We start from the raw sequence: 57,671 nt of genomic DNA, 5'->3' as shown, positions 1-57,671 counted from the left end.
CAACGCCTTGCACACGCCCTTGAATAATATATTCTCTACCCATTTTCATATGCTCTCCTGATAGTGTTGTTAAAATAAAAATTCTACTCAGGTTATTGTCTTTTCTTTATACAATAGATAATCTGATTTTGTGAGGTTCTTTATTCATAATGAAAGCAAAGGATTATATTTTTTTCAAATCCTTGAAATTTCACTTTGTACCCTCATATATATAACCAATAAGCAAGGCTATATGGAGGTGATACTATGATGACCGCCAGCAAATTTGGGATAGGACAGCAAGTTAGACATAAATTACTCGGCTACTTAGGCGTTGTTGTCGATGTGGATGCTGAATATTCCCTTGATCAGCCTAATGAGGATGATATTGCATCTAATGTGACCTTGCGAGCAGCACCTTGGTACCATGTTGTGATGGAAGATGATGAAGGACAGCCCGTTCATACTTATCTTGCTGAAGCACAGATAACTTATGAAGTTTCAGATGAACACTTAGATAATGACTCATTGGATGAGCTATCGCAGTCAATTCGTAGCCAATTACAGGCTCCACAATTACGAAATTAACCGAATAATCTAAATAAGCTGTGAGCTGAATAAATATGATAATCGCCGAATTTGTTTTCGGCGATTTTATTTTAGTTCATTACCAAGGAAGTCCATGTGCTTCAATTTCTTTTTTAGGACAGCGATCCATAACAACTCGTAATCCTGCTTTTTCTGCTAACTCTTTGGCATCTTCATTGATAACACCAATCTGCAACCATAATACTTTGGCATTAATTGCAATTGCTTCTTGTGCAATTTCTAATGCAACGTCAGATTGACGAAAAACATCCACCATATCAACAGCAATAGGAATATCTTTTAATGAGGCATAGCATTTCTGCCCTAATAAGGTTTGCCCTGACATGCTTGGATTGACAGGAATAACATCATAGCCTTGTTCTAATAGGAATTTCATGACTTTATAGCTTGGGCGATCTTCTTTGCTACTCGCTCCAACAAGTGCAATTGTTTTGACACTTCTTAAAATGTCATAAATGTCTGAGTCCACCATTTATATACTCCGTTCATCATGAAGATTGAAAATATTATGATACATCATAGTATCTTGATCCGTTCATAGCTTGTAAGATAAAAAAAAGGTATTTTGACAGCTGAAACAATAACTATATTTATTTTTAAAGGTATCAAATGGAACAAATTGACCGCACGCTCTTAAAAGAAAAAAATATCGCGCTTGTTGCCCATGATCACTGCAAAAGCTCATTACTTGAATGGGTTCAAAATAATCGTGAACAACTGTCTCTACATAAGTTATTTGCAACAGGAACCACAGGAAATTTAATTAACCAGCACACAGGCCTAAGTGTTACTCAAATGCTAAGTGGCCCAATGGGCGGTGACCAACAAATAGGTGCAATGATCGCTGAAAAAAAAATCGACATTATGATTTTCTTTTGGGACCCATTGAACGCCGTTCCCCACGACCCAGATGTTAAAGCCCTTCTACGCTTAGCAACAGTATGGAATATTCCGGTTGCCACCAATCGTGCAACCGCGAACTTTTTAATTTCATCGCCTCTGTTTTCACAAGAATCAACAATTAAAATTCCTGATTACGAAGGTTATTTAAAAGAAAGACTAAAATAATTTTAAGGTTTTCGCTGTATAGGAACACCTTGAGATTTTAGCTCTAAAACAAAACAAGATGGCTGTTGTTTATTAAATAATAGCCATACTTGTGTTTTTGCTCTTGTTAATGCGACATACATTAAACGTCGTTCTTCCGCATTAGGATAATCTTCAACTTTTGGTAATAACGCTAATTCAATAATTGATTCCCTTGCAGGTGCAGGGAAACCATCTTTACCCTCTTGTAAACCTAAAATAATAACGTAATCAGCTTGTTGCCCCTTCGATGCATGAAAAGTCATAAATTCTAAATTTAATTTAGGCCAACGTGTCTTAGCTTTTTTTAATAATTCTGGTTTTAAATAGTGATAACGAGCGAGTAAAAGAATAGTTTCATTTTCTTCTACATAACCACTCATTTTATTTAGTAAATTTTCAAGTTGATCGTCAGATAACAATACAACAGACTTTTTATTACCTTTCACTAGACTATTTAACGGTTTAGATAATTGAACTGGATTCTGTTGAATAAACGTATTGGCAACATTTCCTATCGTGTCATTAAAACGATAAGTCGTATCTAATGCGCATTCAGCACCTTCACCAAAAGCGTGATGGAAAGAAGTCGTTAATAATAATTCCGCACCACTAAAACGATAAATGGCTTGCCAATCATCTCCTACTGCAAATAGAGATGTTTGTTTATTTTGCTGTTTTAATGCGGTTAATAATGAAGCTCTTAATGGTGAAATATCTTGGAACTCATCAACAAGAATATGTTTCCATGGGCTAATGAAACGCCCTTTTTCAATAAGGTTAATAGCTTGATGCAATAAGCCTGAAAAATCGATCGCATCTTCTTCTTTTAATGCGGTTTTCCAAGCTTTTAATAATGGCGATAATAATTTTAAATACTTTTTAAAAGATTCGGTATATTCGGGATCCACACTTTCAATCAGAGATTTTTGGCTACCACCTTGCATCCTTAATAGACCAACCCAACGCTCTAATCTTACAGCAACTTGGTTTTCTAATTTTTTATCATGCCAAAACTCACCATCAGGGATATCCCATTCAAACTCTTGAGATAACCACTCTCGCCATCCTTTTGCTTGTGCTTTTTTCTGCTGACACTGAGCTCTCCATTCACCTAATAATAGAGTTCTTCTTTTTTCACTATTTATTTCAAGCTCACTAATTTTGGGGTGCTTTTTTGTCGCTTGTTGAATAATGGATAATGCCAGTGCATGAAACGTTTTTGCCATAATATCGCTATTTAAACGACTAGAAAGCCTTTCATTCATTTCTTGTGCGGCTTTACGCCCAAAAGCAAGTAATAAAATTTGATCAGGTTGTGCCAATTGGCGACGTAATAGCCACCCCGCTCTGGCAACTAATACCGATGTTTTACCACTTCCTGCACCAGCGAGAACAAGAATATTTTCTTCTCCATTAATTACGGCACGACACTGTGATTCATTTAATGGCGATGATTCAATCGTATTAAAAAATTCCGCATGCTCATTTAATATTTGGGTTACCCAAACAGAATTTTCTTTATTAATAAGTGCTTCACCTTGCTTTAGCCACTCTAAACATTGCTGATAAAGAGTATGACAATTGTCAAATTGAATAAGGCGTTCAAGAGGGAGGGGAATAGCAGAAAAGCTATCTTTTATAGATTGTTGAATTTCGCTAAGTTTAGACTGTTTTATCCATCTATTTGATTGGGTTATTTCATTAATATTATGGAGTTGCTTCTCAAGTACTTGAGCGCTTATTTCGCTCATTTCTTTACTCCAATTTTGCCATGATTGATAAAGATAACGATAAAACTGTTGAGTTTCTTCCCAATCCGTTCCATGTAATCGAACAACTTTATCTTCAGACAATAAAAATTCTAACTCCCCCCACACAATCCCTTTTTTACAGAAAATATTAATCAGTTCGTTAAAAGGAATTAAATACTGATGTTTTTCACCACTGACTTCAATGCCTGCATTTAACAATTTGACTCTATTATATGGATGTTGTGCTAAACGTTGTCCCATCGGGGTGGATTTCAGTTCCATACGTAATTCCTGCAATAAATAACAAATAGTCTGTCGTTAAGCTCTTTTTAATCGGTGATAAACCCTATATTCTAAGAGGTAATTATCTTCATCTTGTTTATTTAAGGGCTTTTTGTGTTCACTTTGCTAAATGGCGCCCGCCGATTTATCTATAATAGCCACTTTTTATATTATATTCGCATAATAATCGCGCTTACAGGAACGACTTTGTTTCCTTGGATTTTAGGGCAAGAGCCTAAATATACAATTCCTCTAACTTTAGGCGTGGTTGCGGCTGCATTAACTGACTTAGATGATAGGCTTGTTGGTCGTTTAAAAAACCTAGTTATCACTTTATGCTGTTTTCTTCTTGCTTCAGCATCTATAGGATTACTTTATCCATATCCTATTTTATTCTTTTGTGGTTTAGCTATTTCTACTTGGGGATTTATTTTATTGGGTGCTTTAGGGCAACGGTACGCAACTATTGCTTTTGGTGCTTTATTAATCGCGATTTATACTATGCTCGGTATGCCTATTTTCCCAGAATGGTATGAACAACCCGTTTTATTATTATTAGGCGCTATTTGGTATAACTCTTTAACATTAATTGGTCACTTATTATTCCCAATTCGCCCAGTTCAGGACAATCTAACTCGCTGTTACCAACAACTCGCAACTTACCTCGAAGCTAAAGCGACATTATTTGATCCAGATATCGAAGATGACTATCAACACTCGCTTTATAATTTAGCAATGGCAAATAGCCAATTAATTGACACGATGAACCAAACTAAAGTTACATTATTAAGTCGATTAAAAGGTGATAGAGGCCAACGTAGTAGTCGTTTCACACTTCATTACTATTTCGTTGCTCAAGATATTCATGAGCGAGCAAGTTCGTCACATGCTCAATACCAGCTATTAAGTAATGAATTACGGCATAGCGATGTGTTATTTCGGTTTCAACGTTTACTTTCTATGCAGGCTCGAGCTTGTGAACAAGTTGCACAATCTATTCTTTGGCATAAAAAATATCAGCATAATCCTTCATTAGAACGTGCTATAAATTATCTAGAGAATGCATTAAATCATTTAAAAAAAACGACCTCAGAACCACAATTAATAACACCTTTAAATAATTTACTGCAAAACCTTCAAGGCATTGATGCGCTTTTACGAAGTATTAGTACAGAGCAATACCAAATATCCCATGACCAAAAAGAAGAAACACAACTTTCTGATGATGGTTTAACAGGATGGCGCGATATTGCACTAAGAATAAAAGAGCACCTCACGCCAAAATCGGCGCTTTTTAGACATGCAGTTAGGATGTCACTAGTGTTATGTATTGGCTATGCCATTATTCAATTTTTCCAATTGGATAGAGGTTATTGGATATTATTAACTAGCCTCTTTGTTTGCCAACCCAACTATAATGCCACTCGCCGACGTCTTACTTTACGTGTGAGTGGTACTATTATTGGTATTTTAATTGGCTTCCCTATTTTATATTTTGTGCCTTCGATTGAAGGACAACTCGTTTTAATTGTAATAACCGGTACGCTCTTTTTTGCATTTAGAACCATACAATACGCACATGCCACACTATTTATTACTTTATTGGTTTTATTAAGTTTCAATTTGCTTGGTGAAGGTTATGATGTTGCTCTTCCTCGTATTATCGATACCTTAATTGGCTGCGCCATAGCTTGGTTTGCTGTCAGCTTTATTTGGCCTGACTGGAAATTCCGTCAGCTACCAGTTGTCATTCAAAAAACAATGACAAATAACTGTTATTATCTTGATGCCATACTTATTCAGTATTACCAAGGGAAAGATAATAGCTTAAGTTATCGAATTGCTCGTCGAAATGCTCATAGTAGTGATGGTGAATTAGCCTCCCTGATCTCAAATATGTCATCAGAGCCCAAAAGCTATCAAGCATCCCAAGAAGTGGCTTTTCAGTTACTTTGTTTAAATCATACTTTACTCAGTTATATTTCTGCTCTTGGCGTTCATCGTTCAAAAATAGAAGACGAGAATGTGCTCACGTTACTTAATGATACAGTGTGTTATATCGATTCTGCTTTACGTCGCAAAACGCCACCAGTCAAAGAATTTAAGCAATCTCATGTAGAATTAATTGAAAGGATCAATCTATTACCTAATGCCGATAATCCTCGCATTCAATTAGTACTTACTCAAATCCGATTACTATTGGACTTACTGCCACAAATTATTAACTGCATCCAAATTATTGAGCAAAGCGAATCAAAAAACCTGCCTCAATCTTAGTCTCTTATTGACGTTATTTTCTCTAATTTCTATAAGTATATTAGAGAAAATAACGGTCATTGCTTTTTATTTTATTGGAAAGATAATTCGTTGTACCAATCTAATAACTCCATTTTAAGTTGACTAGGTAATACAGAACGATGGCATCCAACGATAGCTCCTGCCAATGAAAGTAAAAGTTCACTATTTTTCAAATTGTGGCCATGCATTAATTTTAGATAACACGCTTTAGCACCGATTAAACGCAGTTCTTCAACTTGATTAATACCAATTTGATTCAATCTTTTTTCTAATATCACACCTAGATTAGGTAAGTCTTTTATTCTACAAGGCTTCTTTCGTTGTCCTAAATATTCTTGGATGCTGTAGTGATATGTCATATCAATATATTGATCTAATTTTTGCTGATTATTCCATAGCGAATCCGTTATATGGTAATAACGCAATATGATAGGAATTCCTTTTTTCAAATAGGTATAGGAACTCATTTTCGTTGCCTTAAAGAGAGTTTCTAAAAACCCACTTCCTTTTAAATAAAACTCATTGTTAGATGTGATAGCAAACATAACATCATCGATCATTAAGCTAACACCACCAAATTGAGACTTTGTTGTTAACTCTCCATATTGTGCAATACGCGATAACAAATGAGCCTTCCTTTGCTCAGGTAAAAATAACATTGAAACTCCAAAACAAACTTTAAGATTAAATTTTATCTTTGAATTCAAAAACATGCATAATACATCACAAGAAAGACAATAAAGAAATTCCCTTTTATTGCCAATAGTTAACAACTTAAAAATAGAAATTTACATGAAATTTGAGAGGAACTTTCAAAAAATGAGCTTGATTTAAGCGAAATATAGATATACTGTATATTCATACAGTGCATATGGAACGAGGTAAATATGAAACTCTCAACATCATCTCCGACAAGACAGAACGCCATTCTCCAAGAGATCTCAAATGAGGTATTACCTCTATCTATCCCTTCAACAGTGGCGACTTACGATAGCAATAATAAACAAGGTATGGTGAGTGAACTTCTCTACCAAAATCCGCTCGTCATTAATCACATCCTTTTGCCATTACTGAAACAGTATAGCTATGAATCACGTTGGTTATTGTGGCTAAACCCACAACAAAAGCTAAATCGTACTTGGTTAAAAAATGCCGGATTACCACTTAACAAAATAATTCAATTAAATCATATAAATATGATAACTACAGTTGATTTAATGGAAAAAGCGTTGGCAAGTGGTAATTACAGTGTCGTACTCGGTTGGTTACCAGAAATATCGTCAGAAGAGATGAAACGATTAGAATCTGCTGCAAGTAAAGGAAAAACCCTCGGGTTTATTATGCGACAACAAATTAATACAAATATCCATTTAGAAAATAGCAATACCTCTAAACGACATTTGAATTCAGTAAAAATTCATTCAATTCACTACCATTAGTGAAATTTAAGAGTTTTCCTAATACTCAAAACGACCTTGTATCATTTAAGATAAGTCAAATGTAATTATAATCTAAATCATATAGTTACAATAAATTTAACAAAAATACAGAATCTTTCTCATTGTGAGATAAAGCAGATCTTTTTAAAATTTTAAGTCGAATTTTAAAGGATTACTTGTAACTTTTTAAGTTTATTGTAGACTTTATGTCGTTAAGGTTATGCTTTAAATCCCATTTTTTGGGATCATCATTTGATGAAAGTATTGGATTCCTAACAATAATTTAACCAAGGGCAAATAATAAGGCTTAAAGCCAAATGCCTAACTTGGATGATAACGAGGTGTAAAATGAAAAAGACAGCTATCGCATTAGCAGTGGCAGTGGCAGCTTTCGCAACTGCAGCGCAAGCAGCCCCAAAAGACAATACCTGGTATACTGGTGGTAAATTAGGTTGGTCTCAATACCAAAGTACTAGCAACCAATGGAATGATGTATCTATCGGTAACGGTAATACTCATAAAGACCAATTAGGTGCTGGTGCATTTGCTGGTTATCAATACAACCAATACTTAGGTTTTGAGCTGGGTTATGACTGGTTAGGTCGTATGACTTACAAAGGTTCATACAACAACGGTGCTTTCAAAGCTCAAGGTATCCAGTTAACTACTAAATTAAGCTATCCAGTAATGGAAGACCTAGACGTTTATACTCGTTTAGGTGGTATGGTATGGCGTGCAGATTCTTCTGCAACCGTTAATGAAACTTCAAAAGATCCTTCTGCAACCGGTGATGAAACTTCAGCAGATACTCAAAGACGTTTCTCTAAAAATGATACTGGCGTTTCTCCAGTATTCGCATTAGGTACTGAATACGCGATCACTCCAAACATCGCTACCCGTGTTGAATATCAGTGGATCAACAACATCGGTGATAAAGGTACTCTGAATGCACGTCCAGACAACGGCATGCTGAGTGTTGGTGTTGCTTACCGTTTCAACCAAGAAACTCCAGCACCAGTTGTAGCTCCAGCACCAGTTGTAGCTCCAGCTCCAGTTGTTGAGAACAAAACCTTTACTCTGCGTTCAGACGTTCTGTTCAACTTCAACAAATCTACTCTGAAAGCTGAAGGTCAAGAAGCTCTGAATGGTCTGTACAATGAACTGGCTAACATCGACCCAACTCAAGGTCGTGTAGTAGTTATCGGTTACACTGACCGTATCGGTTCACAAAACTACAACCTGCCTCTGTCAGAAAAACGTGCTCAATCTGTAGTTGATTACCTGGTATCTAAAGGTATCCCTGCAAACAGCATCTCTGCAGAAGGTCGTGGTAAAGAAAATCCAGTTACTGGCAACACATGTGACAACGTTAAAGCTCGTTCAGCTCTGATCGATTGCTTAGCGCCAGACCGTCGTGTTGAAATTGAAATCCAAGGTACAACTGAAGTTGTTGTTCAACCTGGTCAATAATTCAGATAGTAGAATAATCTACTATTGATGAATTCAAAACCCTGCCACTGGCAGGGTTTTTCTTTTATGGTGATAAAATTAGGTAAAAATATAAAGGTAAGAACATTTTCGAAAAGCTAATAACAATAAACTGCCAAAACCTGTAAAGTAAGACAAAATTGATGTAACTTATTTTTCTTTATCACGTACTAATAACTCAATAAGCTCATCTTTTAAATTATGCACTTTTAATGCATATTGCTCTTTTCTCTCAGCATCTTCAATTAATTGCACTATTGTTTCTGATAATGTTATTCCTCTTCGTTGTGACAATGCAGATAAGCGTTGCCAAACTTTAAACGTTAAATCGATTGATTTTTTGCGCGTGTGTTGATGTTCAGCATTAAAATAACGTTTTCTACGAGCTCGAATAGTTTGCTTCATCCGATTAGATAAGTCAGGATTCATATGCAAATCTATCCACTCTAAAACTTTTAATGGTTGCGATTCAAGAAGCAACAATTGCTCGACAACTTCATCCGCAGCACTTTTTTCTATATAACGGGTAATTAATTCACCTTCACGGTGTTTTTTTACTAGATAGGCCCATTTCCAACCACATTCTAGGTTCTCTAATTGTTGATATTTCATATAGCCCCCGTGACAGCGTAACTATATAGTAGCATATCAACAATTTTACAAAAATACTTCCACTGAACCGAAATTTTTTGCCTATTTTATAGGCAAAGTTATTTTAGATAATCTTTCTTATCAATTAATAACAGGCCTTGATAAGGGATAGTTTTCTGAGCACGTTATGATAGAATCGAGCGTCGCTATCATAAAACCGTAATGACCAATTTTATAAACTCGTCATTATAAGGTCGTAGCGATACATATTCCCTGCCTATGCAGTTGATGACAGTTAAAGAACCGTCTTATTGCAGGATAGATATCAAATTATACGATATCTAATTATCTCTTTTCACTAATCAATAATAAAAACGGTAACCTTGAAAAACAACGAATTAGAATGGCAGGCGTTACGTCCTGATTACGCCTCCTACCAAACTTTCTTTCAGACAGCATCTCAATTACCTGCATCTCTACTTCGTGAGGTTCAACCTCGCCTGTATGAAAGCTTGCAATGGTTAAACAATGCGGATTCAGGGCAGTTTATGCTGTTAAAAGCGGATGATTCAACTGCTTACTTTGATATGCTGACAGACACATTAACGCAATCAGGGATCAAAACTGATCCTGTTGTTGGCAGTTATCAAGCAGAAACCAATAAAATCTATTGGCAAGAAAATGTACAAGGTGCATTTTCATCATCAGAATCTATTACTTGTTGCCAATGGATCGAGCCAGAACAACTTTTTGGTTCATTCTATTGCCACAAAGATGAAGTCACCCTCAGTCCCGGCTTATTGCATAAAATAAATGGTGGCATCTTAGTCCTCTCTATAAAATCTTTACTTGCACAACCACTCATGTGGTTCCGCCTTAAAAAAATGGTTGAAGAACAGCGTTTTGAATGGCTTGTCTGGAATGACAATCAATCCCTGCCTTTACCTATTGAGAGTATGCCACTCAATCTTCGTGTTATTTTAGTAGGTGATAGACTTAGTCTTGAAGAGCTTGAATTTATGGAGCCGGAACTAAGCAGCACTGCTTTATATGGTGAATATGAATACGACATGTATTTAGATAACGAAACCACGCTTTCTCAATGGTGTGGTTTTGTAAACTCATTGTGCCAAAAATATCGCCTCCCTTCTTTATCTGCGGATGCTTGGGAAGTCTTATTAACACAAGCAGCAAGACAACATGAAGATCAGCTAATTCTAAGCCTAGATTTAGAATGGATCTTACGCCAGCTTCGTTATGCAATACGTTTTAATCATGATGCTTCTCTAAATGCTGATGCATTGAAAAAAGCAGAAGAAAATCGCCTATGGCGACACAGTTATTTGTTAGAACGTAGTCGTGATGAGATTTTACAAGACCAAGTTATGATACAAACAGAAGGTGAAGCTATTGGTCAAATCAATGGACTTTCTGTCTTAGATTACCCTGGATACCCTGATTTAATCGGAGAACCGACTCGCATCACCTGCGTTGCACATATAGGTGATGGTGAGTTTACGGATGTTGAGCGAAAAGCTGAGCTTGGCGGAAATATTCATGCAAAAGGCATGATGATTATGCAAGCTTACTTAAACTCAGAACTACGTTTAGACCAACCACAGCCATTTAGTACTTCGATTGTTTTTGAACAATCATATGGAGAGGTTGATGGTGATAGCGCCTCTTTGGCTGAATTATGTGCTTTTATTAGTACTCTGGCACAACAACCTATTGATCAGCAAATTGCTGTTACAGGTGCTGTTGATCAATTTGGTCAAGTCCAACCGATTGGTGGCGTAAACCAAAAAATCGAAGGCTTCTTTGATATCTGCCAACAAAGAGGGTTAACCGGTGCACAAGGTGTAATTATTCCTCTCGCCAATATTCGCCATCTTGTACTCAACGAAAATGTGCAACAAGCGGTAAAAGAAGAAAAATTTCATATTTGGCCTGTTACTCATGTAGCAGAAGCAATAACGTTACTGACTCGTCAGCCATATTATGAAGAGCAATGTGAAGCAGAACAATCAGACTCACACTTGTTAGCTGTTATTCATGATCGTATAACACTTGCAAATAATCAAGATAGACCTAAATTACCTTGGTTCTTACGTCTATTCAGATAATTCTGTTTCAAGTGATCGGAGTTGTTCAGCGTACAAGTGTAAGCTATTCTGTTCTCTTACACTTGATAAAGGCTATATAGACAATGGTTGATAAACGCGAATCTTATTCTAAAGAAGACCTCATTGCTTCCGGCCGTGGTGAATTGTTTGGCCAAGATGGCCCACCACTGCCATCTGGTAATATGCTAATGATGGATCGCATCATTAAAATGACGGAAGATGGCGGCTCCCATAATAAAGGCTTTATCGAAGCAGAATTCGATATCAAGCCAGATTTATGGTTCTTTGATTGTCACTTCGTCAATGATCCTGTTATGCCAGGTTGCTTAGGCCTAGATGCCATGTGGCAACTTGTCGGCTTCTATCTTGGCTGGCTTGGTGGCGAAGGCAAAGGCCGTGCGCTTGGTGTTGGTGAAGTAAAATTCACTGGACAAATATTACCAACAGCAAAAAAAGTTACCTATAAAATTGATTTCAAACGTGTTATCAATCGTAAACTGATTATGGGTATTGCCGATGGTGAAGTATATGTTGATGGTAAGCTGATTTATGAAGCAAAAGACTTAAAAGTTGGCTTATTTAAAGATACAACTGCATTCTAAGATAGATAACCATCCGAATCTATTATAGAAATAATGACAATATAACGTAAAAAGGCTTACAAAAATGTAAGCCTTTTTAATATCCAAATTAATTGTTTGTTATTTATATGCAAATTGTCCTATGTTCAATATGTACATAGGAATATATATAGATAACCCTCGTTTTGATTGTCGGCAAAATCTTAGTGATAATATTTAATACAGCTAAAAATAAGCTATTATCTATTTCACTACGACGGGTTATTTATTTTACCAGACTTGGGCGATCTTCCATGGCCTGTCGCCAACCTCCAAGCCAATGTGAACGCGCATCAATGGCGAAATAAGGGCAAAGTTCTTTTGAACGACCTTGCATACCAGCTTGATAACCTTTCGATAATGCTCTTGCTAAACGATCTCGTTTCTGTCTTTTCATATCTAGACAACCCTCACGTTCTAAGTTTAAGCGGAAAGATAATGATTGTTTTTCAACAACCACTATAAGTTGATACGCTTTATTGAGCATTTAAGCAAGTAAAGAAGTTAATACAAATGTCATATTTGTGATATTGCGCTGACTACAAACTTAATAATCAATGTTATTATTTATTTTATTTAATACTTTATTGAAAGGGTTTATCAATTATTTTAAAGATCACACCAAGACAAAAATTAACATATTGATATTTAATAAAAATAATAATTAAAAGTGACTTTGGTTATTTTTACCTTATATAACCAATAAATTAAATAAGATAAATTGATATTTACGTTTAAATTTATGTCAATATAAGACTTGGTTGATAAGTATTAATTTTTGCTCTGTTGCTATTTTTTTCGTAGAAAATTCTTTTTAATTACCTTGTTTTATTAAGGAATTAGCTCTCATTGAAAGCAAAATAAGCTATTAATACCTCTTACATACTTCTATTAATTCAAACTCTTCAAATACCAACTCCATATCTTCTGAAAAAAAACCTTCTCGATTAAAGAACGCTTTATGTCCTTCTTGCCAATATGCCAAGCTTAAATCTCCTTCACCTTCTCTCTTAGCTAGCTCTTCTGTAACTTCATTAAATCGTATTAACTGCAAAGAACGTGTACGAATAACACAAACAGGCTCATTTTGGCTATTTAAAATAATACTAAAACCGCCAATAACAGGAATAGCACTGTCACTAAAAAAACCACTTAATGAACTACATGTTGCCGTTTTTTTTCCTTCTACCACCAGCATAGCAAGTTCATCTGCCAACTCTGGGTTATCACCAAATGACCAACTGATTGCAGTGGGATATTTCTTTTTCAGAGTTTCTAACATATCGTTTCCTTTGTTATTTTTAAATAAACAAAACCCAATATCCTGCTTAAATACAATTTAAGTGAATATTGGGTGTGAAAAAATGTAGTACTAATTCGTTAATATTGAGCTTGAATTGCTTTCGCTATATCAGAAATAACTTGCTCCCATCCCTGCCCTAATGTACGCACTAAAGCAGGGTAACCATCTTCAGTTTGTGGTAGAACTAAAGAGAATGGCTGATTAATCACTTTATTATTTTCAGTATAAATCCAATCACCTGAAATAATTACCTGTCCATCATAACGGCCTTGAAAATAATTAACTGTGACCGTTAATTTCGCTAAGTTATCTTCAACAGGTTGATTTGCAACAACAGTACCTGGCAATGCTTTAGTTAAACCTGAAATAAGGTTCTGCTGTAATTGCTGATCAAGTGGATTAATCCATAGATGCTGATTTGCCACGGTATAGTTAATATCCGTCGTTTGATAAACAATACCTGCATTTACTAACATACTAGACAAACGGATCGGCTGAACCCAGATTTGAGGCTTTTTCGCTGACTGTGTTGTCGTGACTTGTGCTGATACCCCTGTTTGGTAAATATCAGGTAACTGATAATAGGTTTTCTCAGGTTGGCTTGAACATGCCGTTAGCATCAAAACAAATATCCCAATGATGTATCTCATTATTTTTCAGCCCTCTTTGGTTCTGGATCTTTACCTTCCTTCGCCTCAAAAATTAATGCATTACTTTTATTGTTCAATGTTTTCAATAAAGGCTGCATCTCTCTTAGCACTTGATCAAGCTGTTGCATATTATCAATCATTTTTCCATACGCAGGAGAGCCCGGTTGGAAGCCTTGCATACTACGATTGATCTCTTTCAATGATTGCTGAATATCACTAGGAAGATTTCTAAATTCATCACTGCCAATCATCGCATTCAATGACTTCAGTGTTTCTTTCGCTTCACTGACCGCTTTTTGGCTTTCAGATAATGTTGCCGTCATTTCTTTAAGCATTGGCTCAACAGGAAGATTGTTGATCTTATCCAGTGATGTCATCACTTTTTGCTGAATTTGCGCTAAACCTGAGCTAACTGTTGGAATTTGTTGGATACCAGCAACTTCTTGAGGCCCTTTCCATTTAGCTTCATCAGGGTAGAAATCAAGATCAATATAAAGTGCCCCAGTTAAAAGGTTACCTGATTTCAATGATGCTCTTAATCCATTATTAGAAGCAAAAGTAATTTCTTTAACGAAGTCGAAACTCTCACCGACATCATTAGCAAAACGTTCTGGTTCAACATGAATAAGAACAGGAATACGAAAATCTTTATCCAATGATTGTTGCATACCTTTAGTGTAATAAGGCACTTGTACAACCGTTCCCATGCGAATTCCGCGGAATTCCACAGGGGCACCTGCTTGCAATCCTCTTACAGAATCAGAGAAGAACATAATGTAGCTACGATAGTCGGTATATAACGAGTTTTGAATACTCTTTTCATTATCGTAGAGCTTGAATTCTGTTTTAGGTTCAATAGGATCACCTGGAACCCATCCCGCAGGAACATCAAAACTAACTCCACCACTAAAGAGTGTAGAAAGTGATGCCATTTCAACACGTACACCCGATGAAGACATATCAAAAGCGATACCTGAATCTTTCCAGAATCGAACATTTGATGTCACCATTTTGTCATAAGGCGCTTTGATAAAGAGTTGGTAATGCATGTCTCGGCTCTCAATGTTGAATTCGCTGGTTTCAACAGAGCCGACTTGGTAACCTCTAAATAAAACAGGATCACCCGCATTTAATTGGCCTGCCCCTTCACTTACTAAATTGATACGAATACCTTTTGCATCTGGTGAAGCTAACGGTGGCGAGTCGAGAAGATTAAATTCATCTTCTTCTTTACCTTTTAACCCCGGTTGCAGTTCTATGTAAGCCCCAGAAAGCAAGGTGCCTAGCCCCGTTACCCCCTCTTTACCGACTTGAGGTCTTACAACCCAAAATGCAGTATCTGCGCGTAACAACTCTTTCATTTCTTTATCAAGGCGAGCCGTAATAATAACGCGACTAAAATTACTATCGAGTGAGACACTTTCAACTAAACCGATATCCACACTGCGACTTTTAATTTTGGTTTTACCCGCTTCAATGCCATCTGCATTATAGGTAATTAATGTAACTTCTGGACCCTGATGGCTGAAATGATAATAAAGTATCCACGCACCAATCAGTAAGGTGACAAGTGGTATGATCCAAACCGGAGACCAGCTTTTTAGTTTGTTAATTTTTGCTTCAGTTAAAGCAGTTTCATTCTTTTCAGTCACCCTTAGGCTCCTTAATCGTGGGTTTATCATCATCGGTTGTACACTTATCCCACGTCAACCGAGGATCAAACATCATTGCAGAGAACATAGTTAATACTACAACCAATGCAAATAGCACCACACCAAAATCAGGATAGATGCTCATCAGACGCCCCATTCTGACTAATGAAGCTAAAACAGCAATTACGAAGACGTCAATCATCGACCAACGCCCTACATATTCAACAACTTCGTAGAGAAAATGCATTCTAGCAGGATCTCTTTTTCCATTAGATTTATGTGCATCCCAACACAACCAAGCAATTGCTACCATTTTTAAACTTGGTACCATAATACTGGCAATAAATATCACCATCGCAACAGGATAAGAGCCATCTTCCCAAAGCAAAATTACCCCAGCCATAATTGTGGAGTAAATATCATTACCTAATGATTCAGTCACCATGATTGGTAATAAATTAGCGGGGATATAAAGAATAAGTGACGTAATCAACAAAGAAACCGTCCATTGTAAACTTTTAGGTCTCCTTGCATGTCCTTTCACTTCACAACGACTACATTCGTATTGATCTACGGGTAAGATTGCCGTACATGAGCGACATAATCTAACCCCTTGTTTTAATCCCGATTGACCTGATTCAATATCAGGGTAATTTGGGCGGGGTTCTAATTTTTCCCATAAAGTGTGTCTATCAAGGCACTGGAATGCTCGAATTTGAAATAAGCAATAAAGCACATAAGGAAGAAAACTAAGCCCTAGTCCAATATCACCATAAGCCATTAATTTTACGAAACTGACTAAAATTCCCGCCAGAAAAATTTCTGCCATACACCACGATTTTAATTGGAATAAAATACGTGATAGCCAAATTTGTAGCTTTCTGGGCAATTGAATTGGCGTACAAAGCAGTAAAATTGCCACCATACAAAAAGCTGGCACAATTTGGACAAACAGTAAGAAAAATGCGCCTAATTCGACGTAATTTTCACTAAACATAACCGTTGGAATTTGCATCAATGTGATGTTGTTGGTGATACCAGCCACTTCCATACTCACGAAAGTGAACTGACTTGCCATTAGCAACATAAATAATGCGCTGATTGCTAGAGCAACAGGTTGATAAAAAGGCTGACGCCAACGTGCAATTAATACAGTATGACAACGAGGGCATGTTGCTTTTGTTCCTTGTACTAATTGAGGAACACTGACCACCAGATCGCACTGAGGACATAATATTTGCTCATGTTTATCTTCATGACGATGTTGTTGACCTGAGCACACAGCGACACCTCTTATTTAGAATAATCAATAAAAGAATATTTAATCCAGAAAGTAAAACGGGGCGCGATGCCCCGTTTTCGGTTGGCTATTCGCCATTTTGCATCAATTCTAGCTCTTGCCATCGGTCAAAAGCAGTTTCAAGCTCTTGTTCTTTATCTGCAAGTGCTTTTAAGACTTTTTCTGTCTCTTCATGAGGACGAGCAAAGAAATCCGCCCCACTCACTTCTTCTTGTAATGCACTTAATTGCGTTTCTAAGCTTTCTAATTTAGCAGGTAGTTGCTCAAGCTCGCGCGCCAAATGATAACTTAACTTGTTAGTACGCGTGTTCTTTTTAGAGCTATCTTTCACTTTTGCTTCTTTTTCAGCTTTTTCTGGTACGTTGCGTGATTTTCTTGTTTCACTTTTTAATGAAACCGACTGTGCTCGTTGTTGCTGAGCATCGTAATATCCACCAACGTAGCTGTTAATGACACCATCACCTTCAAAAATCCAACACTCAGTAACACTATTATCAACAAACTCACGGTCATGGCTAACCAGTAAAACGGTGCCTTGGTAAGCATCAACCAATTCTTCTAATAACTCCAATGTTTCAACATCGAGGTCATTGGTTGGTTCATCAAGAATAAGCAAGTTACTTGGTTTTAAAAATAAGCGTGCCAGTAGTAGACGGTTTCTCTCCCCTCCTGAGAGGGCACGAACAGGCGTCATCGCACGTTTAGGAGGAAATAAAAAGTCTTGCAAATAACCAAGTACATGGCGAGGACGACCATTTACCATTACCTCTTGCTTACCTTCAGCAAGGTTATCCATTACTGTTTTATCAGGATCAAGTGTTGCACGGTGCTGATCAAAGTAAGCGACTTCAAGTTTAGTACCACAGTGCACTCGGCCGCTGTCAGCTTTTAAATCACCTAACATCAGTTTTAATAATGTCGTTTTACCGCAACCATTTGGTCCCACCAGCGCAATTTTATCACCACGTTGTACTTTGGCAGAAAAATCACGAACTAACTTACGAGTTCCAATGCTATAATTAACATCTTCTAACTCGAATACGATTTTACCAGAACGAGTTGCTTCTTCGACTTGCATACGTGCACTGCCTAACACTTCACGGCGTTCACTACGTTCAACACGCAATGCTTTTAGAGCACGTACACGACCTTCGTTACGAGTACGTCGTGCTTTAATACCTTGGCGTATCCACGCTTCTTCTTGCGCTAATTTGCGATCAAACTCTGCATTTTGTTGCTCTTCAACGCGTAATGCTTCTTCTTTGCTTTCAAGATACTTATCGTAATTTCCCGGCCATGAAGAAAGTTTGCCTCGATCAAGATCGATAATACGCGTTGCCATATTTCGAATAAATGAACGGTCATGGGAAATAAACACGATACTTCCTTGGAAATCTTTTAAGAATTTCTCAAGCCAAAGGATCGTTTCAATATCAAGGTGGTTTGTTGGTTCATCTAAAAACAGCACTCTTGGTGCGCTAACTAATGCACGCCCTAATGCTGCTTTTCTTAACCAACCCCCCGATAAAGAAGAAAGCTCAGCTTCACCATCTAAACCGAGTTTTTCTAACACTTCTGCAATTCGGCTATCAAGTAACCACAAGTTACGGCTATCGAGTACTTCTTGCAGCTCTGCCATTTTATTGAGATTTTTATCAGAAGGATCTGTTTCAATCAATTTAGAAATATGATGATAATCCGTTAGATATTTAGCATCTTCTTCAACACCTTCAGCAACAAAGTCAAAGATAGTACCTTCAATATCTCTTGGCGGATCTTGCTGTAAGCGAGCAGTCACAAGATCTTGTTCATAAACAACTTGACCATCATCTAAAGGTTGCTCTTTAGATAACACTCTTAATAGCGTTGATTTTCCTGCACCATTGCGCCCAACTAAACAAACACGTTCATTTTCTTCAATAAATAAATCGGTGCTATCTAATAGAGGAGCATCACTGAAAGATAAATAAGCCCCAGTCAAACTAATTAACGGCATTGTAAATTATTCCTCACCAGCATGAGTTAACAGCCAGCAGTTGTGGATTTGGCGGTTACGCGCAAAGTCTTGTGATAATGTTTTCTGTGTTATCTCTTTTGCACGCAAGCCAATTTTTGCTAACTCTTCATGTTCCATTTTGAATCCACGTTTATTATTTGAGAACATAATTGTTCCACCTTTTCTCAACAAACGTTTTAGATGTTTCATTAGTTCAATGTGATCACGCTGTACATCAAAGGTATTTTCCATACGCTTTGAGTTAGAAAACGTAGGTGGATCGATAAAAATCACATCAAATTGTTCATTGCTTTGCATTAACCATTGTAAACAATCAGCCTGCATTAAACGATGTTGTCTACCTGATAGGCCATTCGCTTGGAAGTTTTTCTCAGCCCATTCAAGGTAGGTACGTGACATATCAACTGTTGTTGTGCTTTTTGCACCACCAATTCCTGCATGAACAGAAGCCGTACCCGTATAAGCAAAAAGATTTAAGAAATCTTTTCCTTTGCTCATTTCACCCAACATTTTTCGTGCAATACGGTGATCTAAGAACAATCCTGTATCGAGGTAATCCGTAAGATTTACCCAGAATTTTGCACCAAACTCGTCAACTAAGAAAAAATCACCTTTTTCGGCCATTTTTTCATACTGTTGTTTACCTTTTTGGCGTTGGCGAGTTTTTAAAATCAGTTGATCAGAACGTAATGCCAATACTTCCATTGTTGCGCTAATTACATCGAATAAACGCTGACGGGCTTTGTGTTCATTAACAGTTTTAGGTGGCGCATACTCTTGAATAACCACTTTATCGCCATAACGGTCTACAGCAACATTATATTCAGGTAAATCAGCATCGTATAAGCGATAACATTCAATTTGCTGTTGTTTTGCCCATTTCGCGAGTTTTTTCTCATTTTTACGCAAACGGTTTGCAAAATCTTCTGCAAGCCCAGTGTTAATCGTTGATGGTGTATCAGAAAGTAAATAGTTTTTCTGTACACAATCAAGAGGACCATTTTTTGCTTTGAACTCACGCTCTGCACGTAATTGAATACAACTCAACAATTCAGGTGATGCACTAAATAGTGACAATCTCCAACCTGGGAAATGTGCTTTTATCGCTCTTCCTAATTGGCTATGTAATGCAATTAATGCTGGCTCACTTTCTAAACGCTCACCATAAGGTGGGTTACTGATAATTGTCCCTTTTATTTCTGTTGAGACTGGGTTTGTCAGTTTAGCTGCATCACCATGAGCAAACGTGATCAGTTCGGCAACATCTGCTCTACGGGCATTAGCTCTTGCCATATCCAACACACGTTTATCAACATCAAAACCATAGAAACGCGCAGTGGTATTCTTTTTACCTTCACGGAAACGGGCGAAAGCTTCATGAGTCACTTCTTTCCATAACGCTTCATCATGGCCTAACCAATGACGGAATCCCCAATGCACACGATTTAATGCTGGAGCACAGTCTGTCGCCATCATGGCTGCTTCAATTAATAATGTACCCGAGCCACACATTGGATCGATTAATGGTGTGTCAAGTTTCCAGCCTGAACGCATAATAATCGCAGCTGCTAAATTTTCTTTTAAAGGCGCTTGACCCGTTAAGTCACGGTAACCGCGTTGATGTAAACCATCACCACTTAAATCTAAAGATAGAGAGGCTTTTTCTTTATGAAGATGGATAGTTAAGCGGATATCAGGAGATTGTTTAGCGACATCTGGACGTTGCCCTATTTTACGTTGAAATGAGTCAACAATGGCATCTTTTGCTTTTAATGCACCATATTGGCTATTACGAATAATGTCATTCGTGCCGTTAAAATGGATAGCAAAGGTCTGATCAACAGTAAAAATCTCACTCCAATCAATTGCCTGCACGCCAAGATATAAGTCTAGATCACTGTAAACATTGAATTCATTTAACGGCAACATAATACGTGACGCTAAACGGCTCCAAAGTAAAGACTGATACATGGTTTTATCATCAGCACGAAAATAAACACCGCCTTGAGTTATCTGGCAAGCCTGAGCACCAAGGTGTTCAAGTTCAGATTTTAATAGTTCTTCCAGACCTCGGCCTGTGCTGGCAAACAGAGAGCGCATAATATTGTTACCACCTAAAATAAAATTGTTGGGCATTATAGCTAATTGTATTACGTTGTCATAAAGTTACTGGCTATAAAAAATAATAATGTCTTTTTGGGAGCACCGATGATCAACGTTTCACGCCTTTATATACACCCAGTTAAATCGATGAAGGGAATTCGACTTTCTCATGCATTTGCTCGTGAGAGCGGATTCACGTTTGATCGTGATTTTATGATAACGACCCCTGAAGGGACTTTTATCACGGCACGAAAATTTCCCGTTTTGCTGTGTTTTATTCCCACGGTCATGGCAAATGGAATTTATATTCAAGCGCCTGATGGTGAAGGTATTGCTATCACTTATCAAGATTTTGAGACCACATTGCAACCGACAGAAGTTTGGGGTAACCATTTTACCGCGTATGTCGCACCAGATGAAATAAATCAGTGGTTCAGTCGTTATTTAAAAATAGATGTACAACTTCGTTGGACTGGCGAAAAATCGACACGTCGAGTGAAAAAAACCCAGAAACCGCTGTTTCTTTCGCTGATGGTTACCCTTACTTATTAATTAATGAAGCCTCATTTCAATACTTACAACAACGTTGCCCCGCTTCAATTAATATTGAGCAATTTCGAGGTAATATCCTCATAACAGGTGCAAAGCCTTTTGAAGAAGATACTTGGCAGACTATTCGTGTTGGCTCTGTTGTGATGGATCTGATGAAACCTTGTAGCCGTTGCATCATGACCACAATTAGTATTGATAAAGGCGTTAAACATCCTAACACAGAACCACTTGCAACACTGCAAACATTCCGTAGCGATGAAACAGGTGATGTCGACTTTGGTCAAAATATCATCATTCGCCAAACAGGCATTATTCGTGTGGGAGATACTGTTGAGGTATTAGCTTATAAAAAAGCAAAACAGTATCTTGTAACGACTCCTGTTGAAACACAATCAACACCTATTGTTGAAAACACACAAGAACAGACTGTCAGTATTGAATTTAACGGTGAGGTTTTCGAAGGTAATAACCAAGAAGTTCTGTTAGAACAGCTTGAAAATAATGGTTATACCATTCCTTATAGTTGCCGAGCAGGTCTTTGTGGCTCTTGTGTTATCCAATTAGATGAAGGGGATGTTAATGCATTAAAAGCCGGAGCAATTAAACGCTCAGGTAAAATTTTAGCTTGTAGCTGTGTGCCTAACGGTAATGTGAAACTTTCACTTAATAAAAAATAACACTTATCTCTATCACAAATTAAAAGAAGGTAATTTGCCCTTATCTTCTTTTTTATTTTAAATAAGACGGTTTATTTAATAAGAATTATCTTATTAGGAATTCAATGATAAATTATCAATCAGCTCATTTTATTTTTAGAAAAAGATTACAGAAAGAGAGTGATGAAGATTTGATTTGCAGGAGTATTATTTAGGGGAGATTTGTTTTTAGGATATTAAAAATAATGAGTGACGATAAAAAGAGTAAATCCTTTTAACTCTTTTTGTTAAATAACTTTCTCGTACAAAAATGATCCTGACTCTGGCTTTTTATGGTAATTGCTTAACCTATCATTCATAATTTTTATTGGGTCACAAAAATTAAGTGTTCTATCAAATAATGTTAACTGAGGTTGAGCTAATAAACATAAACAAGCTTGAGCCCCCACTTCAGTCACTAAAAAAAGAGCGGTTTCGTCTTCTTCTCTTAATGAAACTTCCACCACTTGAGACAAATAAGGGTTGATTTGATTATTGTTAACTTCAAAATACCAACTCTTAGGCATCAATGGTTTTAAAAAGCGATGGGCTATTAATGCATTTAACGCTAATTCAGCTCTTGACTCTGATGGCATGTCAATTTGTCGAATTTGCCCATCGTATCCATAATAAAGAGCTGCATCATCGACGGTAAAAGATGCTGATTGTCGAGCACTTTCACTCAACATTTTGCTTGGAAAGCGAGAACGAAAAACCATACCATTTGCTAAATCAAGCATTAATTTTTGTTGCTCAACATCAAAATACCAACGCCAGCGATCATCGGGTTTTATTATCACTAATTAATCCCCCTTCGATTCATTTCCTGTTTTATACTCTGATAAACAATCAAAATTAAATGACATAAATAAAATATTTAATATCACCTAACAAAAACAGGATTCATTTTACTATTAATTAAGCACAATCAGTGCAATTTAATAAAAAATAACCAACTAGGGGCAATATAAACGAGTTAGGGACAGAAGAAAAGCCCCTAACTCATTATTAAATGTATTTAGATATGATTAATTATAGATTTGATAAGTGCAGGACCTTGATAAATGAATCCTGAATAGATTTGAATAAGAGAAGCACCTGCATCCATTTTTTCTCTGGCTGCTGTTAATGAATCAATTCCACCAACACCAATAATAGGTAATGCACCTTTTAATTCTTCATTTAATTGGCGAATTATTTGTGTACTTTTTGATTGTACTGGGCGACCACTTAATCCCCCTGCTTCATTACAGTGATCTAATCCACTGACTAATGATTTATCTAATGTGGTATTTGTCGCAATAACACCATCAATATGATGACGAACTAAGCTATCTGCAACTTGAATTAATTCTTCATGCGTTAAATCAGGTGCAATTTTAACAGCAACAGGAACATATTTTTGATATTTACCCTGTAACTCTAATTGTTTATTTTTAATTGCAGATAATAAATCGTCTAATGCTTCACCATATTGCAGTGTACGCAAACCTGGGGTATTTGGTGATGAGATATTGATTGCGATATAACCCGCATAAGCATAGACTTTTTCCATGCAAATCAAATAATCATCTTTACCTTGCTCTACTGGGGTATCTTTATTTTTACCGATATTAATACCCAGTACGCCACCATAACGAGATTGCTTTACATTTTCAATTAAATTATCAACGCCAAGGTTATTAAATCCCATTCGATTAATTAAACCTTCGGCTTCCACTAAGCGGAATAAACGAGGTTTATCATTTCCCACTTGAGGACGTGGTGTCACTGTACCAACTTCAATAAAACCAAATCCCATTGCACCCAATGCATCTATACAATCACCGTTTTTATCAAGACCGGCAGCAAGACCAAGTGGATTTTTAAACGAGAGTCCCATACAAGAAACGGGTTTAGAAGGAAGTGACTGCTGAATAAGAAATTGAAATGGGGAATGAGATAAACGTTTTAACTGGCGGAAGGTAAAATCATGGGCACGTTCAGGATCTAGCCGAAACAATGCCTTCCTTACTAAGGAATAATACATACGATCTCCATTGAGAATATCGGGTATTAGGAATGATATGTCTACGACAATTTAAGCGTCGTGCATCATATAGATAAAAGCACGAAAAGTAAACGTTTCAATTTCATAATTCATCATAAAAAATCCCCAGACTATGCTGGGGATCTAGTTATCTTGCTAATTTCATATTTATTACTCACTCATAAAGTGATATGAAACGTAATATTAATCAGCTAATGCTTTAGTGATTTTCTCATAGAGATCACCTGATAAATTCTCAAGCTCTTTCAGTTTTAATAACTCTACACGCATTTTTTCTTGGCGTGTTGCATCATAACGTTTTAAACGAATAAACGGTTCAATAAGGCGTGAAGCAACTTGTGGATTGCGGCTATTTAAATCAGTCAGAATTTCTGTCAATAACAGGTAACCAGAACCATCTTCAGCATGGAAAGCCACTGGATTATTATTCACAAATGCACCGATTAATGCACGAGTACGGTTAGGGTTTGCTAGTGTAAATGAGCGATGAGATAACAAACTACGAACTTTTTGTAACACATCTTTTGCTGGGCTCATGGCTTGTAAACTAAACCATTTGTCCATCACTAAACCATCTTGATGCCATTTATCATCGAACTCTTGTAATAATGTATCTTTACAAGGCAACTGCGCCATTACAGCAGCATTAAGTGCAGCAAGCGCGTCGGTCATGTTATCACTATTGTGATATTGCATATCAACAAGCTGATTACCTGTTTGCTCATTTTCAACCGCTAAATAAGCTAAACAAACATTTCGTAAATCGCGCTTTGCAATATCATCATGATTAACACGATAAGCACCGATATGCATTGAATGATAAACAGCAGAGAATTCATCTGCCATTTCAGTTGCTAAGGTTTTACGAATAAAATCAAGTGCCTGATGAATGGCAACAGGATCGATAATACTAAATAATTCACCCGCTTCGACATCTGTTGGTAACGTCAGAATAAGGGCAGCTAGTGCTGGATCGATATCTTTATCCAGTAATACTGCGCGGAAAGCATCAACGACCATTTCAGGCAGAATGCATGTTTCACCCTTTTGAACTCGAGCAACATTTTCTTTTATATAGCGGCCTAATAATGCTTGAGCTGCATCCCAACGTGAAAATGCATTACGAGCATATTTCATTAAGAATGAGAGTTGCTCATCCGTAAATGGGTAGTCAAGTTTTACAGGCGCAGAGAACTCTCGTAATAAAGATGGGATTGGCTGTTCTGGAACGTCATCAAATACAAATTGTTGTTCTTCACGAACGACATTCAATACATTAGAAATTGCCTGACCTTGTGAACGCAAAGGGATCACATTGCCTTTATGATCATACAATTCAATATCTAATGGAATATGTAGCGCTTGTTTTTCAGCTTGATCAGCTGTTGGTGGTGTCATTTGACTAACAGTTAAAGTGTATTGCTTTTTATTCACATCATAACTATCACGAACGGTCAGTTGTGGTGTACCTGATTGGCTATACCAACGACGGAATAAAGTGAGATCAACATTAGAAGCATCTTCCATCGCTTGAATAAAATCGTCACAGGTTGCAGCACTACCATCGTGACGATGAATATACATTTGAATACCAGCTTGAAATTGCTCTTCACCTAACAAGGTGTGGATCATCCGGATCACTTCTGAACCTTTTTCATATACTGTTAAAGTATAGAAGTTGTTCATTTCGATCACACTATCAGGACGAATTGGATGTGCCATTGGGCTTGCATCTTCTGCAAACTGAGCGGTACGCATCACGCGTACATTATTGATACGGTTAACAGAGCGAGAACCTAGGTCAGAGCTAAATTCTTGATCACGGAAAACGGTTAAACCTTCTTTTAAACTTAACTGGAACCAATCACGACAAGTAATGCGGTTACCTGTCCAGTTATGGAAATATTCATGACCAATAACTGACTCAATGCCTAAGTAATCTTTGTCAGTCGCCGTTTCACTTTTCGCTAACACATATTTAGAGTTAAAGACATTCAGCCCTTTATTCTCCATTGCTCCCATATTAAAGAAATCAACAGCAACTATCATATAGATATCGAGATCGTATTCTAAATTAAAGCGAGATTGATCCCATGCCATCGCATTTTTCAATGATGTCATTGCCCAATCTGCACGATCTAAATTACCTTTATCAACAAAAAGCTCTAAAGCAACTTCACGACCGCTTTTGGTGATAAAAGTATCTCGTAATACATCAAAATCCCCTGCTACTAGCGCAAATAAATAGCTTGGTTTTGGATGTGGATCTTCCCATGTTACCCAATGATGACCATCATCCAGTTCACCTTGAGCAATCCGGTTACCATTAGACAATAAATAAGGATATTGTTTTTTGTCTGCAGTGATTGTAGTGGTGTAACGAGCTAACACATCAGGTCTATCTAAATAATAAGTAATATGACGGAAGCCTTCAGCTTCACATTGTGTACACAATGCATCGCCAGAAACATACAACCCTTCTAATGCGGTGTTAGCCGATGGATTAATATTGTTAACAATTTTTAATGTAAATTGTGCTGGTAGTTGTTCAATGATGAGTTTGCCGTTTTCTTCTTTATAGTGTGTCCAAGCAACATCATTTACTGCAATTGATTTTAATGTTAATTCTTCACCATCTAACACTAATGCTGTTGCATCTGAGTTTAGACGTTTACATTGGCTTATCGCTGTAATCTGGGTATTTTCTTTATCTAAGATAAAATCAAGATGTAAATCGGTGATTGTGTAGTCAGGGGCACGATAATCTTTGCGAAATTTCGCGATTCTTTGTTGTGTCATAGAAAAAACCTTTTAGTTAACACGACTATTTAACGGTTATATTACCAAAGCTTACTCGTCAAAAATCTGTTTAGCCAGTCGAATATTCAATTGAAAACATTAAAAGTCAACAGAATGTTAATTGTTTATTAATACATGTAATCAATTTATTTGGTAAATGATGCTAATATACTCCCAAATTATGTTTAACGTGGTAAACTCATCTAAGTTTTACAGCTTGTTTTTATGTCGCAGAGAAATATTGTTGAATAGTGACGCTTTGTCATCATATTCGGGTATACTCTCCAACCTTAACGATTTAGCTGACATAAAAACGCTCCGTGAGGATGCTTGACGCGCTATGATTTTAGACGCTACACCGATTATTACATCACTGTTGGATACCGATGCATACAAGCTCCACATGCAACAAGCGGTTTACCATCATTATAGTGATATTCCTGTCGTTGCTGAGTTCCGTTGTCGGAGTGATGAACGTCTAGGTGAATATGCAACAACCTTACGCCATCAAGTTAACATGATGGCAGACTTGTCATTGACGAATGAAGAATTTGACTATCTTCAGAGTCTCCCTTTTTTCAAAAATGACTATCTGCAATGGTTTAAGCATTTCCGCTTTAAGCCAGAACAAGTCCAGATTTCAACCACACCTGACAACCAACTTACCATAAAAATCACAGGCCCTTGGCGTGAAGTTATTTTATGGGAAGTCCCTTTGTTGGCTTTAGTGAGTGAAATTGTACATCGAGCTCGCTCTCCACAAATCACGCCTAATGATGCGGTTAATCAACTACGTAAATTAATTGATATCTTCTACCGTGATGCGGCTGAGCAACAGATTGACTTAGCTGATTTTAAACTGATGGATTTTGGTACTCGTCGCCGTTTTTCTTATGATGTGCAGTGCGCCATTGTGGATGAGCTGAAAAATCATTTCCCTTATCTTATTGGTACAAGTAACTATCATTTAGCAGAACGTATGCAATTAGCCCCTGTGGGTACACAAGCTCATGAGTGGTTTCAGGCGCATCAGCAGATTAGCCCAGAGCTGGCCAATAGTCAGCGTGCAGCTTTACAATCTTGGTTAGATGAATACCCCGACCAATTAGGTATTGCATTAACAGACTGTATTACGATGGATGCTTTTTTGCGCGATTTTGATAAGGCCTTTGCAGAGAGTTATCAAGGTTTACGTCACGATTCTGGTGATCCTATTGAATGGGGTGAAAAAGCGATTGCGCATTATGAGAAACTGGGCATCGACCCAATGAGTAAAGTATTAGTCTTTTCTGATAGCCTCGATTTTCAAAAGGCATTAGTACTTTATAAACATTTCCATAAACGCATTCGTTTAATCTTTGGTATTGGTACTCGGCTAACTTGTAACATTCCTGAAATAACGCCTCTTAATATTGTGATTAAGCTGGTGGAGTGTAATGGTAAGCCTGTGGCTAAATTATCAGATAGTCCAGGCAAAACGATTTGCGAAGACGATGATTTTGTTGACAAGCTACGCAAAGCCTTTGATGTTCCACTTGTCAAACAAGCCTGTTAATTAGCTAAAAATCTTCATTAATAAAAGAAAGGGTAATAATTGCCCTTTCTTTTGCCATACCCCCTGCTTTTATCAATATTTCACCTGTTTTTATCAATTTATTTTATACAAAAGCTTTTTTCTTCTTTATTGACTCTTTAAACTAAAATTTCCTACTTGTTTCCTGCGCTATTGCAAGTAACATAGAAAAACTGTCCGACAGGGGCAGAATGAATTAACCAAACAATTATTTTAATTAAACGAAGAGAGATTTATTTATGATCGTTGCGCCTGTAGTCGACGTACTGCAAGGCCGTATCGCGGTTGGCGAAGACGTCACCGTTCGCGGTTGGGTACGTACAAGAAGAGATTCAAAAGCTGGTATCTCATTTCTTACCGTCTATGACGGTTCCTGCTTTAATCCAGTACAGGCCATCATTAATAATAATTTACCGAATTATCAAGATGAAGTGCTGCACTTAACCACAGGCTGTTCTGTGGAAGTCACCGGTAAAATTGTTGAATCTCCGGGCCAGGGACAGAACTTTGAAATTCATGCCACTCAGGTTGTTGTGGTAGGAATGGTCGATGATCCGGAAACTTATCCGATGGCCGCCAAACGTCATAGTATTGAGTACCTGCGTGAAGTTGCTCACCTTCGTCCTCGTACTAACTTAATTGGTGCAGTTGCTCGTGTTCGTCACACATTAGCACAAGCACTACATCGTTTCTTCGATGAACAAGGCTTCTTCTGGGTTTCTACGCCACTAATTACCGCGGCTGATACAGAAGGTGCTGGCGAGATGTTCCGTGTCTCTACACTTGATATGAACAATCTGCCTCGTACAGATAAAGGCGACGTTGATTTCAGTGAAGACTTTTTTGGTCGTGAAGCGTTTTTAACGGTATCTGGCCAGCTAAATGGTGAGACTTACGCCTCTGCATTAAGCAAAGTGTATACTTTCGGCCCAACATTCCGTGCTGAAAACTCAAATACCAGTCGTCACCTTGCTGAATTTTGGATGGTTGAGCCTGAAGTGGCATTTGCTGATCTTAACGATATCGCAGCACTTGCTGAAAAAATGCTGAAATACACCTTTGCAGCCGTATTAGCAGAGCGTAAAGATGATATGGAGTTCTTTGCACAACGTGTCGATAAAGACGCTATCACACGCTTAGAGAACTTTATCACCTCTGACTTTGCTCAAATCGATTATACCGATGCAGTTACTGTGCTTGAAAACTGTGGTGAGAAATTTGAAAACCCAGTTTATTGGGGTGTTGATCTCTCTTCTGAGCATGAGCGTTATCTTGCAGAGAAACACTTTAAAGCACCTGTTGTGGTGAAAAACTACCCGAAAGATATCAAAGCATTCTATATGCGTATGAATGAAGACGGTAAAACAGTTGCAGCAATGGATGTATTAGCACCAGGTATTGGTGAAATCATCGGTGGTTCTCAGCGTGAAGAGCGTTTAGATATGTTTGATAAACGTTTAGACGAAATGGGAATGAGCAAAGAAGACTACTGGTGGTATCGTGATCTGCGTCGCTATGGCACCGTCCCTCATTCAGGTTTCGGTTTAGGCTTTGAACGTTTAGTTGCTTATGTGACCGGTGTCGCAAACGTTCGTGAAGTTATTCCGTTCCCACGTACACCAAGAAATGCAGATTTTTAATTTAGTGATTAATTAGTATTCAACTAGAAATTTGCATTGCTGTTTTATTGTACTCATTTTACTTAAGTGAAGAAGCCAACCACAAGGTTGGCTTTTTTTATGCATGGCTGTTATTTGATTAAAAAGTTCCCCCAAATACACACTTTGAAATACATAGTTACAATTTGTTACACTTTTTTCGTTTTTGTAGCAAATTGGGGGTAGATAAAATTTTTTACCAATGGAACACTGTCACCCGACACAGACGACACTTAACTCTCATAAATAGTTCCATAAAAATTAAGAAACTATTTCTGGCAGTGACAAAGGTGTCTGAATAACACCAATGAGGGTAATAATAATGATGAAGCGCAATCTTCTTGCAGTGGTAATCCCAGCTTTAATGTTTGCTGGTGCAGCAAACGCAGCTGAAATGTACAACAAAGACGGCAACAAAGTAGACATCTACGGTAAAGTTGACGTTCGTCATTACTTCGCTGATAAAGATTCAGGTGAAGACGGTGATGCATCTCGTGCACGTATCGGCTTCAAAGGCGAAACTCAAATCAATAAAGATTTAGTTGGTTTTGGTCGTTTCGAATATGAAATCCGTACAAGCAATACTGAAGGCGATACTGATTCACGTGCTCGTTTTGCTTACGCTGGTTTTAAATTCGCTGACTACGGTTCACTAGACTACGGTCGTAACTACGGTGTGATTTACGACACCAACGCATGGACAGACGTTCTGCCTTTATGGGGCGGCGACTCAATGTCACAAACTGACGTTTATATGACTGGTCGTTCTACTGGTGTTTTAACTTACCGTAACACTGATATGTTCGGTTACGTTGATGGCCTAAGTTTTGCTCTACAATACCAAGGTAAAAACAACGAAAATACCAGCAATGCTTGTGGCGACAAATGTGTACAAAGTAGTAGTACTCACTATAGCGTAGATAAAAAAGCTAATGGCGACGGTTTCGGTTTCTCTACAGCTTATAACTTAGGCTGGGGCGTAACTCTGGGTGGTGGTTACTCTAACTCTGCTCGTACTTCTAGCCAACAAGCCTCCAGCTCTGCTAAAGGCTCACGTGCGGAAGCATGGAACTTTGGTGGTAAATTTGCAGCTAACAACGTTTACTTAGCGGCTATGTACGGTGAAACCCGTAACATGACTCATTTCAAAGGTGAAGGTAACATCGCTAACAAAACTCAAAACATCGAGTTAACAGCACAGTATGACTTTGCTGATTTAGGTATCAAACCATCTTTAGGTTATGTTCAATCTAAAGGTAAAGACCTGTATAATCAAAGTACTGTTGTTGGTGATAAAGATTTAGTTAAATATATCTCTGTAGGTTCTTTCTACAAATTTAACAAAAACATGACTGCAGTTGTTGACTACAAAATCAACCTGCTGAAATCTGATAACAAACTGGGCATCAACGACGACAACGTAGTTGGTTTAGGTCTGACTTATCAGTTCTAATTACCGCTTAGGTAATTAAACAGTCAAGTTAATTGATTTGAAAAGCAACACTTCGGTGTTGCTTTTTTATTTATACTGCTACTACCAATCTTAATCTCTTATTATTTATCTCGCTTTTTTCTTCTTATTCACAATGCTTTCTTTTTCTTTATTTTTGTATTTGCAGTGGATTTGTTTATTTATTCACTGAAAAATATCGCATTTTCTTTATTTTTAGTAACGTCAAAAAGTTTATCATACTAAACAATTATGTCTTTTTAGTGATTATTTTTATATGTTAATGTAATCACAGGATATTCACTTATTTACATCTTGTTTTGCTATTTATTCTCACTTAGTTCACAACTTCTTGTTAATTTCTCTACAAACAGTTGGCAAAAAGGCCTCATAGCGTTACTCTTGATACTCATATTTCGGCTTCGTTTTGAGCTTAGGGAACAATTACACTATGTTTGAGAAAATCATTGCTGCACCAGCCGATCCTATTCTAGGTTTAGCTGATAGTTTCCGTTCTGATCCTCGTGAAAACAAAATTAACTTAGGGATTGGTGTTTACAAGGATGAAACAGGTAAAACCCCTGTTTTAACCACTGTTAAGAAAGCAGAAAAATACCTGTTAGAAAACGAAACCACTAAAAATTACCTTCCTATTAGCGGTATCCCTGAATTTGGCAATGTGACCCAAGCACTTTTGTTTGGTGAACAGCACCCTATTATCACTGAAAAACGCGCACGCACAGCACAAGCCCCTGGTGGTACAGGAGCTTTGCGTATTGCTGCTGATTTTATTGCTCAGCAAACCACTGTAAAACGCGTCTGGATAAGCAATCCAACTTGGCCTAACCATAATAATATTTTCCAAACTGCAGGTCTTGAGATCTGTAATTACGATTATTATGATGCTAAAAATCATGGGTTAGACTTTGATGGTATGTTAACAAGCCTTGCTAAAGCGCAAGCAGGTGACGTTGTTTTATTCCATGGTTGCTGCCATAACCCAAGTGGTATTGATCCAACGGAAGAACAATGGCGCCAATTAGCTGAACTGTCAGCAGAAAAAGGCTGGTTGCCTGTTTTTGACTTTGCATATCAAGGTTTTGCTCGTGGTCTTGAAGAAGATGCACAAGGCTTACGCCTCTTTGCAGAAAAAAATCCTGAGCTTATTGTTGCCAGTTCATATTCTAAAAACTTTGGTCTTTACAATGAACGTGTAGGTGCATGTACCATTGTTACCAAAGATAGTGACACTGCTGAAAAAGCCTTTAGCCAAGCAAAAGCAATTATTCGTGCCAACTACTCAAACCCACCAGCACATGGTGCTTCAGTTGTAACAACTATTCTTTCTAACCCAGAGTTAAAAGAAGAATGGATTGAAGAGCTAACAACCATGCGCGAACGTATTCAGCGTATGCGTCAACTGTTAGTGACTACATTGCAAGAAAAAGGTGCTAAGCAAGACTTTAGCTTTATTATTGACCAAAATGGTATGTTCTCATTTAGTGGTTTAAATAAAGAACAAGTTGAGCGTTTACGTGCTGAATACGGTATTTATATCGTAGGTTCAGGCCGTATTAACGTAGCGGGTTTAACTCTTGAGAATATGGTTCCACTATGTGAAGCCATTGTTGCTGTGCTCTAATTGCTATCTAAAGCGTAATTAAGATAAATGCCACATTATTAAATAACGTGGCATTTTTATTTACAACCAAAGAAATACAAATCTCATTTTTTACTGATAAAAAAGCGCTTTATAATAAAGCGCTTCATATTTATTCGCTTATATCAGCACATTATTATTACCAGATTGGCATTTCATCTTGTAAAAACGGATTGTATTGACGCTCATGACCTAAATTAGACATAGGGCCATGTCCCGGAATAAACAGATAATCATCACCTAAAGGCAAAACTTTATTTTTGATTGATGCAATAAGATCAGCGTGGTTTCCCCGTGGAAAATCGGTACGACCAATACTTTCTTTGAATAACACATCTCCCATAGAGATAATTTTATTCTGATGATTCACAAAAATAATATGTCCAGGTGTATGACCTGGGCAATGTAAAACAGATAACGAAATTGTTTTACCGATTGTTACGGTATCACCCTCATTTAACCAACTATCTGGTGTAAATGATTTTCCACAAGGAAAATTAAACATACGACACTGTTGTTCTAATTCTTCAAGTAGAAAATTATCATCTTTATGTGGCCCATAAACAGGAACATTAAAATGTTCAACAATTTGAGAAGTGCCTGCAATATGGTCAAAGTGTCCGTGTGTTAATAATACTTTGGTCAATGTTAATTGGCGTTCTTCTATTTCTGCAATTAACGTTTCAACATCTCCACCAGGATCAACAATTGCCGCTTCCTTCGTTTCATCACACCAAATAAGGGTGCAATTTTGCATATAATTTGTCACAGGTACAATGTGATACATCATGAATCACTCCACTCTCTATTAACTAATTCTCAATAGGTTACCATGAGCGAACCGGTCCTGTATCAATATGCACAAAATTACTTCTTGGATAATATCCAACACCACCCGCTTTCATTCTTAATGCAACTTGACGAACTTTTGAAAGTTCTGTGCCTACTAAGCGAAAATCCATTGCTTGTCCGCGAGTATGGTAGCTTTTCTTAGCAACACCACTGCTGCTTTGGCGCAAATTATTATTAGTCACTAAAGAGCGATAACCTGAAATAAGTTCAACGGGTTTATTGTTATTCAGCATTACTTGCAGTAAATAGATTTGGTCAAACAGGGCAGGATCAATCGTTTTAATTTTATTTTGTCGGTAATCTCTAAACAGATGGTTTAGCTTAGCAAGTTCATGTTTATTATAACGTTTTCCATCAAAAAACTCGGCTTTAATAGTTTCACCAGTATTTAAATTATTAAAGCGAAGAATTTTTGGGCGAGGTGTTGCTAATGAAGCAAATGCATGAGAAGGCAATAAACCTAACCCCACAGCGGCCATACCGAGCCCCAGCCACTTACGGCGGTGTGAATCAATAATATCCATAGTATATGCACTCAACAAATTATTTCGGGAGGAAGAACCTTTATTATGACAATATTTTTCCTGAATTGTTTCTTATGGTTTGTATAGTATTGTAAATAACACTTCGTTTCAATTTATCAACATTTCAAATCTTATTAATTTAGTTATTTATCCTAAAAACCCTTTTTATCATTCTAATTTTATTGGAAATTTAAAAAGTATTTTATAAATTATAATTTTTTCATACTTTTATTATAGAACATGGTTTTTTAAATTTATCTTATTGATTAATATAAAAAATAAAGGATGGTAATATATCCATCCTTTATTTGGCTTCTATTTATCTATATTACAAATATTTCTTAATATTCTCTAAATACGACTCTGCATTTGAAATGCTTTTATCATAACCATAAATATCTGCACGATATTGAGGTGCATTTTCCTGTGCTACCCATGCGGTTTGATAATATAAATAAACTGGGATACGTTCAGGAATTGGGGCATATTGTGTTGAACCACGTTTTAATGCTGCATCAATTCTATCTTGTTTCCATCCTGCATCACCCAATAAAATTGAAGCAAGTTCAGAGGCTTTATTAACACGAATACAACCTGAACTGATTGCTCTCATGTTTTTTGAGAATAGCGAATGATTTGGAGTGTCATGCAGATATATCGCATCTGAATTTGGCATATTAAATTTATAACGACCTAATGAGTTTGTTGGCCCCGGAGCCTGCCAAATTCGGTAAGGGAAGTTATTCGCACTCACATTTTGCCAATCAATATCATAAGGATTAATTGGATAAGCATCATTCCCCCACCCTGAATAAATGGTATATCCCTTACGACTAAAGTAACTAGGGTCTGCTTTACCTCTAGGCACAATATCTTTACGCGTCATGCTTGTTGGCACATTCCAAGGTGGATTAACCACGACATTATTGAGTGCACTACTCATAATCGGTGTTTTTCTATCGGGGCGACCGACAATGACTTTTGAGTCAAGGATAAGTTCGTTATTGGCATAAAAATAGAGCGAGAAATCAGGAATATTAACCCAAATTCCAGTATCACCAATAGCTGGCGTCAAGCGAAGGCGCTGAATATTCAATGCCATAATGCTAGCGCGTTGTGCGGGTGTTATATTTAACCACGTTCGTGTTTGTCGCCCAATAATACCATCGGGCTCTAACCCATGAGCAGTTTGAAATAATTTAACAGCCGCAACTAAAGACGCATCATAAACGGTTGTCGCAATTTCCTGCTCATTCACTGCCAACTCAGGAATTAATTTTAAATTACGTAAAATCTGTCTAAGCGGTACAACTTCTTGTGATGATTGATTTGGCTTTAATGATGTCGTTCCTTTCATTTCTGGCCAAACAACGGAACTATGTAATTGCTTTCGCAATTCCTCTTTCATTAAAGCGTAATAAGGGTGAGATGGTGCATAAGAAATAACAAAGCTACCTAAAGTGTTATTTTGAATATTTTGTTGTAACTCAATCACTGAACTATCGGAAGGAGCAGATAATACTTGTGTTGCACTGCGATACAGTAAAGATGTGCCAGATTTATTTACTTGCTCAACAAAACTGATATAACCTAAAAAGGCATCTGATAAAATAATATCACGCCCTTCTTGAGTTAATTCAGGTGTTTCTAATTGTGTTAACCATTGCCCAAACTGGGGCTGAATGCCTGAAATAGCGACTTCTGCTATTTGTTGCTGTAATTGTTGTACTATTTTTTCATCTTGCCAAATTAATGCCAGATTATTCGCTTGGTACATTTTCACAAGCTGAGTTAAATATGAAGGTTTATAACCTACAGGAAGCCATGATTGCAGTTTTGTTCTTACTGCTAACTCAGTCAATTGTGGGGCATCCATAACCACAATTGCAGGTGCTGGCATAGCTTCGTTATTCACAGGAACTAATACCGTGTTTTCTGTTTCGGGCGCAGATAAAGCCACCGACTCTGTTTCTGTAGCTATTGCATAATGCCCAGAAAGGAGTGTACCTATAACAGCTGAATATGCGATTGCTCTTTTAATTGGTTGATGCGCCATAAATCCTCTACCCTCATCCCTTATTATTATTTTGGTATCCTAGAATATTAGATGAGCTAGGCAAAGAGTTTTATAGGAATAAACTAATATTTTTAACGTTTTGTAAGTCCCTGATAGAAATTTAGTTTTATTTAATCAAAAAAAGACTATTTAGCTGTTTTTATATTCAAATATATTATTTAAATAAAGGTGCAATAAAAGAACAAAAAACAGACAAATCAGAAATAAGCTTTCAAGAAATAATAAAGAGTTGTGAAGAGATAAATAAAATAATTTTAATAAAAGATATTTTAAAATAGAAAAAGGCGCAGTTTCCTACGCCTTACAAATAGAGGTAAACAAAGGGGAAAAATTAATACTCTGAATTGATAACAACTTCTTCACCAAACTGACCTGCTTTTGGCAGTGGTTGGTAAGAAGAGTTAGCTGCACGCAGAATACGAATACCACGGATATTCAGTTCATCTGCTGCTGCGATATCTGCATCAGCATCACCGTAGTAAATTTTCAGTTTGTGATCACGCATCCAGCTTACTTTGTTATTTGCACCAGGTTGGTCACCCGCAAAAATAACTGGCTGCATTTTATCAGCAGGAATGTTTAAGCCTTCTTGTACATATTTGGTCACAGTCTCAGTTTTAGTTTGAGTACGACCCGTAATGAAATAAACAGTATCTCCACGTTTTAAGTGCATCTGAACAAGATCGATACCGACTTGTTTAGGCATACTGAATTTATCCCACTCGTTATTCATTTTTTCCCAGAATTCTTGGTTTTTCAGGTAGCTGAAATCGTTTGGAGAATATTCTAGTTTACCACGATAGAAACCTGGGCTTGAGAACAGAACGGTGTCATCGATATCAAAACCAACTGCCATGGGTGCTTGACCTGCAAGGCTTTTTTCAATATCTGCAACAGAAACCCAATGAATTGGTTGTTGTTGTGCAAGTTGTGCAACAGTAACACCTGGGCTAACAACTTCTGGCATATGAACTTTTGCCATTGCCGCGCCATTTAAACTTAACGCTAAAGCAATTGCACTAAAAGCTAACGTGACTTTACGCATTTTCTTTCCTTTAATTTTTATAGTAATCACATACAAATGCGATAATAAACATCATGATTACATTTAAATGAGATATGGCGCACGTTATACCATTTAAGATTTCATTTTTTTGTGAATTTACTTTCATTTTTTGATCTATGTAACACTTTAAAAGAATAAGGCGCTATGAGCGTAAGCCCGTAGCGCCTTCTATTTGCTGATTTGTAGCTGATAACCCAAATAAAATTATTCTGTTATTTCAGCAACATTTGATGATGCAGTTTTATCATTTTCAGCCTGTTGACCAAAACCTTTTAACCCCACAACGTGAACATGTTCTGTACCATTAAACACTTTACGCACTAATTTATAAGTTGTTCCTTTTTCTGGACTGATATTTTCTGGTGCTGCAATGATTAACTGCATATCTAAACGATCACAAAGTTCGAATAGCGTTGCTATCGATTTGGCATCCAAACGTGCAGCTTCATCGAGGAAGAGTAAACGACAAGGAGAAATATCTTTTCCTCTTAAACGTCGTGATTCTTCTTCCCAGCTTTGTACAACCATCACCAGAATTGACATCCCCGTACCAATCGCTTCACCGGTTGATAAAGCACCACTTTCCGCTTTTAACCAACCTTCTGGCCCACGATTAACCTCAACATCCATTTCTAGATAATTACGATAATCTAACAGCTCTTCACCCACAGTTTGTGGCATACGTTGCCCAAAATCTACTTGTGGATTTAAACGTTGATAGAGCTTCGCCATCGCTTCTGAGAAGGTAAGGTTTTGGTTTTTAAATAAGTCTTGGTATTGATTATCTTCTTCTGATAATACATCCAATAACACTTGATGGCTTTCACGAATATTGACGTTAAGTCGAACACCTCGCACTTGGCCAAATGAAACCGCTTGTAAACCTTGGTTTAGCATACGGATACGGTTTTGCTCTCGCTGGATAGTTTTGCGAATAATATTCGCAACACTTCGTGAGCTAATCGCTAATTTCTGTTCACGGCTTGTCAGTTCTTCCGTTAAGCGAGCAAGCTCAATTTCCATCTGTTCAATTGCATCAACTGGATCGTCAGTTTTAATGATATCTTGGCGAATACGCTCTCTTAAATGCTGATATACTGCAATAAAGAACTGAACTTTACGATCAGGATATTTCGCATCTTCTGAGCGACGTAACGCATCACGTAAATATTCATTATCTGCAACTGCTTGGCGTAAAGCACCTAACGCTTTATCCGACATTGAACGTAGTTCATCAGCTGAAAGGTAAGCAAAATCTCGTCGATGTAAACGGCGTTCCATACCATTTTCTTTCACCAATCGCATAACTGCGCACCAACCCGCTTTTGCACTCACAACATGATCACGAATTTGAATGTAGTCACGTTCAAGTTTACGAATTTTCTTGGTTAGGTTATCTCGCTCAGCTTCACTCAGTGCGATATCGCGCTCAAGTTGACTAATACGCGCGCGGTTTTCACTTACCGCTGAATAACGTTGATCGCGAAGCTCTTTAGCTCTTGCTTCTGCACCAATATCGATATGTATCCCCGTATCACGCATCTCTTGCTCAAGTTCTCTGAGCAATTCAGATTTAGTGTCGAAGGAGCTTTTTAATGAGGTGAGCACTTGATTAAATTGAGCACATTGTGCTTGTTGCTGACGATAAAGTTCTCTTGCCGTAGCGCGTTCTGTTTCTGCCATCTCTAAACGGTGACGTAACTTCTCGTTTAGATCACTATTTTCACTAACAATTTCAACGGCATCACTATAGCTAAAGTGTGGGCGACGCTGTACTACTTCCACCAGCAAGAAAGCCTGTTGCTGATAACGTTGCTGCTCTGCTTTTGCCTGCTCGTAATCTTGCGATAGTTGTTCATGTGCTTGGGGATCACTTTGCAAGATAGAAGCAATCGGCTCTAATGCTGCTAATGCTTTTTCGTGACGCTGTAAGTAACGCATTGATTCTTCAGCGGCATACAGCTCTTCGCGTAACTCTTCAACGCGATCAATCAGTGTTTCATCCATCAAGATATTCACTTGAGGAATCAGTTTATTTAGAAGATTTAGCGATTCTTTAGCACGTGTATAATGTTGACGCTGTTGCTGAGTATTCTCTTCATATTGTGCTAATGCTCTTTCTAGCTCGTTACGTCGTTGGTTAAGCTGGCGAATATCTTCTTCAGGATCAGCCTCAAATGCGACAGAAATGTGTTGTCCGACAAACTGACTAAAGGCATGGTGAGCACGTTGGATCTTCTGTACATCAAAAGCTTGTGTTGCATAAAGTTCCGAAAGCTCATCACGCTGACGCGACAAAATTTCTAATTGATTTTCACGCGCTGCTCGACCAAATAGTGGGATTTCAGGGTAGCGAGAATAACGCCATTGTCTATCTGAACTCTTAATAAGAACCGCTTTATCCATCTCTTGTGCATTAAATACACTATCATCGAAAGATTGTGGATCGCCTTCGATAAAATAGAGATCTTCAGGGCAATCTTCTAATGTTTCTAATTGCTCCTGAATTTGAGATAAGTCTTGTACAACAATCGCATGGCGTGCTGGGCCATATAATGCAGAGAAATAAGGCGCATCGTCTAACGTAATATCATCATAAATTTCTGATAATAAAACACCATTAAAACGTTCGGCTAACGTAATTAATCGCCCATCTTCAGCACCACTTGGCTGACTTAAACGTTCAATTTGCGCTTCAATCTGTTGTTTGCGAGTTGCAGTTTCATCACGTAAAACCGTTGCTTCACGCTCTTTTTCAAGTAACTGTTGCATATATTCTGTTACTTGATGACCCGTATCAAAAGATTGACGAGTCTGCTCACATAATTGTGTTAACGCATCTTGTGCTGCAAGCCATGCTGGCGCTTGTTTTTTCAGCTTTTCAATTTGTTGTTTAAGTTGATCTAACTCTTGGCGCATCTGCATACGCTGTTCGCCAGATTCGTTAACGTAATCGCTAAGCTCTTCAATTTTTGCTTCTAATTCATCTTGAAGAATTAATAAATCATCAGGCTCTATCGGCTTACCATAATGCTTATTAAACTCTTCAAGTTGGCGTTCTGCAGTATTTCGTTGATGTAAACGCTGCTCTAACTCAGCTAACTGCATACGAATAGGATGAACCCTATCCGCTTGGTGTCGATGCGAAGACCATTCACGTAATGCTGTTTTTGCCGCATCCCATGCATTTTGGCGTTCAATCTGACCGACAACCGAACTGATCAGTTTATAAGCTTGATCAAATTGCGTTTTAGCGGCTTCAGAAACATTGAGTTTCTGTTCCATAGAAAGCAAAGAGTGAGTAATGGTTTGAATTTTTGCTTGAATACGTTCAGCCCATTGTTCTGCATTAGTTTCATCTAAATCAGCAATACCACATTGTGCTTTTGCTCGCTCTAAAGCCTGCACTGCTTGACGATATTGAATTGCACGTGTTTGTTGTACATCTAAAGCTTGCTGATAATCTGCTAGCTGATTCTTCAGCTCATCAACTTCTTCTTCGGCTGACTCTACGCGAGCTTCAAGTTCTTCTTTCTTAGATGCTGCTTCTTCAACGACTTCGCTTTGTTCTTCTAAACGGAAAGTGATCTCTTCTACATCAGCAACATATCGGTCTATTTTTTCTTGTTGACGAACCGCATTTTGTACTAGGTTTAATCGATCACTTGCTGCTTGATAGTCTGCTTCAAGATCTGAAGAAAGCGCTTGTTGTTCTTCCAACTCTTTACCCATTTCAATAAAACGATATGCTTCGTTATTAATGGATTTACGCTGACTCCATAATTCACGGCGAACTTCTAAAGCTTCATCAAGATGAACGCGTCGCTCATTGGCATGACGCATATAGTCTGCTGCAACGTAAGACGTAGCTTCTGTGATTAGGTGTTTAAATAAATCACGATCGGATTGTGTAACGCGAATCGCTTCAAGTGTCATGCGATTTTCACGTAATGCGCCTTCCATATCTTGGAACGCTTTTCTAACTCCGCTATTTTCAGGCAATAAGTAATCACGTAAAGAACGAGTGATCGCACTTGAAATACCACCATATAACGAGGCTTCAATTAAACGATAGAATTTTGCGCGATCACTGGCTGAACGTAAACGTTTAGGAATAACACCCAAGTCAAACATTACGGCATGGAAATCAGTGATAGAATTAAATTGTCTAAAAACAACGCCTTCAATCGCTTCAACTTTCTCTTTTAACTCATTAAGGGGGAGTACTCGCGCTTGGCGATCTGCAACAGCTTGCGTCAGAATTTCTGTCGGGTTTTCCGCCATTGGCAACCCTTGGATCATAAAGGGTTTGATATCAACTTTTTTATCACGCCCTGCAATCTGCTGTAAACGGACACCGACCACAGCACGTAAGTGACGCGAGTTGATCACATCTAATACGGCATAACACACACCCGGACGCAGTTTCCCATATAACCCTTTATCACGAGATCCGCTTGTTGACCCAGCTTCTGTGGTATTACGAAAATGAAGTAAAGTTAGATCAGGGATCATAGCTGTGATAAATGCAGCCATAGTGGTTGATTTACCCGCACCATTACCACCTGATAATGTAGTCACTAATTCATCTAAATCAAAAGTACGAGCAAAGAACCCATTCCAGTTGATAAGTGTTAATGAGCGAAATTTTCCCCGTTCAATCATTTATTTTCTTCCTCCGCATCATCTTCACTGGATTGTAACTGCTCATCTTCATTTTCTTCATCGTTTAGTGCTTCTGAACCGCTTTCAAGCGCCATAGCTTCACCATCACGGATCATTCTCATTTGCGCTTCGATAGGATCATCACCACTGCGTACATCTGCCCCAAAACGGAAAACAGATTCAGTAATTGAAAAACGTTGCATATCATTTAATAGAAATGAAATCATGCCTAAACGACGTAAACGATTTAAAGAAGTCCTCATTTTTTCTTGTAATTTTTGCAAATCAAGATCAGAACCCGTTGAGCGTTGATTCACTAAACGTAAAAGTTTGCTTTCATCTGCTAATGTTCTTAATTCATCGAACAACTCTTGAACGGTGAATATCCCCTGATTCGCTAAGCGTTCAGGACTAAGATAGAGATAACAAAGTATTTTTCCCACCAGCATATCCATTTCAGAGAGGACTGAGCGAGGAATAAGCGTGGTTGAACGAGGTCGTAAATAGAAGAAGCCTTCTGGCGCTCGAATTAATTCAACGTTATAACGCGCATAAAAGTCTGATAACTCATCCTGAAAATCCATCAGAAAAGCATGATTATCCAAAGAATCTATACCAATATGTCGACCTGCACGTAACTGGCTATCCAGTTCAGGAAAAAGTGAGTTCGCTAATGCCTGCGCCAGTTTTGCTGGCATAAATTGTTCAGTATGTATCGATGACATGCGCTTGTACCTTAGCTCCATATTCGTTAATTTCTGACCATTTTGCAGGCAATCCTGCGAGCTCAGCTTTTGCTACACCTAATCGTACCGCCTGATCAATCACAATACGGGCAACATCAAAATGTTTCTGCTGCGGATAACGATTAAGGTATTCAACTAATACTGAACTGAGATCTAATGCTCTTTGCTCTAATTTGTAAGAAGCAAGTTCTTGCTCTACCCATTGCGCTATTTGTTCATTCACTTCGCTGAACATTTGATATTCAAGCTCTTCGGGTAACTCACCCGTGACTTCTTCATCACGTAGAACCAGTTCTTCATCACGCATATCAAACAGCCGATCAGCATTAGCGTAAGTTAATGCCCATGGGCTATCGAAATAGTTTTGTACGGATTGACGTAAGCGGCGAGAGAAAATACGGTTTTTATCCATATCAATCGCTGTACGAATAAATTTATGGACATGTCTATCGTATCCAATCCATAAATCAATAGATTGCTGACCCCAACTAATAATGCGGTCTAACTTACTTTGAAGTTCAAACACTAATGTATCTATTTGCTCAACATGGCCTGTATTCATGTTTGCTTCTTGAATGCGTAGAAGATTAGCTTGAAGCTTGTCGCCAGCTGCTTCAAGCGTATCTTGTAGTTCTCTTAATGTACCCGATGTTTCAGATAGCAACTGTTCACAACTTGAAATAGCCGCTTGCCAATCTTGGTTTAATAACGCAGCAATATCTTCTTTTACTGTATTTTGCTGCTCATCCATAATTCGCTGAGACAAATCAATACTATCGAAAATTTCCGCCACTGAATATTTTAGAGGTGCGAAAACATTACGATGCCAATGATATTCATCACCGCCGTCCTCAGCAGAGCTAGCAGCTGAATCAAGCTCACCTGCCACAATAGAAAGTTGCATAGATAAGCGCAATGATGAAAATTCACGTTGGCGAATATAGTAATCACTAATTCCAATACCCAACGGAGTTAAACGGTATATTGCATTACCTTCTACCAACTCACTGGTAAAACGGTTAAAAAGTCGCTGCTTTACCATGTCATTAATGGCATTATTCGCGCGAACTTGTATTGATTCTGCGGGTTGTTCAAAGCCTTTGCACACTTCTCTAAAGGCATCAATTAACTCCCCTTCACTAATTTCGCCATCAAGGCGCTCGCTGTTTAATACAGCGACAGCCATCAAAAAAGCTAATCTTTCTGGTGGCAGTGAGATTGAAAAATCATTTTTTCTCGCCCAAGACACTAACTCAGGAACGGTCTGGGTAAAATCACTCATAGTACATCCTTAATTTACACGCTTTTGTGCCATGACATGAATGTAACGCCCCAGACTGATATAGGGCTCTTGCCGACAATATCGTTGCTCTAATGCAAGCAACGATGGAAAATCTTTATTTTGTAACTGACGACTTTGCAAATAATCATGGAAAACACGGACACCGGTTTTTCCTAATATTATCATTGAAAATTCAGTCAGCCATTGATAAACATCTTCAGGTTGCAATGGATTTTGAGGCGATAATGATTTTTTTCTTCTTCGAGGAATTTCAGGATTTGCCAGATGAAAATTCCCCAATATCGCATTTCTCATAACAATACCATTCGCATTGTAAAACATCAGCGATAAGATACCATTAGGTAACAACATATCGGTAAGAACATTTACGGCGTCTTTCTGATCCGTGATCCATTCCAATACTGCATGAAATAGAACTAAGTCAACCTTTTCATCTATATGCTCTTTAATCTCTTGAGCCGCACAACAAATAAACATCATGTTTTCGGCAACACCCTCTTCAATCGCTGCCTCTTGAGCACGATTAAGCATCTCTTGCGATAAATCACATAAGATAATTTGGTGTCCTAACTTAGCAAGCTGGCGAGAAAAATATCCTTCACCTCCACCTGCATCTAAAATACGTAAACTTCGATTAGGTAAGAGAGTCAATAATTGTTGTAAATCTTCCCAAATCACCGCTTGACGTATTTTACCCTTTGTTGTGCCATAGATATTGCGGGAGAATTTATCTGCAATATCGTCAAAATTACGATCTGACATTAAAACGCCTCATGATAACAACTTACTACTTGCGCTCTTTGCGTTCTGATAAATTCAAAAATATGAGACACTGTACATAAATAAAGACGACAATTTTACCAGTGTTCTATGATACTGACTGTTTTCTCTAAAGAAATAAGTCATGAATCAGACTATTCGCAAAGCGAAGTATAAATATAACGCTTATTAATGAAAAAATTAACGTTCAAACGTTTATCGTTTTATAAATAATTAAATGATTCTTTATTTCTATTGATGAAAACTTAGTAAAACGTTGTTGTGTTAGCTATTTTGACACAACGTCTTGGAATTCCCCTAGTTTTCACTAAGCTTTCGCTATCAATTGCATATATTTCACTCAATCTAGGATGATTTATGCTGTTCTTGCTCAAAAAATATGTTGCGGGCTTTCTGATGCCCTTGCCTTTGCTCTTATTAATCGCCTTTTTTGCATTAGCACTACTTTGGTTTACTCGTTGGCAAAAAACAGGAAAAAGCCTACTCACTGTTGTGCTTGTTCTGTTAACTCTTTTAGGCATACAACCTGTTGCCGATACACTATTGATGCCAAGTGAAAAAGAGTATCAAGCTCGCTATGAATTACGAGAAAATTCGCAACAAGATGTGAACTACATTGTTGTTTTAGGTGGTGGATTTACTTATAACCCGGAATGGGCACCTAGCGCTAACCTTCTCAATAATAGCTTATTTCGTGTTGCAGAAGGTGTTCGGCTTTATTATCGCAATCCTAATGCAACACTGATTTTTACAGGTGGCGCAGGTGTTAATCAGATAAGTAGTGCAGAAGTTGCCGCACAAGTGGCACAATCTTTAGGTGTGCCTGCGAATAAAACTATTGCACTATCAACACCGAAAGATACTGAAGAAGAAGCCTATGAAGTTGATAAGCTAATTGGTAAACAACCTTTTTTACTTGTCACTTCTGCCAACCATTTAGCGCGTGCTGAACGTTTCTTTTTAGCACGAAGAATGAATCCCATCGTTGCACCAGCTAACCAATTGGCTATTACTTCACCATTACATCCTTGGGAGAAATATTTTCCCTCTGCCACTTATTTTCAACACAGTGAACGTGCATGGTATGAATTTTTGGGATCAATTTGGCAATCAGTAAAATCCACAGGGCAACCTATAGAAATACCAGAAAATGCTCATTCTTCATCAGATAAAATGAATTCAGATAACTGATCTAGTCTCTATACTGAACCTCAATAATAGAGGTTCAGTTTCCCCTCAATATCCAATTCATTGAATACTCAATATATCTCTATTATTAATATACGTTATATTCTATCACAAAGTTATAGTTATGTTACGGTTAAGTATATAGGTAACTCATTAGAAACAATGTTATATATCATTAAATATATTCTCCTAAGTACTACTTGCTAAATAAAGTGTTTTTTTAGTACAGTGAAATAACATTGCTATTTATTTCTTGAATAATTTCAAATATCTTCGATAATTAAAATCACTTGATTTTAATTACTAGGTAATTATACAGATTTTCTTTATTCATATAAAACATAACTACTTATTAGTTATATATATTTGAATAAAGTAAAAGTACCTATATTAAGCAATCAGAGGTAACATGTTACTACAAACTATTTTATCAGCACTGGGGCCAATTATATTAGGACTTTTAGTTGGATGGCTCTCAGGTAAATATGGATTTATAAAAAGAGAATATTCACAAGCCTTTGCTGATTTTGTCGTTAAAATAGCACTACCATTCGCACTATTTCTAGCAGCAACACAAGCCTCTCCATCTATTTTCTATAACATAGATTATCTATTAGCCCTCGCATTAGGACTACTTATTTCTTATCTTATTGGTTTTTTAGGCGGCAAATTCTTTTTTAAACACGATAAAAAGAATTCAGCCATGCAAGCTTTGTCCGCCTCATTCCCAGATATGGCATATTGTGGACCACCTGTATTACTGGCTACGGTCGGTTCATCAGGTTTAATTGCAATGGTGATTGGTAATTTGATTTACACTATCATTATCCTACCTTTTACCATGATGATTATCAGTGGCACCAAGCAAGGAAAAGGGATCTTTCAATCATTGCTTAATGCCATCTCCCAGCCATTAGTTTTTCTGCCTATTTTTGGCGCTATTCTAGCTATTCTCGGTATTAAACTCCCAGAGATCTTGCAAAATTCAGTCAATGAAATAGGGAAAACTTCCGGTGGAGTTGCTTTATTTTTCTTAGGTTTGTTAATTTCAGGTATTAAGCTTAAAGTTAATACTGAAATTATCTTTAATGTGATAATAAAAAATATTGTGCAGGGTGCGTTAATTTTAGGTGTTGGGTTTGCTCTTGGGTTAGAAACTGAATTATTAAAAGCGGTATTTTTAATTGGCGTATTACCTACTGCAACAGCAGTGCCAGCTTTAGCCATTTCATATAAAACTTATACAGATATGGCAACAGGAACTGTATTATTAAGTACATTATGTTCATTATTTTCTATTATTGGCGGTATTGCTATTGTAGAAATGATGTAAATTTCCTAGGTACACTTACTTGAAAACATATTATTTATACTAACAATACGGATAAAAAATAAAACAGCCCTATACTACTGGGCTGTTTATTTTTATAAATACTATAACTAAGGTGTATCTAATTTTAATATTTTAGCTGTTGATTCACGTATATTACGACAAGCATCCGCATCTATTTTGAGATCAATACCGTAAGTTGGAATAATCGTTTTAAGACGTTCTTCCCAACCATCATTTTCAAGCTGCTCTTTAAAACAAGACTTAATAATATTGATAGCAATAAATGCCGCTGTAGAAGCACCTGGTGATGCGCCTAATAATACTGAAAATGATTTATCTGCGCTGCTAATTAACTCAGTACCAAACTCTAATACACCATGATGCTTAGCTTCAGGTTTAATAATCTGAACACGCTGTCCAGCTACAGCCTCTTGCCAATCTTCATGCTGTGCCTGAGGATAGAACTGTTTGAGCATTTCAAATTGATGTGCCGAAGTTTGTAATACTTGACCAATTAAATATTCAGTCAATGACCAATTATCTTTTGCTACATCAAGCATCGGTTCTATATTACTTGGTCGGATTGATTCAAATAAATCTAAATAAGACCCCTGTTTTAAAAACTTACTCGAAAATCCAGCATAAGGGCCAAAGAGTAGAGAGCGTTTACCCGCAATAATACGAGTATCAAGATGTGGCACAGACATTGGTGGTGAGCCTACATCTGCTTTCCCATAAACTTTAGCATGATGACGACTACAGATTTTATCTTCATCACAGCGCAACCAAATACCACTAACAGGGAATCCACCATAGCCTTTACCTTCTGGAATACCTGATTTTTGCAACAAATCGATAGCGCGTCCCCCCGCACCAACAAATACATATTTTGCTGAAATAATATATTTATCATGAGTGGTAAGATCTTTGACTTCAATATTCCAACCACCCGAATTATTCCTTTTTATATCGATAACATCATGCTTATAGTGCAACTCAAAATTGTTTTGTAGGGAAAGTTGCTTAACTAAGAGATGTGTTAATGCGCCATAGTCGACATCTGTACCTGTCGTCACGCGGGTGACGGCAAGTTGTTGATTCGGATCACGCCCTTCCATTATTAATGGCGCCCAATCTTCAATTTGTTTTTTATCTTCACTGTATTCCATATTTTCATAACAGTGATTAGCAGACATTTGGCGATAACGTTGATGAAGAAATTTAACGTTATCAGCCCCCCAAACAAAACTCATATGTGGGCAAGCATGAATAAAATCTCGAGGATCAGTAATTTTGCCTTTTGTGACTAAATAAGACCATAATTGACGAGATAGATCGAATTCTGTGTTAACTTCTAATGCTTTACTAATATTAACAGTTCCATCTGAATTTGGTGGCGTATAATTTAATTCACAGTTAGCAGCATGCCCTGTCCCCGCATTGTTCCAAGAATTAGAGCTCTCTTGACCACAATCATTTAATCTTTCGAACATAGCGATTTTTAAATTCGGTTCAAGCTCTTTAAGTAATGTACCGAGCGTCGCACTCATGATACCAGCGCCAATTAATGCGATATCAACCTGCTCACTAATAGGTTTATTCATAACAACTCCCAATTAGTTGGTTGTTTTATTAGGTTTAAAACATAATCCTGCGTCTTCTTTATAGACAACATAAGCACGACGCCAAGGCTCATTATCTAAAAGGCGCCATTTATGGCCAGTGCCACTATTATCTTGCGCTAATAACACATCACCTGGCCTAATAATGAAGGTTGAACCATCTTTTACTTCAAATTCTAATGTACCAGATAGTGTAATAACATAGCGAGGAACGGGGTCCTGATGCCAATCATAAGAACCTCCGGAAGTTGTTTCCCTAAACGATAATTCTGAAACATTGATAGGTAAACTTTCTCTATCGCCTTGTGAGCTATCTTTAAATTCAATGACACCTTCTTCAAATAACGAATTGCCATCTTCTCCAGTCCATAAACGAACACAACGGATCATATTTTCAAACTCCTTTAATAATTTTATACTTAAAACTTGATAATTATTTAGTATAGATAATATTCTTACTACTTCCCCAAATTAGCATCATAATTAAGTATTTTTATTATTAAAAAAGTATAGCAGTAATTAAATTATATAATTGATTATTAGATCGAATATTCAATAGGTTGATTAAAAAAAACATAGTATTATTTACAAAGAATATTCCGATAATTTATTATATTTCTCCGTCGTTCTTAAATATCTTAGTTTTTTATTCAACCATTTTAACCCGTTACATAAATTGAGATTTTGCTACTCTGATGAAAAATTCTTTTTACTGAGACTCAAATCATCAATATTTTGAAACTGCGAATTCAGGAGTAAAAGAGGAAGATATCTGTTACCAAATGGTGAAATAACATCAATTATTACAATTATAAATCTAATTAAACGATAATTAATTCAATAATATTAAGTAGTTAAATTAATTTTAAAAAAATATAAAAACGACACTTAATAAAATAAGTGCCGCTAGATATTTGAGATTTTAATATAATAATTAGAACTCTTGGTTCAGTGCACGATAAGCAGCTCTTGCTGCAATCAGATCATCTTGTGTATCAACACCTACACCTGGAACTTCTAATGCTTTTGCAACATGGATTTTTTCGCCATACCACAACACACGCAGTTGCTCTAACATTTCAATAGATTCTAATGGGCTTGGTTCCCAAGTAATATATCGACGTATAAAGCCTGCACGATAAGCATAAATACCAATATGACGTAGATAATGCTCACCAATTTCATCATGTGATAAATTAAAACGGTCTCTTTCCCAAGGAATGGTTGCACGAGAAAAATAAAGTGCGAAACCTTTTGCATCCATCACGACTTTCACCGCATTAGGGTTAAAAGCTTCTTTTGAGTCAACAATAGGCACCGCTAATGTTGCCATTCCTACACCACAACTTGCTAAATTTTCAGCAACTTGAGTAATAATAGCGGGTGGAATAAGAGGCTCATCACCTTGTACGTTAACGATTATCTCATCATCTGCAAATTGATACTTTTCAATGACTTCGGCTAAACGTTCTGTACCTGAATGGTGATCTTCGCGAGTCATACACGCTTCCCCGCCCGCTTTTTCAACTGCTGCAACAACATCTAAATTATCAGTTGCAACAATGACACGGTTTGCACCAGAGCGCATAGCTTGTTCCATTACACGAACAATCATAGGTTTGCCATGAATATCCGCAAGGGGTTTACCCGGTAAACGAGTCGATGCATATCGACCAGGGATAATGACCGTGAACATGAAATTACTTTTCCTCTTCTAGTGACAATTCTCTTGCTTCATTCTCCAGAAGAACGGGGATATTGTCACGAACAGGATAAGCTAAATGATCAATTTTGCAGATAAGCTCTGAATTTTCTTTATCAAAGATAAGTTTGCCGTGGCAAACTGGACAAGCAATAATTTCGAGTAAGCGGTGATCCATTTTGTCCCTCTCAAGGGTTAATCATTTTATAGGGCAAAAGGATATCATAAGGAATGATCAGCGTTAATACTCAAAACCACTCGTTTAGTGATAATTCGAAAATAATTTTGGTTATTAATAAATTTATTATTTTCTCTTTTACTATAAGCAACAAAAAAGCCACATTACTGTGGCTTTTTATCGTTGAGTCTGCAACATCATTAATAAAGAATTACATTCAGCTTTTATTGATAATAATTTAACCTTTTTATTATCTTTATTGCATTCTAATTAACGAAATAACTCTTTTATATTACTTATTCAGCTCGCTGGTAAACTATTTCCGCTTACCTACCTAAAATAGGTATAAACGATAATTTAATCTCAATGCTAAACTACCGTTTTATCTACATCTTTAACAAGGCTAAGCCTTATTTAAAACCCGATAACATCAGCGGCTTCTAAACCTGCTGCGGTTCTGATAACAGAAAATTCAACGTCTTGACCTTCTGTTAATGCTTTGTTTTTTGTATTGGCAATCGCTTTTTTATTGACATAAACTTCTTGTTCAATATCTCTTGCAACAATAAGACCATAACCTTTGTTATTGTCGAACCATTTTACGCGACCCATTCTTAATTGTAATGTCATGATAGATAAACTCCTTTTGTTCTTCGTATAGTTTTTATTTTTCTATACTAATGCATCCTACTTTTTATTATGTCTTCTTATATAAAACCCCAATTAAATTCTGAACACATTAATTTAAGTAGTGCATTTTATTATTCAATATAAATGTTCAAAACCGTGATAGCTAAGCTTAATAAATATCATAAAACTCAATAAATATTTACAGTATCAATATGACAAGAAAATGACATGCTGATATTTATTGTACACTGATAAAAAAGATAATCGAATATAGCGATAATTAGTCACCATCAAAAATGGTTTTCATCATTCGTTGTGTATAAAATTCGATGCTATTCGCTACACAAAATATTAACCCTACATCCAAGATCCACAAACTCTCTACACAAAGCTTTTGAGTAGATAAAGTAATGACGAGTTAAATTGAACTACGACAAAAGCGATATGCAACTATAGGTAGGTAATCTTTTATGTAACACTATCCTGATTTCCACTATAAATATCATTGTTTCAGATCAGATACAAGTTTTTTTCGAGCCGTAAATTAAATTACTGACTTGTTTTAGCACAGATTGACTATTTAATTCAGCGCTAACCGGTAAATACCACCAATTATCTTGCGCAAAATGCTGGCATTTAACAGCGTCCTTTTCTGTCATAATAAGAGGTTCTAAATTAGGTGTTACGTCTTGTAATTCTTGGGCACTATAGTCACTATGATCACTAAATGCTTTTGTTGTGATTAACTCGACCCCTTTTTCATTTAAAGAGTTAAAAAATCGAGGTGGGTGACCAATTCCAGCAATAGCAACAGCCTTTTTAATTTGCTGAACTGGTTTCTTTTCTCCCGTTTTAAGATTCACAGCAATATCACCTTCTAGGGTCATGCTTATCTCGTTACCTTGACTTACCCCACCATTAACGATAATTGCATCTACTGACTTTAAGCGTCTTGCACGCTCTCGCATAGGGCCTGCTGGTAACCACCAACCATTGCCAAACCGACGCAGACCATCAATAACAACGATTTCATAATCACGCTGTAGTGCATAATGCTGTAAGCCATCATCAGTGATAATTACATCAAGTTCATGCTGTGCTAATAACGCTTTTACTGCATCTCGTCGATTAGGAGCAACTGCAACGGGAACACCTGTTCGATGATGAATCAATACAGGTTCATCACCTGCCATGGCAGGTGATGTATTGGATGTCAAAAGTAATGGATAATGGTCTGATTTCCCGCCATAACCACGAGATACAACACCTGGCTTAAATCCCTGCTGTATTAATTGCTCAACAAGCCATATCACAATGGGTGTTTTGCCATTCCCACCCGCGGTTAAATTACCAACAATAACAACAGGAACAGGAGCTTTCCATGATGCTAACCACCCTTTCTGATATGCAAAACGCCTTAACAGCGTGATCACACCATACAACCATGAGAATGGAAGCAATAGGATATAAAGCCAAGATTTACCAGACCAAATCCGTTCAATCATTTGCCAAATTGCATCCTATGAAGTTGTGCATAGATACCTTTTTTCTCAATCAGATCAAGGTGTGCGCCACGTTCAATAATTTCACCATCTTCAATAACTAATATTTCATCCGCTTTTTCAATAGTTGATAAACGGTGAGCAATGACTAAAGAGGTTCTATTTCTCTGCAATTCATCAAGTGCTGACTGAATAGCTCGTTCTGATTCTGTATCTAGCGCCGATGTCGCCTCATCAAGAATAAGAATTGGTGAATCTCGTAATAACGCTCTTGCAATTGCAATACGCTGACGTTGTCCACCTGAAAGTAACACACCGTTTTCACCAATTTCAGTATCTAAGCCTTTATCCATTTTTTGGATAAAATCCATCGCATGTGCCATTTTCGCCGCTTTTTCAATATCTTCACGGGTATACTGATCTTCACAAGCATAGACGATATTGTTTGCCACAGTTTCATTAAAAAGATGCACATTTTGAGAAACCAGTGCAACTTGGTTACGTAAAGATTTCAATGTGTATTCACGAATATCATGACCATTAATCAATATCTCACCTTCATTAATGTCATAAAAACGAGTGAGCAGATTTGCAATCGTAGACTTACCTGACCCTGAACGCCCAACTAATGCAACAGTTTTCCCTGCTGGAATAGTAAATGATATGTTTTTCAGTGCTGGCGTATCTTTTGTGACATATTGGAAAGTTACATTACGAAACTCAATATCACCAGTTGGTTTTTTCAGTTCAAGCTTACCAGTGTCTTTTTCTTGCTCCATATCGAGAATAGCAAATAGTGTTTGACAAGCAGCCATACCACGCTGGAATTGAGCATTCACATTAGTCAGTGATTTCAACGGGCGCATTAATGCAACCATTGAGGAAAAGACAACAGTAATTGTACCCGCTGTTAATGTTTCCATAATGTCAGGGAAACTTGCTGCATACAGGACAAAAGCTAATGCAAAAGAAGCAATTAATTGAATAATAGGATCTGAAATTGACGATGCGACAACCATACGCATACCTTGGTGACGAATATGATTACTCACATGATTAAAGCGCTTATTTTCAACTTCTTGACCATTAAAAATCAGTACTTCTTTATGTCCTTTTAGCATTTGTTCTGCGCTAGTTGTCACTTGCCCCATGCTATTTTGGATTCGTTTACTTATGGTTCTAAAACGAGTCGATACCAAACGGATAACAACTGCTACGATAGGCGCGATAACAATAAGGATCAGAGATAATTGCCAGCTATAGTAAAACATCAAGCCAAAGAGCCCGATAATGTAAGCACCTTCACGAACAACTGTAATTAATGCACCTGATGATGAAGAAGCAACTTGCTCTGAATCATATGTAATACGAGAAAGCAAAGTTCCTGTTGATTGCTGATCAAAAAAACTCACCGGCATTCCCATAATATGAGAAAACAGTCGGCGACGCATATTCATTACCACTTTCCCAGATACCCAAGAAAGGCAGTAACTTGAAATAAAGTTAGATATACCACGCAGAACTATCAGTCCAATAACAGCAATCGGCATCCATTTTAATACGTCATTACTTGCTTTACCAAAACCTTCATCAAGCAGTGGTTTTAATAAAGAAATCATAAATGCATCCACACCCGCATTGACGATTAATGCAATTGCTGCAGCGATCAAACCCGCTTTGAAAAGCCGAATCATCGGCCATAAGCGGCGGAATGTTTGCCACGTTGATAGGTCTATATCATTCATATATATTACCAAACTTTTAATAATTAGCCGGCCATTCTACTCGGGAAACGTCAAAACACCAAACCACTGATGATACCAGCGAGGTAAAATATCTCGTCTATAGGTAAATACATCAATATTATCTTGATTAAACTCGATCGAAATCTGCCCACTAATAGAGGTTGTTAGCCAATTAATCGCTTCTTTTTTATAACGAAGATGTACTTTATCAGAAGGTAAACGCCAAAGGCTATAACGAGCAGCAGAAACGAGTGCAAATTTGGGCGACACTGTTTGAATAAACGCCAATGTGGACGATGTTTGGCTACCATGATGAGGAACCTGTAAAACATCGGCTTTCAGTTGATCTTTTTTTACTCTTACCAATTGGGCTTCAGCTTCTTTCTCTATATCTCCTGTCAAAAGAATAGTGTGTTTACCATCACTTACATTGATCACACATGATTGATTATTTTTAGGTGAAAGAACTTTATTGGGTGGCCATAATGCATCAAATTGAAGTCCTTTCCACTGCCATGATTCATTGCTTAAGCAAGCTAAATGAGAAGGGTCGTCAAAACTACTACGAATGCTTAAGTGAGGATAAGCTTTTATTAAATCTTTAATTCCCCCTGTATGATCGAGATGATCATGACTAATTATCAATGCCACTGGATTAAGCCGATGATATTTTAAATAAGGAATAATGACACTTTTTGCAATTGAACCACCACTTTTCCAACGTATTCCTGTGTCATAAATAATTGCTTCTCTATCTTTTTCAAGAATAATAGCTAAACCATGGCCAACATCTAACATAGACATACGCCATTGATAACGTGAGAAAGTTGTGAATTCGCAATATAAAAGAATACCAACAGCGATAAGTAAAATAAAATGATGACGCCACCATGACATTTTTATCATTACAATAATGCCAACACCTGAAAACCCCAATAAAAAAGGAACAGTACCACTATATTGCCAATAAGGTAAAAATAAAGGAGCACACCAAAAAGCAAAATTAATAGAAAGATCAACCCAGTGCCAAATTATTGGTTGTAAAAATGAAGAAAAGGATGTCAATAATCCAAACATTATTAACGGTACAGTAATAAATGAAATAATAGGAACTGCCCATAAATTAACAATAAAACTAAAAAAATTAGCTCCACCAAATAAATAGAATTGAAAAGGTAATAAAATAATTAACAATCCAAATTGTAAGTGAATTAACCTTAAAATAAACCACCGTTTTTGATGATTATATTTGGCTTTTAATGGGGACATCCAATACCAAAAAATAATGGCAAATACAGCAGAAAATGAAAGCCAAAAACTGGCTGAAAGAATAGAAAGAGGCTCAACAATCAAAATGAGTGCAGCACTCCAAAGTGCCCATTGCCAAGGTAAAAATAATCGGCTCCCCCAATGTAACATCACCCAAACGGTTAATCCTATAACAGCTCTTGTTGCCGGTATTCCCCAACCTGATAATGCAGCATAGAAAACACCACATAGCCAAGCCATAACTAATGGAAACTGTGGATTAATCCATCTGATAGGAAAAAGAAATTGAATACCTCTTGCAATACCCCAACCAGCAAAGGCAGCTAAACCTATATGCAAACCCGATATCACAATTAAATGAGCGACCCCTGTTTTCATATAGAGATCTTTTTTCTCTGGTTCAATATATCGTTTATCACCTAAGACTAAAGCAATAATTTCACCTTTATTTTTTGTTGTTTGCCAATAAGCTGAGATTGTCTCAATAAATTGAGTACGCAGTGATATATCATCTCGAATAAACTTCGCTGACATCACTTTACCAGTTAATGTTTCTTTCATAGAAACAGCATATTTTTGGTTATCAAATCCACCTTCATTTAAATAGCTATGCACAGCTCTGAATTGAATTTTAAACTTCCAATGTTGCCCTACCGCTATATTTTTAGGCGGATTTCGCCAATACACGTTAGCATAAATAGATGATGAAAAGAGTGTTTTTTTCGTCATAGGTATTTTGATAACAATATTACCAT

44 protein-coding genes and 1 pseudogene (2 of these 45 running past the window's edge) are annotated in these 57,671 nt (G+C 37.2%); 14 read left to right on the top strand and 31 right to left on the bottom strand.

Annotated elements, in window-relative coordinates:
- Positions 1 to 49 carry the beginning of an acylphosphatase gene (locus CUB63_RS04540; RefSeq protein ID WP_006537350.1) on the bottom strand. The gene continues 233 nt to the left of window position 1, outside the view, so only the first 49 of its 282 coding nucleotides appear in the window; the start codon lies at positions 47 to 49; its stop codon lies off the left edge, out of view.
- Positions 50 to 246: 197 nt separating this feature from the next.
- On the opposite strand from CUB63_RS04540, the gene hspQ reads away from it, so the two are divergent.
- Entirely contained in the window at positions 247 to 567 is a 321-nt protein-coding gene (gene hspQ, locus CUB63_RS04535) for a heat shock protein HspQ (RefSeq protein WP_193524906.1), read from the top strand.
- A 79-nt stretch (positions 568 to 646) separates the two neighbouring features.
- Here the strand turns inward: hspQ and CUB63_RS04530 are convergent, their stop codons facing one another.
- Complete coding sequence (locus tag CUB63_RS04530) at positions 647 to 1,060, bottom strand: CoA-binding protein (RefSeq protein ID WP_006537352.1); 414 nt, start codon at positions 1,058 to 1,060, stop codon at positions 647 to 649.
- 137 nt (positions 1,061 to 1,197) lie between these two features.
- Between CUB63_RS04530 and CUB63_RS04525 the strand changes: the two genes are divergently transcribed.
- A complete protein-coding gene (locus CUB63_RS04525; RefSeq protein ID WP_072062770.1) occupies positions 1,198 to 1,656 on the top strand; it encodes a methylglyoxal synthase in 459 nt (152 codons plus the stop codon).
- Positions 1,657 to 1,658: 2 nt separating this feature from the next.
- Here CUB63_RS04525 and helD read toward each other — a convergent pair whose 3' ends face one another.
- Positions 1,659 to 3,710, bottom strand: a complete 2,052-nt coding sequence (helD, locus tag CUB63_RS04520) for a DNA helicase IV (RefSeq protein ID WP_109847551.1) — start codon at positions 3,708 to 3,710, stop codon at positions 1,659 to 1,661.
- 114 nt (positions 3,711 to 3,824) lie between these two features.
- On the opposite strand from helD, the gene yccS reads away from it, so the two are divergent.
- A complete protein-coding gene (gene yccS / locus CUB63_RS04515; RefSeq protein WP_109847550.1) occupies positions 3,825 to 5,987 on the top strand; it encodes a YccS family putative transporter in 2,163 nt (720 codons plus the stop codon).
- A gap of 71 nt (positions 5,988 to 6,058) precedes the next feature.
- Here yccS and CUB63_RS04510 read toward each other — a convergent pair whose 3' ends face one another.
- Complete coding sequence (locus tag CUB63_RS04510; protein WP_072062773.1) at positions 6,059 to 6,667, bottom strand: TfoX/Sxy family DNA transformation protein; 609 nt, start codon at positions 6,665 to 6,667, stop codon at positions 6,059 to 6,061.
- Positions 6,668 to 6,895: 228 nt separating this feature from the next.
- On the opposite strand from CUB63_RS04510, the gene sulA reads away from it, so the two are divergent.
- Entirely contained in the window at positions 6,896 to 7,447 is a 552-nt protein-coding gene (gene sulA, locus CUB63_RS04505) for an SOS-induced cell division inhibitor SulA (protein WP_006537362.1), read from the top strand.
- A gap of 348 nt (positions 7,448 to 7,795) precedes the next feature.
- Positions 7,796 to 8,917, top strand: a complete 1,122-nt coding sequence (gene ompA, locus CUB63_RS04500) for a porin OmpA (protein ID WP_109847549.1) — start codon at positions 7,796 to 7,798, stop codon at positions 8,915 to 8,917.
- Positions 8,918 to 9,085: 168 nt separating this feature from the next.
- Here ompA and matP read toward each other — a convergent pair whose 3' ends face one another.
- Complete coding sequence (gene matP, locus CUB63_RS04495; RefSeq protein ID WP_006537365.1) at positions 9,086 to 9,547, bottom strand: macrodomain Ter protein MatP; 462 nt, start codon at positions 9,545 to 9,547, stop codon at positions 9,086 to 9,088.
- Positions 9,548 to 9,909: 362 nt separating this feature from the next.
- On the opposite strand from matP, the gene CUB63_RS04490 reads away from it, so the two are divergent.
- Both CUB63_RS04490 and fabA read left to right on the top strand, forming a co-directional pair.
- Positions 9,910 to 11,652 carry an AAA family ATPase gene (locus tag CUB63_RS04490; RefSeq protein ID WP_109847548.1) on the top strand — a complete coding sequence of 581 codons (1,743 nt, stop codon included), beginning with the start codon at positions 9,910 to 9,912 and terminating at the stop codon, positions 11,650 to 11,652.
- A gap of 83 nt (positions 11,653 to 11,735) precedes the next feature.
- Positions 11,736 to 12,254 carry a bifunctional 3-hydroxydecanoyl-ACP dehydratase/trans-2-decenoyl-ACP isomerase gene (gene fabA, locus CUB63_RS04485; RefSeq protein WP_006537368.1) on the top strand — a complete coding sequence of 173 codons (519 nt, stop codon included), beginning with the start codon at positions 11,736 to 11,738 and terminating at the stop codon, positions 12,252 to 12,254.
- Positions 12,255 to 12,498: 244 nt separating this feature from the next.
- Here the strand turns inward: fabA and rmf are convergent, their stop codons facing one another.
- The 7 genes from rmf to rlmKL form a co-directional block, all read right to left on the bottom strand.
- Entirely contained in the window at positions 12,499 to 12,669 is a 171-nt protein-coding gene (gene rmf / locus CUB63_RS04480) for a ribosome modulation factor (RefSeq protein ID WP_023581348.1), read from the bottom strand.
- Positions 12,670 to 13,140: 471 nt separating this feature from the next.
- Positions 13,141 to 13,554: an ASCH domain-containing protein gene (locus CUB63_RS04475; RefSeq protein WP_109847547.1), complete on the bottom strand. Its 414-nt coding sequence runs from the start codon at positions 13,552 to 13,554 to the stop codon at positions 13,141 to 13,143.
- 98 nt (positions 13,555 to 13,652) lie between these two features.
- Positions 13,653 to 14,225, bottom strand: a complete 573-nt coding sequence (pqiC, locus tag CUB63_RS04470) for a membrane integrity-associated transporter subunit PqiC (protein WP_006537371.1) — start codon at positions 14,223 to 14,225, stop codon at positions 13,653 to 13,655.
- On the bottom strand, positions 14,225 to 15,877 hold the full coding sequence (pqiB, locus tag CUB63_RS04465) for an intermembrane transport protein PqiB (protein WP_006537372.1): 1,653 nt from the start codon (positions 15,875 to 15,877) through the stop codon (positions 14,225 to 14,227). Before pqiB ends, pqiC begins: the two co-directional genes overlap by 1 nt.
- Positions 15,870 to 17,159: a membrane integrity-associated transporter subunit PqiA gene (gene pqiA / locus CUB63_RS04460; protein WP_109847546.1), complete on the bottom strand. Its 1,290-nt coding sequence runs from the start codon at positions 17,157 to 17,159 to the stop codon at positions 15,870 to 15,872. The genes pqiB and pqiA overlap by 8 nt, the downstream gene beginning before the upstream one ends.
- Positions 17,160 to 17,244: 85 nt before the next feature.
- Positions 17,245 to 19,173, bottom strand: a complete 1,929-nt coding sequence (locus CUB63_RS04455) for an ABC transporter ATP-binding protein (RefSeq protein ID WP_006537375.1) — start codon at positions 19,171 to 19,173, stop codon at positions 17,245 to 17,247.
- A gap of 6 nt (positions 19,174 to 19,179) precedes the next feature.
- The gene (gene rlmKL / locus CUB63_RS04450; RefSeq protein ID WP_109400847.1) at positions 19,180 to 21,294 is read right to left on the bottom strand and encodes a bifunctional 23S rRNA (guanine(2069)-N(7))-methyltransferase RlmK/23S rRNA (guanine(2445)-N(2))-methyltransferase RlmL; all 2,115 of its coding nucleotides are present in this window, start codon (positions 21,292 to 21,294) and stop codon (positions 19,180 to 19,182) included.
- 108 nt (positions 21,295 to 21,402) lie between these two features.
- Between rlmKL and CUB63_RS04445 the strand changes: the two are divergent.
- Positions 21,403 to 22,526, top strand: a pseudogene (locus tag CUB63_RS04445) (YcbX family protein).
- A 266-nt stretch (positions 22,527 to 22,792) separates the two neighbouring features.
- Here CUB63_RS04445 and CUB63_RS04440 read toward each other — a convergent pair.
- The 3 genes from CUB63_RS04440 to pepN form a co-directional block, all read right to left on the bottom strand.
- The gene (locus tag CUB63_RS04440; protein WP_109847545.1) at positions 22,793 to 23,344 is read right to left on the bottom strand and encodes a cell division protein ZapC; all 552 of its coding nucleotides are present in this window, start codon (positions 23,342 to 23,344) and stop codon (positions 22,793 to 22,795) included.
- A 218-nt stretch (positions 23,345 to 23,562) separates the two neighbouring features.
- Positions 23,563 to 24,573, bottom strand: a complete 1,011-nt coding sequence (gene pyrD / locus CUB63_RS04435; protein ID WP_109400845.1) for a quinone-dependent dihydroorotate dehydrogenase — start codon at positions 24,571 to 24,573, stop codon at positions 23,563 to 23,565.
- Positions 24,574 to 24,777: 204 nt separating this feature from the next.
- Positions 24,778 to 27,393, bottom strand: coding sequence for an aminopeptidase N (gene pepN / locus CUB63_RS04430; RefSeq protein ID WP_109847544.1), 2,616 nt, complete (start codon positions 27,391 to 27,393; stop codon positions 24,778 to 24,780).
- A gap of 340 nt (positions 27,394 to 27,733) precedes the next feature.
- Between pepN and pncB the strand changes: the two genes are divergently transcribed.
- The 4 genes from pncB (at position 27,734) to CUB63_RS04410 (ending at position 33,716) form a co-directional block, all read left to right on the top strand.
- Entirely contained in the window at positions 27,734 to 28,948 is a 1,215-nt protein-coding gene (gene pncB / locus CUB63_RS04425; RefSeq protein WP_072062785.1) for a nicotinate phosphoribosyltransferase, read from the top strand.
- Positions 28,949 to 29,205: 257 nt separating this feature from the next.
- On the top strand, positions 29,206 to 30,606 hold the full coding sequence (gene asnS, locus CUB63_RS04420) for an asparagine--tRNA ligase (protein ID WP_006537389.1): 1,401 nt from the start codon (positions 29,206 to 29,208) through the stop codon (positions 30,604 to 30,606).
- A gap of 340 nt (positions 30,607 to 30,946) precedes the next feature.
- A complete protein-coding gene (locus CUB63_RS04415) occupies positions 30,947 to 32,077 on the top strand; it encodes a porin (RefSeq protein WP_109847543.1) in 1,131 nt (376 codons plus the stop codon).
- Between the two features lie 448 nt (positions 32,078 to 32,525).
- Positions 32,526 to 33,716 carry an amino acid aminotransferase gene (locus CUB63_RS04410; protein ID WP_109847542.1) on the top strand — a complete coding sequence of 397 codons (1,191 nt, stop codon included), beginning with the start codon at positions 32,526 to 32,528 and terminating at the stop codon, positions 33,714 to 33,716.
- Positions 33,717 to 33,873: 157 nt separating this feature from the next.
- On the opposite strand, the gene CUB63_RS04405 is transcribed toward CUB63_RS04410, so the two are convergent.
- The 8 genes from CUB63_RS04405 to cmoM form a co-directional block, all read right to left on the bottom strand.
- On the bottom strand, positions 33,874 to 34,524 hold the full coding sequence (locus CUB63_RS04405) for an MBL fold metallo-hydrolase (protein ID WP_109847541.1): 651 nt from the start codon (positions 34,522 to 34,524) through the stop codon (positions 33,874 to 33,876).
- Positions 34,525 to 34,561: 37 nt separating this feature from the next.
- Positions 34,562 to 35,110, bottom strand: a complete 549-nt coding sequence (mepK, locus tag CUB63_RS04400) for a peptidoglycan L,D-endopeptidase MepK (RefSeq protein WP_072062789.1) — start codon at positions 35,108 to 35,110, stop codon at positions 34,562 to 34,564.
- 328 nt (positions 35,111 to 35,438) lie between these two features.
- The gene (ldtD, locus tag CUB63_RS04395) at positions 35,439 to 37,166 is read right to left on the bottom strand and encodes a L,D-transpeptidase (protein ID WP_109847540.1); all 1,728 of its coding nucleotides are present in this window, start codon (positions 37,164 to 37,166) and stop codon (positions 35,439 to 35,441) included.
- A gap of 352 nt (positions 37,167 to 37,518) precedes the next feature.
- Positions 37,519 to 38,232 carry an acid phosphatase AphA gene (gene aphA / locus CUB63_RS04390; protein WP_072062791.1) on the bottom strand — a complete coding sequence of 238 codons (714 nt, stop codon included), beginning with the start codon at positions 38,230 to 38,232 and terminating at the stop codon, positions 37,519 to 37,521.
- A 225-nt stretch (positions 38,233 to 38,457) separates the two neighbouring features.
- Positions 38,458 to 42,918, bottom strand: a complete 4,461-nt coding sequence (mukB, locus tag CUB63_RS04385) for a chromosome partition protein MukB (RefSeq protein WP_109847539.1) — start codon at positions 42,916 to 42,918, stop codon at positions 38,458 to 38,460.
- On the bottom strand, positions 42,915 to 43,643 hold the full coding sequence (mukE, locus tag CUB63_RS04380; RefSeq protein WP_006537402.1) for a chromosome partition protein MukE: 729 nt from the start codon (positions 43,641 to 43,643) through the stop codon (positions 42,915 to 42,917). Before mukE ends, mukB begins: the two co-directional genes overlap by 4 nt.
- The gene (gene mukF / locus CUB63_RS04375) at positions 43,624 to 44,946 is read right to left on the bottom strand and encodes a chromosome partition protein MukF (RefSeq protein ID WP_006537403.1); all 1,323 of its coding nucleotides are present in this window, start codon (positions 44,944 to 44,946) and stop codon (positions 43,624 to 43,626) included. The genes mukE and mukF overlap by 20 nt, the downstream gene beginning before the upstream one ends.
- Positions 44,947 to 44,955: 9 nt before the next feature.
- Entirely contained in the window at positions 44,956 to 45,729 is a 774-nt protein-coding gene (cmoM, locus tag CUB63_RS04370; RefSeq protein WP_006537404.1) for a tRNA uridine 5-oxyacetic acid(34) methyltransferase CmoM, read from the bottom strand.
- Between the two features lie 375 nt (positions 45,730 to 46,104).
- On the opposite strand from cmoM, the gene elyC reads away from it, so the two are divergent.
- Together elyC and CUB63_RS04360 are read left to right on the top strand one after the other, a co-directional pair.
- Positions 46,105 to 46,938: an envelope biogenesis factor ElyC gene (gene elyC / locus CUB63_RS04365; RefSeq protein ID WP_109847538.1), complete on the top strand. Its 834-nt coding sequence runs from the start codon at positions 46,105 to 46,107 to the stop codon at positions 46,936 to 46,938.
- 406 nt (positions 46,939 to 47,344) lie between these two features.
- Entirely contained in the window at positions 47,345 to 48,268 is a 924-nt protein-coding gene (locus tag CUB63_RS04360; protein ID WP_072062795.1) for an AEC family transporter, read from the top strand.
- 107 nt (positions 48,269 to 48,375) lie between these two features.
- Here CUB63_RS04360 and mqo read toward each other — a convergent pair whose 3' ends face one another.
- The 8 genes from mqo to CUB63_RS04320 form a co-directional block, all read right to left on the bottom strand.
- Positions 48,376 to 49,872: a malate dehydrogenase (quinone) gene (mqo, locus tag CUB63_RS04355; RefSeq protein ID WP_109847537.1), complete on the bottom strand. Its 1,497-nt coding sequence runs from the start codon at positions 49,870 to 49,872 to the stop codon at positions 48,376 to 48,378.
- A 12-nt stretch (positions 49,873 to 49,884) separates the two neighbouring features.
- Positions 49,885 to 50,280 carry a cupin domain-containing protein gene (locus CUB63_RS04350; RefSeq protein WP_006537410.1) on the bottom strand — a complete coding sequence of 132 codons (396 nt, stop codon included), beginning with the start codon at positions 50,278 to 50,280 and terminating at the stop codon, positions 49,885 to 49,887.
- Positions 50,281 to 50,824: 544 nt separating this feature from the next.
- Entirely contained in the window at positions 50,825 to 51,586 is a 762-nt protein-coding gene (gene kdsB / locus CUB63_RS04345) for a 3-deoxy-manno-octulosonate cytidylyltransferase (RefSeq protein ID WP_006537411.1), read from the bottom strand.
- Positions 51,587 to 51,590: 4 nt separating this feature from the next.
- The gene (locus CUB63_RS04340; protein WP_004244593.1) at positions 51,591 to 51,770 is read right to left on the bottom strand and encodes a Trm112 family protein; all 180 of its coding nucleotides are present in this window, start codon (positions 51,768 to 51,770) and stop codon (positions 51,591 to 51,593) included.
- Positions 51,771 to 52,184: 414 nt separating this feature from the next.
- A complete protein-coding gene (locus tag CUB63_RS04335; RefSeq protein ID WP_023581324.1) occupies positions 52,185 to 52,400 on the bottom strand; it encodes a cold-shock protein in 216 nt (71 codons plus the stop codon).
- Positions 52,401 to 52,915: 515 nt separating this feature from the next.
- Positions 52,916 to 53,905 carry a tetraacyldisaccharide 4'-kinase gene (lpxK, locus tag CUB63_RS04330; RefSeq protein ID WP_109847536.1) on the bottom strand — a complete coding sequence of 330 codons (990 nt, stop codon included), beginning with the start codon at positions 53,903 to 53,905 and terminating at the stop codon, positions 52,916 to 52,918.
- Positions 53,902 to 55,647: a lipid A ABC transporter ATP-binding protein/permease MsbA gene (msbA, locus tag CUB63_RS04325; RefSeq protein WP_109847535.1), complete on the bottom strand. Its 1,746-nt coding sequence runs from the start codon at positions 55,645 to 55,647 to the stop codon at positions 53,902 to 53,904. The genes lpxK and msbA overlap by 4 nt, the downstream gene beginning before the upstream one ends.
- Positions 55,648 to 55,683: 36 nt before the next feature.
- Positions 55,684 to 57,671, bottom strand: the 3' portion of a protein-coding gene (locus tag CUB63_RS04320) for a DNA internalization-related competence protein ComEC/Rec2 (RefSeq protein WP_109847534.1). The gene runs 382 nt beyond the window's last position; 1,988 of the gene's 2,370 nt are visible here — the last part of the coding sequence; its start codon lies off the right edge, out of view — the gene reads right to left on this strand; its stop codon occupies positions 55,684 to 55,686.

Source organism: Proteus penneri (assembly GCF_003144535.1).
In the GTDB taxonomy this organism is placed as follows: Bacteria; Pseudomonadota; Gammaproteobacteria; order Enterobacterales; family Enterobacteriaceae; genus Proteus; species Proteus penneri.
Note: the sequence above shows the minus strand (reverse complement) of the source record. Positions and strands in the feature narration are given on the sequence as shown.

Coding starts and splice junctions, on each gene's coding strand:
- hspQ (WP_193524906.1), top strand. CDS start 247: ATGATGACCGCCAGCAAATTTGGGATAGGACAGCAAGTTAGACATAAA.
- CUB63_RS04530 (WP_006537352.1), bottom strand. CDS start 1,060: ATGGTGGACTCAGACATTTATGACATTTTAAGAAGTGTCAAAACAATT.
- CUB63_RS04525 (WP_072062770.1), top strand. CDS start 1,198: ATGGAACAAATTGACCGCACGCTCTTAAAAGAAAAAAATATCGCGCTT.
- helD (WP_109847551.1), bottom strand. CDS start 3,710: ATGGAACTGAAATCCACCCCGATGGGACAACGTTTAGCACAACATCCA.
- CUB63_RS04510 (WP_072062773.1), bottom strand. CDS start 6,667: ATGTTATTTTTACCTGAGCAAAGGAAGGCTCATTTGTTATCGCGTATT.
- sulA (WP_006537362.1), top strand. CDS start 6,896: ATGAAACTCTCAACATCATCTCCGACAAGACAGAACGCCATTCTCCAA.
- ompA (WP_109847549.1), top strand. CDS start 7,796: ATGAAAAAGACAGCTATCGCATTAGCAGTGGCAGTGGCAGCTTTCGCA.
- matP (WP_006537365.1), bottom strand. CDS start 9,547: ATGAAATATCAACAATTAGAGAACCTAGAATGTGGTTGGAAATGGGCC.
- fabA (WP_006537368.1), top strand. CDS start 11,736: ATGGTTGATAAACGCGAATCTTATTCTAAAGAAGACCTCATTGCTTCC.
- rmf (WP_023581348.1), bottom strand. CDS start 12,669: ATGAAAAGACAGAAACGAGATCGTTTAGCAAGAGCATTATCGAAAGGT.
- CUB63_RS04475 (WP_109847547.1), bottom strand. CDS start 13,554: ATGTTAGAAACTCTGAAAAAGAAATATCCCACTGCAATCAGTTGGTCA.
- pqiC (WP_006537371.1), bottom strand. CDS start 14,225: ATGAGATACATCATTGGGATATTTGTTTTGATGCTAACGGCATGTTCA.
- CUB63_RS04455 (WP_006537375.1), bottom strand. CDS start 19,173: ATGCCGTTAATTAGTTTGACTGGGGCTTATTTATCTTTCAGTGATGCT.
- rlmKL (WP_109400847.1), bottom strand. CDS start 21,294: ATGCGCTCTCTGTTTGCCAGCACAGGCCGAGGTCTGGAAGAACTATTA.
- pyrD (WP_109400845.1), bottom strand. CDS start 24,573: ATGTATTATTCCTTAGTAAGGAAGGCATTGTTTCGGCTAGATCCTGAA.
- pepN (WP_109847544.1), bottom strand. CDS start 27,393: ATGACACAACAAAGAATCGCGAAATTTCGCAAAGATTATCGTGCCCCT.
- pncB (WP_072062785.1), top strand. CDS start 27,734: ATGATTTTAGACGCTACACCGATTATTACATCACTGTTGGATACCGAT.
- asnS (WP_006537389.1), top strand. CDS start 29,206: ATGATCGTTGCGCCTGTAGTCGACGTACTGCAAGGCCGTATCGCGGTT.
- CUB63_RS04415 (WP_109847543.1), top strand. CDS start 30,947: ATGATGAAGCGCAATCTTCTTGCAGTGGTAATCCCAGCTTTAATGTTT.
- CUB63_RS04410 (WP_109847542.1), top strand. CDS start 32,526: ATGTTTGAGAAAATCATTGCTGCACCAGCCGATCCTATTCTAGGTTTA.
- CUB63_RS04405 (WP_109847541.1), bottom strand. CDS start 34,524: ATGATGTATCACATTGTACCTGTGACAAATTATATGCAAAATTGCACC.
- mepK (WP_072062789.1), bottom strand. CDS start 35,110: ATGGATATTATTGATTCACACCGCCGTAAGTGGCTGGGGCTCGGTATG.
- ldtD (WP_109847540.1), bottom strand. CDS start 37,166: ATGGCGCATCAACCAATTAAAAGAGCAATCGCATATTCAGCTGTTATA.
- aphA (WP_072062791.1), bottom strand. CDS start 38,232: ATGCGTAAAGTCACGTTAGCTTTTAGTGCAATTGCTTTAGCGTTAAGT.
- mukB (WP_109847539.1), bottom strand. CDS start 42,918: ATGATTGAACGGGGAAAATTTCGCTCATTAACACTTATCAACTGGAAT.
- mukE (WP_006537402.1), bottom strand. CDS start 43,643: ATGTCATCGATACATACTGAACAATTTATGCCAGCAAAACTGGCGCAG.
- mukF (WP_006537403.1), bottom strand. CDS start 44,946: ATGAGTGATTTTACCCAGACCGTTCCTGAGTTAGTGTCTTGGGCGAGA.
- cmoM (WP_006537404.1), bottom strand. CDS start 45,729: ATGTCAGATCGTAATTTTGACGATATTGCAGATAAATTCTCCCGCAAT.
- elyC (WP_109847538.1), top strand. CDS start 46,105: ATGCTGTTCTTGCTCAAAAAATATGTTGCGGGCTTTCTGATGCCCTTG.
- CUB63_RS04360 (WP_072062795.1), top strand. CDS start 47,345: ATGTTACTACAAACTATTTTATCAGCACTGGGGCCAATTATATTAGGA.
- mqo (WP_109847537.1), bottom strand. CDS start 49,872: ATGAATAAACCTATTAGTGAGCAGGTTGATATCGCATTAATTGGCGCT.
- CUB63_RS04350 (WP_006537410.1), bottom strand. CDS start 50,280: ATGATCCGTTGTGTTCGTTTATGGACTGGAGAAGATGGCAATTCGTTA.
- kdsB (WP_006537411.1), bottom strand. CDS start 51,586: ATGTTCACGGTCATTATCCCTGGTCGATATGCATCGACTCGTTTACCG.
- CUB63_RS04340 (WP_004244593.1), bottom strand. CDS start 51,770: ATGGATCACCGCTTACTCGAAATTATTGCTTGTCCAGTTTGCCACGGC.
- CUB63_RS04335 (WP_023581324.1), bottom strand. CDS start 52,400: ATGACATTACAATTAAGAATGGGTCGCGTAAAATGGTTCGACAATAAC.
- lpxK (WP_109847536.1), bottom strand. CDS start 53,905: ATGATTGAACGGATTTGGTCTGGTAAATCTTGGCTTTATATCCTATTG.
- msbA (WP_109847535.1), bottom strand. CDS start 55,647: ATGAATGATATAGACCTATCAACGTGGCAAACATTCCGCCGCTTATGG.